The sequence below is a fragment of the bacterium genome (genome assembly GCA_004322275.1).
Lineage (GTDB): Bacteria > Desulfobacterota > Deferrisomatia > Deferrisomatales > BM512 > SCTA01.
Genome location: SCTA01000006.1, coordinates 1 through 57,671, shown reverse-complemented (window position 1 = coordinate 57,671; position 57,671 = coordinate 1). Strand labels below are relative to the sequence as shown.

General features: G+C 56.3%; 53 protein-coding genes and 1 pseudogene. 33 read left to right on the top strand and 21 right to left on the bottom strand.

Annotated elements, in window-relative coordinates; translation table 11 throughout:
- Positions 1-42: 42 nt before the first annotated feature.
- The 19 genes from EPN96_02180 to EPN96_02090 all read left to right on the top strand — a co-directional run bounded on the left by EPN96_02180 (position 43) and on the right by EPN96_02090 (position 22,842).
- The gene (locus EPN96_02180) at positions 43-1,455 is read left to right on the top strand and encodes a UTP--glucose-1-phosphate uridylyltransferase (protein ID TAL18333.1); all 1,413 of its coding nucleotides are present in this window, start codon (positions 43-45) and stop codon (positions 1,453-1,455) included.
- On the top strand, positions 1,440-2,744 hold the full coding sequence (locus EPN96_02175; protein TAL18332.1) for a hypothetical protein: 1,305 nt from the start codon (positions 1,440-1,442) through the stop codon (positions 2,742-2,744). The genes EPN96_02180 and EPN96_02175 overlap by 16 nt, the downstream gene beginning before the upstream one ends.
- A 61-nt stretch (positions 2,745-2,805) precedes the next feature.
- Entirely contained in the window at positions 2,806-3,324 is a 519-nt protein-coding gene (locus EPN96_02170; GenBank protein TAL18331.1) for a hypothetical protein, read from the top strand.
- Positions 3,309-5,138, top strand: coding sequence for a hypothetical protein (locus EPN96_02165; GenBank protein ID TAL18330.1), 1,830 nt, complete (start codon positions 3,309-3,311; stop codon positions 5,136-5,138). The genes EPN96_02170 and EPN96_02165 overlap by 16 nt, the downstream gene beginning before the upstream one ends.
- A complete protein-coding gene (locus tag EPN96_02160; protein TAL18329.1) occupies positions 5,135-8,020 on the top strand; it encodes a tetratricopeptide repeat protein in 2,886 nt (961 codons plus the stop codon). Before EPN96_02165 ends, EPN96_02160 begins: the two co-directional genes overlap by 4 nt.
- Complete coding sequence (locus EPN96_02155; protein TAL18328.1) at positions 8,017-9,315, top strand: tetratricopeptide repeat protein; 1,299 nt, start codon at positions 8,017-8,019, stop codon at positions 9,313-9,315. The genes EPN96_02160 and EPN96_02155 overlap by 4 nt, the downstream gene beginning before the upstream one ends.
- Positions 9,312-9,644 carry a hypothetical protein gene (locus tag EPN96_02150; protein ID TAL18327.1) on the top strand — a complete coding sequence of 111 codons (333 nt, stop codon included), beginning with the start codon at positions 9,312-9,314 and terminating at the stop codon, positions 9,642-9,644. The genes EPN96_02155 and EPN96_02150 overlap by 4 nt, the downstream gene beginning before the upstream one ends.
- 63 nt (positions 9,645-9,707) lie before the next feature.
- Positions 9,708-10,334, top strand: coding sequence for a MotA/TolQ/ExbB proton channel family protein (locus EPN96_02145; GenBank protein ID TAL18326.1), 627 nt, complete (start codon positions 9,708-9,710; stop codon positions 10,332-10,334).
- Between the two features lies 1 nt (position 10,335).
- Entirely contained in the window at positions 10,336-10,821 is a 486-nt protein-coding gene (locus EPN96_02140; GenBank protein ID TAL18325.1) for a hypothetical protein, read from the top strand.
- A 17-nt stretch (positions 10,822-10,838) separates the two neighbouring features.
- Complete coding sequence (locus tag EPN96_02135; protein ID TAL18324.1) at positions 10,839-11,339, top strand: hypothetical protein; 501 nt, start codon at positions 10,839-10,841, stop codon at positions 11,337-11,339.
- Positions 11,339-12,955 (top strand): AgmX/PglI C-terminal domain-containing protein, encoded by a 1,617-nt coding sequence (locus EPN96_02130; protein TAL18323.1) that lies wholly within the window; start codon positions 11,339-11,341, stop codon positions 12,953-12,955. The genes EPN96_02135 and EPN96_02130 overlap by 1 nt, the downstream gene beginning before the upstream one ends.
- Before the next feature lie 12 nt (positions 12,956-12,967).
- Positions 12,968-13,972, top strand: coding sequence for a hypothetical protein (locus tag EPN96_02125; GenBank protein ID TAL18322.1), 1,005 nt, complete (start codon positions 12,968-12,970; stop codon positions 13,970-13,972).
- Positions 13,951-15,642 carry a right-handed parallel beta-helix repeat-containing protein gene (locus EPN96_02120; GenBank protein TAL18321.1) on the top strand — a complete coding sequence of 564 codons (1,692 nt, stop codon included), beginning with the start codon at positions 13,951-13,953 and terminating at the stop codon, positions 15,640-15,642. The genes EPN96_02125 and EPN96_02120 overlap by 22 nt, the downstream gene beginning before the upstream one ends.
- A 97-nt stretch (positions 15,643-15,739) precedes the next feature.
- On the top strand, positions 15,740-16,987 hold the full coding sequence (locus EPN96_02115; protein TAL18320.1) for an N-acetylmuramoyl-L-alanine amidase: 1,248 nt from the start codon (positions 15,740-15,742) through the stop codon (positions 16,985-16,987).
- Between the two features lie 212 nt (positions 16,988-17,199).
- Positions 17,200-18,993: a tetratricopeptide repeat protein gene (locus EPN96_02110; GenBank protein ID TAL18319.1), complete on the top strand. Its 1,794-nt coding sequence runs from the start codon at positions 17,200-17,202 to the stop codon at positions 18,991-18,993.
- Positions 18,994-19,607: 614 nt separating this feature from the next.
- Positions 19,608-20,216, top strand: coding sequence for a DUF4398 domain-containing protein (locus EPN96_02105; GenBank protein TAL18318.1), 609 nt, complete (start codon positions 19,608-19,610; stop codon positions 20,214-20,216).
- A gap of 14 nt (positions 20,217-20,230) precedes the next feature.
- Positions 20,231-21,340 carry a hypothetical protein gene (locus EPN96_02100; protein ID TAL18317.1) on the top strand — a complete coding sequence of 370 codons (1,110 nt, stop codon included), beginning with the start codon at positions 20,231-20,233 and terminating at the stop codon, positions 21,338-21,340.
- A 3-nt stretch (positions 21,341-21,343) separates the two neighbouring features.
- The gene (locus tag EPN96_02095) at positions 21,344-22,171 is read left to right on the top strand and encodes a L,D-transpeptidase (protein ID TAL18316.1); all 828 of its coding nucleotides are present in this window, start codon (positions 21,344-21,346) and stop codon (positions 22,169-22,171) included.
- Entirely contained in the window at positions 22,171-22,842 is a 672-nt protein-coding gene (locus EPN96_02090) for a hypothetical protein (GenBank protein TAL18315.1), read from the top strand. Before EPN96_02095 ends, EPN96_02090 begins: the two co-directional genes overlap by 1 nt.
- A 46-nt stretch (positions 22,843-22,888) precedes the next feature.
- Here the strand turns inward: EPN96_02090 and EPN96_02085 are convergent, their stop codons facing one another.
- The 5 genes from EPN96_02085 to EPN96_02065 form a co-directional block, all read right to left on the bottom strand.
- Positions 22,889-23,338 (bottom strand): hypothetical protein, encoded by a 450-nt coding sequence (locus EPN96_02085; protein ID TAL18314.1) that lies wholly within the window; start codon positions 23,336-23,338, stop codon positions 22,889-22,891.
- Complete coding sequence (locus tag EPN96_02080) at positions 23,335-24,414, bottom strand: type IV pilus twitching motility protein PilT (GenBank protein TAL18313.1); 1,080 nt, start codon at positions 24,412-24,414, stop codon at positions 23,335-23,337. Before EPN96_02080 ends, EPN96_02085 begins: the two co-directional genes overlap by 4 nt.
- A gap of 277 nt (positions 24,415-24,691) precedes the next feature.
- Positions 24,692-25,357 (bottom strand): hypothetical protein, encoded by a 666-nt coding sequence (locus EPN96_02075; protein ID TAL18312.1) that lies wholly within the window; start codon positions 25,355-25,357, stop codon positions 24,692-24,694.
- Positions 25,357-25,968 (bottom strand): DNA-3-methyladenine glycosylase, encoded by a 612-nt coding sequence (locus EPN96_02070; GenBank protein TAL18311.1) that lies wholly within the window; start codon positions 25,966-25,968, stop codon positions 25,357-25,359. The genes EPN96_02075 and EPN96_02070 overlap by 1 nt, the downstream gene beginning before the upstream one ends.
- 10 nt (positions 25,969-25,978) lie before the next feature.
- Complete coding sequence (locus EPN96_02065) at positions 25,979-26,521, bottom strand: hypothetical protein (protein TAL18310.1); 543 nt, start codon at positions 26,519-26,521, stop codon at positions 25,979-25,981.
- Positions 26,522-26,905: 384 nt separating this feature from the next.
- Here EPN96_02065 and phoU point away from each other — a divergent pair, with 384 nt between their 5' ends.
- The 6 genes from phoU to EPN96_02035 are packed head-to-tail and all read left to right on the top strand — an operon-like array spanning position 26,906 to position 32,358.
- Positions 26,906-28,015: a phosphate signaling complex protein PhoU gene (phoU, locus tag EPN96_02060; GenBank protein ID TAL18309.1), complete on the top strand. Its 1,110-nt coding sequence runs from the start codon at positions 26,906-26,908 to the stop codon at positions 28,013-28,015.
- A complete protein-coding gene (locus EPN96_02055) occupies positions 28,012-28,932 on the top strand; it encodes a phosphate ABC transporter substrate-binding protein (GenBank protein TAL18308.1) in 921 nt (306 codons plus the stop codon). The genes phoU and EPN96_02055 overlap by 4 nt, the downstream gene beginning before the upstream one ends.
- The gene (gene pstC, locus EPN96_02050; GenBank protein TAL18307.1) at positions 28,929-29,897 is read left to right on the top strand and encodes a phosphate ABC transporter permease subunit PstC; all 969 of its coding nucleotides are present in this window, start codon (positions 28,929-28,931) and stop codon (positions 29,895-29,897) included. Before EPN96_02055 ends, pstC begins: the two co-directional genes overlap by 4 nt.
- Entirely contained in the window at positions 29,894-30,811 is a 918-nt protein-coding gene (gene pstA / locus EPN96_02045; protein TAL18306.1) for a phosphate ABC transporter permease PstA, read from the top strand. Before pstC ends, pstA begins: the two co-directional genes overlap by 4 nt.
- Positions 30,805-31,578 (top strand): ATP-binding cassette domain-containing protein, encoded by a 774-nt coding sequence (locus tag EPN96_02040; GenBank protein ID TAL18305.1) that lies wholly within the window; start codon positions 30,805-30,807, stop codon positions 31,576-31,578. Before pstA ends, EPN96_02040 begins: the two co-directional genes overlap by 7 nt.
- Positions 31,579-31,581: 3 nt before the next feature.
- Complete coding sequence (locus tag EPN96_02035; GenBank protein TAL18304.1) at positions 31,582-32,358, top strand: phosphate ABC transporter ATP-binding protein; 777 nt, start codon at positions 31,582-31,584, stop codon at positions 32,356-32,358.
- A 23-nt stretch (positions 32,359-32,381) separates the two neighbouring features.
- Here the strand turns inward: EPN96_02035 and EPN96_02030 are convergent, their stop codons facing one another.
- The 13 genes and pseudogenes from EPN96_02030 to EPN96_01970 form a co-directional block, all read right to left on the bottom strand.
- On the bottom strand, positions 32,382-32,801 hold the full coding sequence (locus EPN96_02030) for a YjbQ family protein (protein ID TAL18303.1): 420 nt from the start codon (positions 32,799-32,801) through the stop codon (positions 32,382-32,384).
- Positions 32,798-34,105, bottom strand: coding sequence for a hypothetical protein (locus tag EPN96_02025; protein ID TAL18302.1), 1,308 nt, complete (start codon positions 34,103-34,105; stop codon positions 32,798-32,800). Before EPN96_02025 ends, EPN96_02030 begins: the two co-directional genes overlap by 4 nt.
- Positions 34,106-34,206: 101 nt before the next feature.
- A pseudogene (locus EPN96_02020) lies at positions 34,207-34,329 on the bottom strand (YjbQ family protein).
- A 14-nt stretch (positions 34,330-34,343) separates the two neighbouring features.
- Positions 34,344-34,676, bottom strand: coding sequence for an endoribonuclease MazF (mazF, locus tag EPN96_02015; GenBank protein ID TAL18301.1), 333 nt, complete (start codon positions 34,674-34,676; stop codon positions 34,344-34,346).
- On the bottom strand, positions 34,676-34,921 hold the full coding sequence (locus EPN96_02010) for an AbrB/MazE/SpoVT family DNA-binding domain-containing protein (protein ID TAL18300.1): 246 nt from the start codon (positions 34,919-34,921) through the stop codon (positions 34,676-34,678). Before EPN96_02010 ends, mazF begins: the two co-directional genes overlap by 1 nt.
- Positions 34,922-35,055: 134 nt before the next feature.
- Positions 35,056-36,960, bottom strand: coding sequence for a hypothetical protein (locus EPN96_02005; protein TAL18299.1), 1,905 nt, complete (start codon positions 36,958-36,960; stop codon positions 35,056-35,058).
- Positions 36,961-37,190: 230 nt separating this feature from the next.
- Positions 37,191-39,182, bottom strand: a complete 1,992-nt coding sequence (gene tkt, locus EPN96_02000; GenBank protein ID TAL18298.1) for a transketolase — start codon at positions 39,180-39,182, stop codon at positions 37,191-37,193.
- 36 nt (positions 39,183-39,218) lie between these two features.
- Complete coding sequence (coaBC, locus tag EPN96_01995) at positions 39,219-40,436, bottom strand: bifunctional phosphopantothenoylcysteine decarboxylase/phosphopantothenate--cysteine ligase CoaBC (GenBank protein TAL18297.1); 1,218 nt, start codon at positions 40,434-40,436, stop codon at positions 39,219-39,221.
- A gap of 4 nt (positions 40,437-40,440) precedes the next feature.
- Positions 40,441-41,061: an MBL fold metallo-hydrolase gene (locus tag EPN96_01990; protein ID TAL18296.1), complete on the bottom strand. Its 621-nt coding sequence runs from the start codon at positions 41,059-41,061 to the stop codon at positions 40,441-40,443.
- A 9-nt stretch (positions 41,062-41,070) separates the two neighbouring features.
- Positions 41,071-41,589: a nitroreductase family protein gene (locus EPN96_01985; GenBank protein TAL18295.1), complete on the bottom strand. Its 519-nt coding sequence runs from the start codon at positions 41,587-41,589 to the stop codon at positions 41,071-41,073.
- Positions 41,589-42,023, bottom strand: a complete 435-nt coding sequence (locus EPN96_01980) for a 4Fe-4S dicluster domain-containing protein (GenBank protein ID TAL18294.1) — start codon at positions 42,021-42,023, stop codon at positions 41,589-41,591. Before EPN96_01980 ends, EPN96_01985 begins: the two co-directional genes overlap by 1 nt.
- A 14-nt stretch (positions 42,024-42,037) precedes the next feature.
- On the bottom strand, positions 42,038-42,766 hold the full coding sequence (locus EPN96_01975; protein TAL18293.1) for a UPF0280 family protein: 729 nt from the start codon (positions 42,764-42,766) through the stop codon (positions 42,038-42,040).
- Complete coding sequence (locus EPN96_01970) at positions 42,763-43,875, bottom strand: hypothetical protein (GenBank protein TAL18361.1); 1,113 nt, start codon at positions 43,873-43,875, stop codon at positions 42,763-42,765. Before EPN96_01970 ends, EPN96_01975 begins: the two co-directional genes overlap by 4 nt.
- Before the next feature lie 205 nt (positions 43,876-44,080).
- On the opposite strand from EPN96_01970, the gene EPN96_01965 reads away from it, so the two are divergent.
- The 4 genes from EPN96_01965 to rsgA are packed head-to-tail and all read left to right on the top strand — an operon-like array spanning position 44,081 to position 47,535.
- The gene (locus tag EPN96_01965) at positions 44,081-44,392 is read left to right on the top strand and encodes a hypothetical protein (protein ID TAL18292.1); all 312 of its coding nucleotides are present in this window, start codon (positions 44,081-44,083) and stop codon (positions 44,390-44,392) included.
- Between the two features lie 14 nt (positions 44,393-44,406).
- A complete protein-coding gene (mtaB, locus tag EPN96_01960) occupies positions 44,407-45,696 on the top strand; it encodes a tRNA (N(6)-L-threonylcarbamoyladenosine(37)-C(2))-methylthiotransferase MtaB (protein TAL18291.1) in 1,290 nt (429 codons plus the stop codon).
- Positions 45,693-46,397, top strand: coding sequence for a ribonuclease III (gene rnc, locus EPN96_01955; GenBank protein ID TAL18290.1), 705 nt, complete (start codon positions 45,693-45,695; stop codon positions 46,395-46,397). Before mtaB ends, rnc begins: the two co-directional genes overlap by 4 nt.
- 37 nt (positions 46,398-46,434) lie before the next feature.
- The gene (gene rsgA, locus EPN96_01950; GenBank protein TAL18289.1) at positions 46,435-47,535 is read left to right on the top strand and encodes a ribosome small subunit-dependent GTPase A; all 1,101 of its coding nucleotides are present in this window, start codon (positions 46,435-46,437) and stop codon (positions 47,533-47,535) included.
- A 280-nt stretch (positions 47,536-47,815) separates the two neighbouring features.
- Here the strand turns inward: rsgA and EPN96_01945 are convergent, their stop codons facing one another.
- From EPN96_01945 to EPN96_01935, 3 genes are all read right to left on the bottom strand, one after another.
- Entirely contained in the window at positions 47,816-48,832 is a 1,017-nt protein-coding gene (locus EPN96_01945; protein TAL18288.1) for a hypothetical protein, read from the bottom strand.
- The gene (gene dcm, locus EPN96_01940) at positions 48,822-49,994 is read right to left on the bottom strand and encodes a DNA (cytosine-5-)-methyltransferase (protein TAL18287.1); all 1,173 of its coding nucleotides are present in this window, start codon (positions 49,992-49,994) and stop codon (positions 48,822-48,824) included. The genes EPN96_01945 and dcm overlap by 11 nt, the downstream gene beginning before the upstream one ends.
- Positions 49,995-50,359: 365 nt before the next feature.
- On the bottom strand, positions 50,360-53,998 hold the full coding sequence (locus EPN96_01935) for an NACHT domain-containing protein (protein ID TAL18286.1): 3,639 nt from the start codon (positions 53,996-53,998) through the stop codon (positions 50,360-50,362).
- A 239-nt stretch (positions 53,999-54,237) separates the two neighbouring features.
- Here EPN96_01935 and EPN96_01930 point away from each other — a divergent pair, with 239 nt between their 5' ends.
- The 4 genes from EPN96_01930 to EPN96_01915 all read left to right on the top strand — a co-directional run bounded on the left by EPN96_01930 (position 54,238) and on the right by EPN96_01915 (position 57,629).
- Positions 54,238-54,561: a hypothetical protein gene (locus EPN96_01930; protein ID TAL18285.1), complete on the top strand. Its 324-nt coding sequence runs from the start codon at positions 54,238-54,240 to the stop codon at positions 54,559-54,561.
- Between the two features lie 11 nt (positions 54,562-54,572).
- Complete coding sequence (locus tag EPN96_01925) at positions 54,573-55,649, top strand: hypothetical protein (GenBank protein TAL18284.1); 1,077 nt, start codon at positions 54,573-54,575, stop codon at positions 55,647-55,649.
- Positions 55,643-55,909, top strand: coding sequence for a hypothetical protein (locus EPN96_01920; GenBank protein TAL18283.1), 267 nt, complete (start codon positions 55,643-55,645; stop codon positions 55,907-55,909). The genes EPN96_01925 and EPN96_01920 overlap by 7 nt, the downstream gene beginning before the upstream one ends.
- 124 nt (positions 55,910-56,033) lie before the next feature.
- Positions 56,034-57,629 carry a recombinase family protein gene (locus EPN96_01915; protein ID TAL18282.1) on the top strand — a complete coding sequence of 532 codons (1,596 nt, stop codon included), beginning with the start codon at positions 56,034-56,036 and terminating at the stop codon, positions 57,627-57,629.
- Positions 57,630-57,671 lie beyond the last annotated feature (42 nt).

Genomic DNA, 57,671 nt, shown 5'->3' with positions numbered 1-57,671 from the left:
TGTTCAAATACCCAATTGTTTTAACCCCGAAACAAACCGGAGTTGTCTGCCTTGGATGAACTTCTCGACCGCGTGCTGAGGCGCTATCTTTCGGCTGGTCTGACCCGCCGCGAAGCCGAGGTTTTTCTCGGAGCCTACGCGCGTTACCTCTCCGGCGAGAGCGCCGGGGTGGAGTGGGGGAAGATAGGCGTGCCCGAAGCCGGCGACCTTGCCTCTTTACACGAAATCGAGGAAGCTGGCTACGAAGAAAAAGGCAGGCGGCGGATGGAAGAAGTCGCCTGGGTGGTTCTGAACGGGGGGCTGGGGACCTCCATGCGCATGACCCGCGCCAAGAGCCTTCTCGAAGTGAAGGAGGGGCTTACTTTTCTCGACCTTATCGCCCTCCACGTTCTTTCCATCCGAAAGGAATACAAGGCGGACATTCCCCTCGTCTTCATGAATTCCTTCGCCACCCACGAAGACACCGTCAGGGCGCTTTCCAGGTACCCCCTTTCGGTAAAAACAAAAGGCGGGGAGGAACTCCCCCTCGATTTTCTCCAGAACCGCTACCCCCGCATACGCGAAGACAACAAGGACTTTTTCAAAGACCCCTGCGACCCCGCCGGGTGGGCCCCCCCCGGCCACGGCGACATCTACGAATCCCTGAATATCTCAGGAACCCTGAAAAAGTTGCTCGACGCCGGCAAGGAGTGGCTTTTCGTCTCGAACGCCGACAACCTCGGGGCCTCTCCCTCCCCCTCGATTCTCGGCTTTATCGCGGAACGTAAAATTCCCTTCGCCCTCGAAGTGACGCAGCGGACCTTTGTTGACGTAAAGGGGGGAACGGTGGTCAGGCATGGCGGCGTCCTTGAGCTTCTTGAGATAGCGCAGGTCGACTCGGCCCACGCCGAAGAATTTCAGGATATCGAAAGATTCCCGGTTTTCAATACGAACAACCTCTGGATAAACCTCAAATGCCTTAGCGCCCGGCTCGAAAACGGCGGGCTCACCCTTCCGCTCATCGTCAACCGCAAGGTTGTCGAAGGCGTCCCGGTCGTGCAGCTTGAGACGGCAATGGGGGCGGCGATAGGCAGCTTTCCCGGCGCGGCCGCGATAGTCGTGCCGCGGAAGCGCTTCGCTCCGGTCAAGACCACCAGCGATTTTCTGGCGCGCCGAAGCGATCTCTACCTGCCCGGCAAGCATTCCCCTCTTGAGATATCGAATCTCAAGAAAAACAAGACAGGCTTCATAACCGTGGACCTCGACCCGGAGTTCTTCGGCGGGGTGGACGACCTCGACCAGCGCATTCCGCATCCTGTCAGCCTGGTTGACGCGGATTGCTTCGTGGTGCGCGGAGATGTCCGCCTGGGCAGATCCGTGGTGGTGCGCGGCCCGGTGAAAATAGACAACGTCGGAAAACCTCCCCTCGTAATTCCTGACGGAACCGTTCTGGAGGGCAGATGCTGCGAAGGATAGTAACGGCCGCCCTGCTGCTTTTGCTCGCGGCTTCGGTCGCGGCGGCTTCCTTCCGCCACGGCCCCGTCCTCCTCGGAGGTGTGCCCGAAAACCTTGAAAAGCCCTTGGCTGTGGCCGACAAAAGCGCGTCTATGCAGGAGAAACTCCCCCCGCAGATCGTTTCAGCCGCGCAGTCCATACTCGCCTCGGGAAAATCCGTCCTCCTTGTAGGCCACACGGATTCAACCGGCCCGAAGCTCCTCAACCGCTCGCTCGGCCTCCAGTACGCGGTGAATATGTCCCACCGGCTGGCGAGCGCGCTGAAAGCGGACGCCTTCAGGTTCGTCTGCGCCTCGGCGGGCGAAAGCAGCGAGCGAAAAGACGGCTGGGTAGAGCTTTTCGGGATCGTTCCTCCACCCGAACCCGCGCCTCCGCCGAAAAGCGCCGTCGTCGTCCTCGAACCCCGGCCCGAGGAGGGCGCGGGCGGCACGGTGACGCTATTGAAAGACGGCAAGGTGAGCAGCCTCCTTTTCGCCAGCGAGGGCGCGGAGGGAATCACCATCTGGAGGGCGCTGACCGACGACGTTCTTCTTACCTACGATCTGCCCGCCAGGCAAGACCTCCTTGTATACGGCGGCAGGTACAGGGAGCAGGATTTCACAGGGAAGACCACCTTCGACAGGTTTCTTGAGAGCGAAGGGCTGGGTATAAAGATCGAGTCGGTGGAAAGCGGCTGGGCGCGGCTTTCGGGAAAGGTTCCGGCGGGACTTTCCAACGTGACGGTGTTGGCGGGGCCTGTGCCGTACCCCGCGGGAGTCGAAAACGGAAAATTCGAGGTTAACGTGGCGCTCCTGCCCTACGCGCTTCCCGTATACGTTCAGGGGGTGGACGCAAAGGGAAAAATCGTCGCTGGGCAGATTGTGGAATTGCCCGCCTCGGCCGAAGAACCTCCCGACCTTCTGGCCATACTGGTCTGGGACGGCGAGAAAGCGGATCTCGACCTCCACGGCTGGATCTCGGCCGGACACACCCAGCCGCAGGATTCCGATCCCGAGATTTCCTCGACCGCCGCCAGCGGAGTGAGTCTTCTTTTCGACGGCGACGGACTCGGCAGGGCCAGCGCGCTGTCGGCGAAAAACGCCGAGCGCCTGGAGATAGAGGTCACCTGCTTCAACGATTTCGGCGGGGGCGCGAGGGCATTACTGTACGTCTATGAAAAGCCCGGCGACAAGCTGAAGAGGGCGGGAATGATAATCGGTCCCAGAGAGATATCCGGCGAGGGGTCGCGTTGGCTCGCTCTTCGTCCCTGAGCCGTCTTCGGGCGGGAAGCAAGATGGCGGTCAAAATCCGCCGACTATTGAAGGAACGGACATGAAGCGAATAGCTCTATTCTTTTTTATCTTTTTAATGGCTCTGACGGCATTTGGCCCGTGCAAGAGTGTCTTCGCCGGTGAGGCGGAGGACGCCGCGAAGGCCGAGACCGCCGTCAAGAACTTCGAGGACAGGCTCGAAGGGCTTTCAAAAGAGCTCGCCTCCATACGTCTGGAGCTTGAGGGGCTTACAAAGGAGATGCTGGAGGGAGAGACCGGCGTCGCCCAGATTTTCCTGAAGGCGAAAGCGGGAGATTTGACGGACAAGAGCGTTTCCCTTTCCATAGACGACAAACTGCTTTTTTCGCGTCCCCTGACGCCAGCCGAATTGAACGTCCTCGGTTCCGAGCTGCCCCTCGAACTCGGAAAGATGCGCCTCGGCGCGGGCGACCACAAGGTGCTCTTGCAGGTGCTCGGCAGCCCGCCGGACGAGCCGTCGAAGATGCCCGTGACGAGGGGTAAACAAAACACCTGGATTGTAACGGTTGAAGACGGCAAGGCCGGATGGAACGCAGAGTAACCCTTTTAGTTATAGCGCTCGTCGTCCTCGCCGCCGCCCCGGCCCTGGCGATAGCCCCCCAGAAGGAGGGGCTGTCGGCCGCGGTGGGAGAGCGGTGGGAGGACGCACTGCGCCTTTTGCCCTCCGACGAAAAGGCCGGAAGGGCGGAGAAATATTTCAGGGCTCTGGCCCTCTACAACAGCGGCTTCGTGCCGGAGGCGGTCAAGCTCTTCGGAGCCCTCAGCTCCTCCAAGGGGGCTTTCAACGGCCCGGCCCTCGAAAAACTCGTTAAGTACGAATACGACCGCGGCAATTACGGCGAAGTAGTGAAGTATTTCAAGGCCAGCGAGGGCAGGAAGTTCATGGAGCCGGATTCGGTCTTCTATCGCGTCGGGCAGAGTCACTTCATGCTCGGACAGAACGCGGACGCCAAAGCCAGCCTCGAAAAGACCGCCGACGGGAATTTTCACCCCTACGCCCTCGTCACTCTGGCGCAGATAGCTTACGGCGAGGGAGACGTGTCGAAATCCATCGAGATCTTCGACAAGGCGATGGACAAGCTCAACTCGCTTCCGGACAGGGAGGTCCGCCGCGCTCTCGCCGACGATATCCGCCTCCGCAGGGGGAGGATAATCTATCAGGCCTCGATTACCTCCGAAAACGTCACCAAAGACCAGGCTGAAAAGCTGCTGAAGCTCGCCATAAGCCAGCTTTCGCTGATTAAGGAGGGCTCGCCCCACTACGCGGACGCCCTCAGGACGATCGGTTGGTGCAGCCTTGAAATGGGCGACAAGGTGAGGGCTCTGGCCTCTTTCGAGACCGCGATGGCGATAGACCCGCAGAACGCCCACGAGGACCAGTGGGCTATAGGAAGAACTCTGGAGAGAAACGAGTTTTACGAGGACGCGGCGGAGTATTACGCCAACGCCAGAGCTACCGCCGAAGAGTGGGCGGTGACCTGGGAGGGGGCGAGTTTCGGCGAGGTCGTTCCCACTCCCGCGCAGATTTCCCTGGGCTGGAAGTTTCTTCAGGAGGAAGAACTCGCCGCCGTAAGGCGCGCGGTGGAAACCCTCTCGAATGAGTTCGCTCTCTCCGAAGAGTCCGCAGTGCTGAAAGGCGCGCGGCTCGACAACGTGGAGAAGTCGCTTGACGAGCAAAAGAACCTGATGGACGCCATCGAGGCCGAACTTGTCAAGATGGACAAGGATCTTTACGAGTACCTCGACGTTATACAGGTCGGCTCCCTCTTCCCGAAGGAGGACCGCCCGAGAATCGAAGGGTTGATGTTGCGGCAGGACAGGCTCGTCGCGGCCCTTGAGTGGACCGAGAGGGCCATTTACGCGCTTTCCTCCACGCTTGGCTGGGACAACGCCCCCGCGGCGTTAAAGGCGAGGGTGGAGAAGATGTGGCAAAAGCTCGAAGAGGCCGGAGCGAGTCTGTCCGACGGTCAGCTTGAGTTTCTCGAAGGTCTGAAGGCCAGGGTCTCGGTGCGTGAAAAAGAACTGATGCGAATACTGGACTCAAGGAAGAACGAATCCGTCTCGCTCAGGGAGCCCCAGAAAAAAGCCAGGGAACTGCTGGCGTTAAAGAGGGAGGAACTGGGGAAAACCTCCCACAGGATAGCGGAAGTAAAGGTCCGTTACGAGGCGGCGAAAGCGAAGCTGGACGAACTCGTAAAAGAGATGGATTTGTCGATGTCCGCCGTCGCCAGGCAGGAGCTTGTCGAAAAAAAGCAAAAGGCCAAGACCCGCGCCGACCAGTACGCTCTCGACGAAGCGCAGTCTTTGCACCTCTACCAGAAAGAACTGGAAAAATCGGGGGATGGAAGTCAATGAAGAGGTTTTCCCTAATCCTTGTCTTCCTCGCCTTTCTGGCGGGCTGCGCGGCGGCCCCTCCGGCTGAGGAGCCCGCTGTGGCTGCGCCCGCTCCCGTCGCCGAAGCTCCCGCCGCCCCGGAGAAAAAGCCGACCGTCGAGGAGACTACCGAGAAGATACGTCAGGAGAGGCCCAAATCCCTGAAAGACGCGCGTGAAAAGGCGGCCGAGAAGATCGCCCTGCTGGAGGAGAAGCGCAAGACCGGCGGAAAGAAGAAAAAAGCCGTGAGTGAAAGCTCGGTGATGAAGAAGTATCAGGATCTCCTCGCCCTCCCCGGAACCCCGGAGGCCAGAAAGCCCGAGATTCTTCTTCGCCTTTCGGAGCTGGCCTACCGCGAGGAAGAATCGGCGCTAAAAAAATCCTTCGAGGACGGCTCCGAGGGAGAGATACTTCCGGGCGACCGCTACCCGCGCTCGATAGTTTTCTACCGCCAGCTCGCAGACAACTACCCTAAGACCGAGCAGGCGCTTACGGCCATGTACAACCTGGGCTATCTCTACGGCGAGGAGGGCGAGATTGTCCTCTCCGCGCGCTATTACGGCAAGGTTCTGGAGCTTTCGCCCGATACCCCCTACGCCACCGAGATTCACATGCGCATGGGGGAATCCGCCTTCAACCTCGGCCAGTACAAGGAGGCGGTGAAGCAGTACGGCCAGGTTCTGGCGAGCAAGCGCGAAGAGTACCTGCAAAAAGCCCTCTACAAGCTGGGGTGGGCGCACTACAAGCTGGACGAGTACGGGGCCGCCGTCGAGGTCTTCAGCAGGATACTGGACGACGAGAAGGAATCGCGCGAAAACCTCAAGACCGAGACGCTCGACATAACCGGGAGGAACTTCGTAGAGTGGGGCGGGGTTGAGGGGTTGAAGAAGTACCTCGCGGGAAGGGAGGCGGGCAAGAAGTACGGCGACCTTCTTTACCGGAAGGTCGGCGACCTCTATATGGAAGCCAGCCGCCACGCGGACGCAGTGGCCACTTACACCGCCGCCATAGAAGCCTACCCCCTGACCACGCTCGCCCTCCACATGGAGCAAAACGTCATCACCGCGTATCTTGCCCTCCAGAACGCCGAGGCCGCCAACGCAAGGCGGCAGAGCTGGTACGAGCGCTACCGGCCGGCGACTCCCTGGGACGAGGCCAACGGAGCCGCGCTGGGGCAGGAACGGGACAAGATGCTGGAAAAGGGGCTTCGCCTCGCGGCAATCTACCGCCATTCGAGGGCGCAGCGGGGAGAAGAGGCCATAAACGCCTCAATTCAACAGTACGAACGCTACCTCGAACTCTTCGGAATGAACACCGAGGACGGCTACGAGATGGCCAACTCCGGCGCGCAGGCTTACAAGGAGGCGGGGCAATTCAGAAAGTCCGCCGACCTCTACTCGAAGGTGGCGGAGGCGGGCGATTTCACCTCACACCGCGAAAACGCCTCTTACCGGCGCGTCGAGGTGCTTGGACTTCTGTTCAAGCAAGACCCGTCGTGTCTGGACGAATACCTTGCGGCGCACTGGCGCTACGTGGAACTGAACCCCGAGTCGGAACTCGTTCCCAAGCTGCTCTTCGCCGCCGGAGAGATAGCTTTCGAGGCGGAGAGGTTCCCCGCGGCGAGAGAGGCTTTCGTGAAGCTGGTGGAGGAACACGGCGGAAACGCGATGAACGCCGACGCCACCGAGAGGGTCGCGAGGTCATATTTTCGCGAGAACAATTTCCCCGAAGCCGAGGAATGGGCGAGGAAGGTAAAGAAGAAAAAGCCTTCCGGAGAGACTCTCGACCGGGCGCTGAAGCTGATCTCCTTTTCCGTCTTCAAGCAGGCGGAGGAAGCCGAGGCCGCCGGCGACCTGAACATGGCCTCCAAGCACTTTTTCCGCCTCGTCGATGAATTCCCCGAGGGGGAGGCCGCGCAGATAGCCCTCTACCGCGCCGCCGAAGCCCTTCGCAAGCTCGGCAAGGAGGAGAAGGCGGCGGCGGTCTACAAGCGGCTCGCCGACGAATACAAGACCTCCCGTTTCGCTCAGTCTGCGCTCACCCTCTCCTCGGAGATTCTTTCCTCCCTCGGAGACTGGAGCGGGGTCGCCGAGAACTACGAAAACCTCTACAGGCTGACTCCCGACGCCCCGGACGCTGCGGGATATCTCTTCAAGGCCGCGACGGCGCGGGAAAAGGGCTCCGAGGACGAAAAGGCCATAGCCCTTTTCGACGAGTTCATGGCCAAGTACCCGGCTGACGGGAGGAAGGCCGAGATTCTCTACCGTCAGGGGCTTATGCTCGACAAGGGCGGCAAGTCCGACAAGGCTTCGGAGAAATATCTGCTTGCCTGGAACACTCCCGCCGAGGGCGACGCGGCGCTATTCCGGGCCAAGGCCGCTCTGGTGCTGGCTGACAAGGAGCTTGTCTCCTTCCGGGCGGTAGAGCTAAAGGGAGACCTCGAAAAGGCCCTGGAGATGAAGGAGACGCACCTCGACGTTGCTTTGGAGCACCTTCTCAACGCCGCCACCCTGCCTTTTTCAGAGACCCTTTCGGAAGCGCTCTTCAGGGCGGGCGAGGGGTTCGAGCAGATGAAGGTCGCCCTGCTCGAATCCGAGCGCCCCGCCGGGATGACCCCGGAAGAGGAAGAGGAGTACAAGCTGCTTTTGGAAGACAAAGCCTTCCCGCTCGAAGAGCGAGCCATCGAATTCTATAAAAAGGGCGTGGACGCCGCCCGGCTGGCCGGAATATGGAACGGGTGGATAGAGAAAATCTACGCGAGGATGGAAAATCTCCTTCCCTGGGCGTTCTTGAGGGTTGAGGAAGCCTCTCTGGCCTCTCCGCCTCTTCCTTTTCCCGGCAGGGAATGGGAGGGGGGCAAATGAGAAAGCTTTTCCTTCCTCTGGCGCTTCTTTTGGCCGTCTCCCTCACCGCCTGCGTCTCCGCTCCGCCCGTGGTTCCCGAGGGCGCTCCCGGCGAACCCGGGGCGGAGGCCGCAAAGGAAGCCGTTGCCGGAGAGGTTGCGGCCGAGGGTAAGGCAAAAGCGGGGGAGAGCGTTGCAGGTCAAGCTCCGGCAGGAGGGGAAGCCACTCCTCCCGAAGCCGTGATCGAAGGCGTGGCTGCGCCCGTTCCCGAAGAGGGCGCCGTTCCCGCTCCCGCCGCCCCGGTTGTTCCCGCCGCTCCGCCTCCCCCCGACCTCGCGGCCCTCACTGCCGAGGCGAACAAAAACTTCGCCGAAGGATACCCGAACACCGCCCTTGAAAAGATTCTGGTAGTCGTGGCGAAAGACCCCGCGTATCCGGGCGCGAAGTTGCTGCAGGCGAAGATCTATTACGTCCTCGGGGACTCCGCCGACGGACTCCCGCTCCTTGCCGAGCTTATCCCGAAGGGCGAGGGGGGACCCGAGGCGCTCGACACTTACGTCAGGTGGAACGAAAGACTGGGAAAGACCGGCGAAGCCGTCGCCTTCCTCGAAAAGCTGGCCTCCGAGTTCCCCCAGCCGCCGGACGATCTTCTGGGGTCTCTCGGATGGTGCTACTACTCCCTCGGCGATTACCCGAAGGCTATTTCGACGTGGGAAAAGATAGGCGACCCGGCCCAGTCCCTGAAATACGCCCTCATCCTCTCCCGGCTTCATTATGTGAACGGCGACCTCACCGGCGCTGAACGCTGGGCCAAAGAGGCGCAGAACAATACGGATCCGCTTCTGGCGCGGCGCGGAAAACTCGCCCTCGCGGAGGTTTTTCTCGCGAGGGGAAGAGCCTCCTCTTCCCGTACGATTCTCGAAGAGATCGTCGCCGAAGCGCCCGAGGATTACGAGACTCTGAACGCCCTCGGTCTGCTGGATATCCGCCAGGAAAAGCAAAAAGAGGCGAAGGAGGCGTTTTTAAAGGCCAGCGAGGCAAACCCCGCGCGCCCGGAGGCCTTCAACAACCTCGGGCTGGTGCAGAGGGCGGGCGGCGAGCACAAAAGCGCCGAGGAAAACTACAGAAAGGCGCTCTTTGTCGATGGCAACTTCGCCCCTGCGTTAAAGAATCTGGCCGTGCTGTACGAAAAGTACATGGGACGTTTTCAGGACGCCATTCCCCTCTACGAGAAATACCTGACGCTTCGGCCCGCCGACGAGGAAGTCCAGAAATGGCTCAAGGCGGCCAACCGGCAGGCTGGAGGCGGACAATGAAAATCCGCCTGAACGCTCTCGGGGGGGTAGCCCTTTTCGCGCTTTTCCTGACGCTTCCGGCGTCCTTCGCGGCGGGCGCGGAAACAAAGGAAAAGCCCGCGACAGAACAGGTGAATATAGAAGAGGGGCAGAAGATTCAGGTCCAGATGCAGGACGTGGAGATACGAGGAGAGTTGGAGCGGCCGGAAGTATTCTATATCATTCCCCGCCGTAAAGCCCGCATGGACCTCGGCGCCCTGCGCAAGAGTTTTGAAGAAGAGATAATGAAGCCCCTCCTGCCTGAGCCTTTCGAGGCGACCTACGGCGGCAAAAAGGGCGAAACGGAATAGAGACGACTAACGCGAGCCACAAAAGGGGCGGACGTCTGACAAGACCCAGGGAGGATTGAACCGATGTTCTCATCAATAGCAAAGTTCCTTCATGACGGCGGAACCTACATGTACTGGATCACCGCGATCATGTTTTTCGGGATCGCGGTCTCGGCGGAGAGGCTTTTCTTTCTCCTGAAGCGTTTCGACGTCGACGGAAGAAAGTTCTACACCGAGCTTCGCAGGCTGGTCGAAAACGGCGACATGGCGGCCGCGAGGGCGCTTTGCACCGACGCTCCGCTTCCCCGTATACTCGGCGCGGGTCTCGAAGTCGCGGGCAAGAGCGAGACGGCGATACAGAACGCCGTCGACGAGGCGGCTCTCGCAGTTATCCCTTCAATCGAGAAGAGAACCCCCTACATCTCGATGGTGGCGAACGTCTCAACCCTCCTCGGCCTCATCGGCACGATTCAGGGCCTCATCTTCGCCTTCGACGCGCTGGCCAACGCCGATCCCTCCCAGAAGGGCGCGCTCCTCGCGCAGGGCATAGCGATGGCCATGTACACCACCTATTACGGCCTCATGGTCGCCATCCCGCACATGATCGTCTACGCCTACATACAGGCGAAGACGACCAAGATAATCACCGAGATCGACGAGTATTCCGTCAAGTTCATCAACTTCCTGATAGCCCGTCAAAAGGGAGAATGACATGGCGGGGGAAAGCCCTTCCAAAAGGCGAAGCAGAAAACACCAGGAGATTGATCTTCCCCTCATCCCCGCGATGAGCCTGATGGTCGTTCTGGTGCCCATGCTCATCCAGACCGCGGCGTTCGTGAAGCTCTCGTCGGTTCAGCTGAACCTCCCCAGCACCGACGTCGTCACCTACGTCGATCAGCCGGTCGCGGAGCAGATGGTGCAGGAATCCATATCGGTGGCCCTTACCAGGCAGGGATTCCAGATAATCTCCGAGGATTCGACCCTCCGCAAGATCCCTCTCAGCGGTAGCACCTTCGACTTTGAAACTCTAAAGGCAGCGCTGGGCGATCTCAAACGGGGCAGGTTCTCCGGGCAGACAGCCATAATCCTCCTTGTAGACGACGGGGTCATCTACGACGACATCATCCACACGATGGATGTCTGTCGTCCGTATTTCCCCGGCGTCTCGCTGGCCGACCGCGTTCAGACCGGCGGCTAGAGTTAAGAGAGACAAAGATGGCATTTTCACCGACGAAAAAGAAAAAATTCAGCCCTTCCTCTCCGGCGGAGGTTTCCATACAGATTACCTCTCTGATGGATATCTTCACGACTCTGCTAGTGTTTCTGATGCTGAACTACGCAGGCGAGGGGGCGATCGTATCCATTGCGGAATCGATCAAGCTCCCGGCTTCACAGTCGCAGGAACAGCTTCACCCGGCCGTGGCCGTCGCCTTCAACGGCAAGTCGCTTTACGTCGATGGCAACGTCCTCATCGAAGACGTCACCCCCTACATCAACAGCGACGAAATGATGATCGAGCCGCTTTACGCAGTGTTGAACACCCAGGCCGAGAATCTGAAGAAAATAGCCGAGGTGAACAAGAACATCGATTTTACCGGCGAGATACTCCTTCAGGGAGACAGGCAGGTGCCTTTCAGGCTCCTCAAAAAGATCATCTACACCGCGGGGCAGGCTGAGTACGTCAACCAGTCCCTCGTGGTCTTCAAGGAGGAGTGATGGGCGCGTTCGGCTTCACCGGAAAATCGCGCCCGGCTCACGGGGCGTCGCACCTCCACGTACAGGTGGAGAGGGGCGGGAGCGTAGCCGGAAGACACGTCTTCGACAAGGGTTCCTTCCGCTGGGGCCCTTCAACCTCCAACGAGATGGTCTATCCCATCGAAGGGGTAAAGGGTTCCGAGGTCGTCTTCCACGCCGCGAAAGAGGGGATGGAACTCTTCGTCAGGCCTGGGATGACGGGCGAGATAACCGCCGGAAGCTCGACCCTCAAGGTCGAGGACCTCGGGGATTTCGGCCTGCTTCGGGGCAGCGCGCCGGAGCAGACCCTCCTCGTCACCGAAAAGATGGGCGGCTGGGTGGATTATCGCGGCCTGAGGGTGTTCTTCACCTTCGGCCCTGCGCCCGCTCCCGCCGTCGAGGAAAAACCCGCCGAAGCAGCCGCTCCCGCGCGCGCGCCGGTTTCGGAACAGGGCGCTCCGCAACGTCCCGCCGCGCCGCCCGCGAAACCGGCCAGGCCCGCGAAACCCTCTCTCCCCAGGGGCGAAGCTCCCGGAAGAAGATTCAAGCCGATTCCTCCGACGCCGAAACACCTCAGGCGCGACTTCATGTCGAAGGAGGACCGGCATTTTACCTACGTGGTCACCGGTCTTTACGTTTTCATGGTCATCTGCAATATCTACCTTTCCTCTATTTACGTAAAAGAGCCCCCTAAGATTGAGAAGATACCCGAGCGTTTCGCGAAGCTGATTTACGAGGCCCCTCAGGCTCAGACCCGTGTGAAAAAAGAGCTCGAGGAAAAGAAGAAGAAAGAAGAGGCCAGTCAGAAACTCGTCGAGGCAAAATCATCTTCTGCTGTCGCCGAAAGAGTTGCCGAAGCGCCCCGCGAACAGCCCAGGGCGCAGGCCGCCGAGCCTTCGGGCGGCGGTGGCGGCGGCGGTATCGAACCAACTGCGGAGCAGATGGCGCAGCGCCGCGAGGCGATACGCAAAGAAGTCTCCAAGAAGGGTCTCCTGGGCGTCCTCGGAGGCAAGGGCGGCGCAGCCGTTTCAAGGGCGCGCGGCTCCATACTCCAGGGCGGGGGAAGGTCTTCGGTCGATCTCGACAAACTGCTCGGCAGCGTGGGCGGCCTCAAGGCGGGCGCGAACGGCGGAGCCGGAGGCAGCGGCGACGGCACCGGAGGCGAGTGGAAGGGCGCGAGGGTCGAGGGCGCAACGCTCGACTCCTCCAACGTCGGAGCCTCCTCGCAGCGCGTAGCGAATCTCGAACAGAGAAAAGACACGGCGGTAAAATCCGCCGAGACCGCCCAGGTCGAAGACATAAGCATGAAGGAGGCGGTGTCGATAATAAACCGCACCGTCGAAACTTACCTCGGCGGAATACGGTATCTTTACAACAGGGAACTGCGCAAAAACGCGGAACTGGAGGGCAAGGTCACCATCGCCATCTCCATCGACCCGGAAGGCGCGGTCACCAGTGTGGAACTGGTGGAGACGACGATGAACGCCCCCGAGCTGATCGACGGAATTATCGCCCGGATAAAGCGCTGGACCTTCCCCAAGGTCGCGCAAAAGACGATAACCGTAAAATATCCCTTCGTCTTCTTTCCGAGCATGTAGGAAGGAAATCCTTTGGCCAGGCCGGCGGGAAAGAATTCAATCGCGGTTTTTCTCGCCGCCGTGCTTCTCTTCGGCGGAGGGCTCTCCTTCGCCCTTGAAACCGGAACGCAGCAGCAGACGGAGAAGTCGATCTACGCCCGCCTCCGTCTCGATTCCATCCTGAAAACCAGAAGCGACTCGGGCCTCCTCGCCTACTACAACGACAAAAACGAGCCCGCCAACTTTCGCGCCCAGGCTCTGGAAACCATCCTGAAAGACAGGCCACCCCCCCTCTCCACCAGCGAGAGAATCCTCCTCCAGAACGGCCTTGCGGCCCCCGAGCCCGAGATTCGGACGATCTCCGCCAGGCTCATCGGCACCCTCAAGGAGACCGCCCTCATACGGCAGGTTCTCGAAATGGCCGATTCCGACCCGGACCCCGGCGTCAAGGCGGAAGCCCTCATCACGACGAGGCCGTGGACGAAGATCTCGCACCTTTATTTTCTCGAAAAAGCCGTCGAGAGCGAATCGTTGAAGGTTCGCGTGGAGGGAGTCAACTCTCTGGGAAACCTTTCCGCGGGCGAGCTCAACCCCGCCATAGTCGGCAGGGTGGAGACTTTCATGGGGCAGGGGAACCCGCCGGAACTGCGAAAGGCGGCGATGGGCGCTCTCTACGTGTGGAAAAGGCTGGAGTGGGAAGACCTCAGGGATACCATGCTCGACCCGGGCGCTCCCGAAGGGCTCCGGATTTACGCGATGGAGCTTTCCGACAAGCTGCCGCAGGCCCTCCGGGTAAGAATGGACCTTCTGCGCGACGTCGCCACCTCCGAAACCTCTCTTCGCTTCGTCTGGCAGGCGTTTCGCAGGATAAAGAACACCATAAAAAACGATCTGGACCTCAACCGGAGCCTCGCGAAACTGCTTTCCACCACCACCCAGTCAAATACGGCGGTGGACGAGATCGCGAACTACCTCAAGGCACAGGGTTACACCCTCCTGCGAAGGGACGACGGCGGATGGCTGGTGCGGGGAATCTGAGGTTTTTGCGGCTCGTCCCCGCCGCGCTCCTGTTTCTACTCATCCTGACTTCTCCGGCGGCAGCTAAAACTATAATCGCGGATACCGAGTGGTCCGGCAGCGTCCTCGTCGAGGAGGATCTGCGCGTCGCCCCCGGAGCGACCCTTACCATCGCCGCCGGAACGAAAGTCCTCTTCGCCGAAGCCGTCAGCACCAAGACCGACCCCTCCTTTTTCAGCCCCCAGACGGAGATAACCGTAGAAGGAAAGCTTGTGGCCGCCGGGACCCCGGACGCGCCGGTGACCTTCGAGCCCCAGACAGGCTATTGGGGCGGAATTATCGCCGCGCCAAAGGGCGAGGTCATTTTGCGTAACGCGGTCCTCGCCCGCGCCGAGGAGGCGCTGCTGGTAGACGGCGGGACTCTTCGGGCTCAAAAAACAGTGGTGAGAGGCTCGGACTTCGGTCTGGTTCTCGCGCCTGAGAGGATTTTCGAGGGTGACGGCCTTTCGCTGGAAAGCTGCAAGGTCGGCGTCGTCGATATGGCCGGGAAGGCGGATTCGATCGCCGGGGTGACGGTGAAAGACGCGGAGGACGCAGCCTTTCTCTCCTTTGCCTATACTCGGGAAACGCCCGAAACGCCCGTTTTGCCCGAGCCGAAGGGGCCTGAAAGGGAATTCGTCGGCGATTACACCGTCGAGGGGAAAGAGAGCTGGCGCGGCGTCGTGACCATTTCCGGCAGGGTTACCGTGCCCCCCGGCTCGGTGCTGAATATCGAGCCGGGCACGAGGGTGAGGTTCAGAAAGAAAGACACCGACGGAGACAACCTCGGCGAGGGCGAGCTTCTGGTCACCGGCTCGATACGCGCCGTGGGTCTGAAGGAAAACCCGATAGTCTTCGAGTCCGCCGAGCGTAGTCCCTCTCCCGGCGACTGGGACAAGGTGAGCGTCATCTCCTCCGAAGACCCCGAAAACGTCTTTGAAAACACCCTCTTTCGCTATGGCGTGCAGGGGCTTCACGGCCATTTTTCAAACCTCACCGTCAGGGATTCGACCTTCGTGTCGAATATCCGGGCCGTGCAGTTTCAGGAGAGCGAGCGCACCACAGTAACCGGCTCCACCTTCATCGGAAACAAGCAGGCCGTCCGCTTTCGGGATTCCGCCGTAACCATCGAGAACTGTTTCTTTTCCGGGAACGATTACTCCGTCCACGCCTTCCGGGGCTCGCTCGATTTTCGGGGAAACAGGGTAATCGGCTCGAAGCTCGGGGGAATGCTGGCGAAGGAGTGCTCCCTCAAGGTTGAAAACAACCTCTTCGACCTCGGCAGGAACTCTCTCAAGGTCAAGGGGGAGGGCGCCTTCCTGACCCTCAGGGCCAACAAACTTCTCAGAAACACCGAGAGCGCGCTTTCCCTCAGCTACGCCGAAGGCGAGATAACCGGCAACGAGTTCGACCTCGCCGGTCTCGACCTCGTCGGCGTCGAGGAAGGCAAGGTGGCCTTTCGGGACAACGTCTTCGGCCTGGCCAAACGCCATTCCATCCACCTCAGCGGCTCCAAAGGCATCGACGCCGCGCAAAACTGGTGGAACCCCGAAAATCCGCCCGAAAAATCCATTTACGACGGGAAAGACGATCCCTCCCTCGGCCTCGTAACCTTTGAACCCGCTAAAGAATGGGCTACCCGCCCCCATTAGACCCCACATCTTGTAGTTGTCGTAACTCCTTATCAATACTATACTTTCAGGTGTGAGTCCCGCAGGGCCGATTTTCGGTCTCCGGTTCCTGGCAAGGATGAGAATCATCAGAAAGCTCCCTTTTGTCCTCCTTGCGGTTTTGGCGCTCTTCCTTCCGGCCTTCGCCGGGGAGGAGGAGACGGCGAAACAGCTTGAGATTTTAAAAGAGCGCATCCGCTCCGAGGCCGGGATCGAGGTCGCTCCCGCCACCGGGGAGGCTGTCCCGCCGGAGGTGGAGATTACCGTCCTTCCGGGCGACACCCATCTTCGCCTCGCGCAGGATATGACCGGCTCTCCCAAGGCCGAGCGGCTGCTGAAATCCCTCGCTCCCTCTCTGGAGCCGGGCAAAAAGCTGAAGATTCCCCGAACCCTCCTTCTCTCCCCGCTGGCGGATCACAGGTCGGTCTCCTTCAGGCTTAACGAACCCCACGTCTCTCTCTGGTCGCTGGTGAACGAGGAACTCGACCCCGAAAACGGAGACGCGGCTTTCGTCGCCGTCCGCAACGTCCAGAGACTGAACCACATCACCGACCCCTCGAAGATGGTGGACGGGCAGAAGATACTCGTCCCCGAGGCGCTCCTCCCCGTCACCTTCAGGCCGCGCCCCTCCATCTTCGTCTTCCGGGACTACCGGTGCGAGGATTTAAAGAACCTTAAAAGACAGGCTCCTTCCGCTGAGATACCGGAAAAGTTCGTGCGAAAGCTCAAGAAAAACGGACTCTGGGAGCAGCAGACCGTAAGGCCTTCTGTGGACATGGTGGTCGTTCACACCACAGAGCATGAAGGCGCGCCCTTCGACAACGTGGCGAACTACATCCGCAAGAACCGGCTTGCAAACTACCTCATCGGCCCCGGAGGGGACATTTACGAGGTAATCCCCGAGCGCTTCCGCTCCTTCGGCTGCGGTCAGAGCCTCTGGAACGGCGTCTACAACGTCGATCACAGGGCGATAAACATCGAGTTGTACGCCGATACCGCCACCCCCGAAATCTTCTCTCCGATAACCACGGCGCAGTACGAGGCGCTAAAGAGCCTCCTCGAAGACATCTACGCCAGACGCCCCGAGATTCACCCCGGCCGCGTCCTCACCCACAAGATGGTCGCCCTGAACTACAAATACGAGATGCGCTCCCGCAAGGGCGACCCCTACGTCTTCGACTGGACACTGGCGGGCCTCCCGGACAACTCAGCGCTGGTGGATCAGGACCTCGCCCTCGGCAGAGCCGTAATCTGCGACAACAAGGTTGACGCCCCCAAAATTACCTGCGGCCAGACCGAGGCGATGCGAATCGTAAGAAGCCTCTAGAGACTGCCCAAAAACTGTTACGAGGCCCGTTTTCTGTGTCGCGTGCTCGCTCAAAGCTCGCCTAACACCCGGTTATGTCTCGCTTTTCGCTCCGCGTCTCCTTGAAACCGGGCCTCTCTCGACGTTTTTGGGCAGTCTCTTAAATATCCTAACCTCTCCAACCCCCCCGGTGCTAAAATCCCCCTCGGTTAAAAAAGAGTCGAGGGAGAGCCATGAAAGAGCAGCGGTCCGGCAGGCGAAGTTTCGCCCTTCTTGGCGCGGTGGTTTTCGCCGCCGCGCTGATAATCTATTTTCGGGCGCTTTCTCTCGGGCTGGTCTGGGACGACCCTTTTCTCATAGGCCAGACGAGAGAGATATTCTCCCAAAAGGGTATTTTCGGCTTTTTCACCACGCCCTTCCTCGCCCTGGAAGGCAAAATTTCCCCCAATTACTTCCGCCCCCTCGTCTTCATCTCGATCTGGCTCGACGGCCTTATCGGCTCAGGGTCCCCCCTTGTCTTTCACCTGACCAACGTCCTTTTGCACGGCGTCGCTAGCGTCCTTTGCTTCAACCTTTTTTCCTTATTCCTCGATAGGTCCATCGCCTTCTGGGCCGCGCTCCTCTTCGCGATACACCCCGTTCACACCGAATCGGTCTACTTCGTCTCCGGCCGCACCGACATACTCGCGGCGGTCTTCATCCTCGCCACGGCGGTAATGTGGGGCTCGGAACTTAAAGGCGAAGTCTCCAAAACCACGGCGAGGCTCTGGGGCGGCGTTTTCTTCCTTTGCGCCCTTCTCACGAAGGAGGCGGCTTTTTTCGTTCCCGTGGCCCTTTTGGGGTGGGATTTTCTGCAAACGGGAAGGGGAGAGGAACACGGCGAAAGGCGAAAAGCATGGTTCTCCATCCTCGGCGGGCTGTGTCTTGCCGTACTCCTTTACAGGTTCAGCTTCGACGGCGGAATACTCTCCCCCCTCAAGACGCTGCCTCCCGCAGTCCCTCCGATAACCCCCCCGGATCGTCTCTGGGGATTTCTGGAATACCTTCGCCTGATGACCCTTCCCTTTCCCCTGAAGGCCTACTACACCCCCTCCGTCGTGGGGCCGTCACCTTCGGTGCTGGTTGGGGCGCTGCTCACGCTCGGATTATTTCTGTCTTTCGGCGGGAGTTCCGATAAGAGAATCGGGCTTTCGGGGTTTTTGTGGTTTTTCGCCTTTTTGTTTCCCGTGCTGGGTATTATCCCCGCCAGGGTGCCGGTGGCGGGAGAGCGCTTTCTCTACATCCCCTCGGTCTCTTTTTGCCTCATGGCCGGTTACGCGCTGCAAGCGCTGGCGAAGAGGTTTGAAGACGGGGGAAGGGTGAGGTGGCTGCCCGCGATTTTACTTCTGCCCCTTTGCCTCGTCACCGTGCTTCGGGCCGACGTCTGGAAGGACGACAAAGCCCTTTTCGAGCATATCACCGCCGCCGCCCCCGATTATTTCGGCGGGCACTACAATCTGGCGATCATGTATTTCGGGGAGAAGCGCTATGAAGAGGCGTCGGAGGAGTATATTTTCGCCGCCACCCTGAAGCCGGAGGACTCCAGACCCTGGGCAGGGGCGGGAAGAAGCTTTCTCTATCAAGGGAAACCGGGGCTGGCCGCCGGATACTTTGAAAAGGCCCTTGAGCTTTCACCCGAGAGCGCCTCCCTGCGCTTCGAGTACGCCGGGGCGTTCAACGCGATGGGAGACAGCGCCGGGGAGAGAGAGCAGCTGGAGCTGGTCGTGAGGGGCGACCCCTCGAATTTCAGCGCCTGGAACAATCTCGGGATACTGAGCAGGCGGGCCGGTGAAGTTGCGAAGGCCGAGGAATACTTCCGGAAAGCCCTGGAGCTTCGGTCCGGAGCCCCCGCCGCCCTCGGCAACCTGATAGACCTTCTCACGGAAACCGGCAGGCAGGGAGAGATTCCCGGCCTGCTTTCCCTTCTTGAAAAGAGCGACCCGTCCGGCGCGGCTCTTTTGAGGAAAAAATTCGAGACCAAAAGGTAAAACGGGGGGGGTGAACCGCCCTTTTGCACTCACAGGGGGTGGGAGGGGGGTGGGGGCCCGGGCGACGGCCCCGCCGCCCCGCAGCCGGTGCAAGGCGGCAGCGGGACTAAACGGTGAAACAGGGGCTAAGGGGGGCACGACGGAAAAAGTATATATTTTTCCCGAACAAAACCTTCCTACTCTTGATTTTATGCAATTTTATTGGCATTTTCGGCAACCTATGGTACTTACTACGTAGTTTCCGCGTTTTGAGGATGGTTCTTTCCGTTACTTGCAAAAGAACCCTCTTTTTTTTGATTTCGGTTTGTGCTATACACGCGCTCAACTCTTATGAAAGGGTTGAATGGAAACTTCTAAAACAGAAGTTGGAGACATCTTCCCGGCGCCGACGTTGAGCTTCACTCGCTCCGAAGGAGGCTTCATCCTCGGAGGCGAGTTTAAGGTCATGGTTCACGTACCACCGGTTTTGAGGGCGGGTCTCGACAGTTGCCCGCCGCCTTGATGCTACCGTTTCATTACGTTTAACTCTCTCTTTAACAGGACGGGAGCGGGGCGCAGGGAAGCGGCCCACCCGCCAACACACAAGAACAGAATCCAGAAAGGAAAAACAAGAGATGAAAATCGCCCTTAAGTCCCTCGTTATTGCCGTTGCAGCAGTTGCACTTCTTGCCGGTTGCGCCAAGCCCCCGACCCAGGAGCTCGCCGCCGCGAAGGCCGCCATCGATGCCGGCGTCGCCATGCAGGCCCCCGTCTACGCCCCCGAGGAACTCGCCAAGGTGAAGAAGGATCTTGCCGGCGCCGAAGCGGAGATCAAGGTTCAGGAAGAGAAGTTCTGGAAGAATTTCGACAACGCGAAGGCCATGATCGTGAAGGTCACCGCTGACGCCGAGGCCATCAAGGCCGCCATCCCCGCCCGCAAGGAAGCCGCCAAGAAGGCCGCCATCGAAGCCGAAGCCGCCGCCAAGGTCGCTCTCGAAGAAGCCAAGGCTCTTCTCGCCAAGGCCCCCAAGGGCAAGGGCACCCGCGCCGACATCGAAGCTTTCGCCGCCGACCTCAAGGGCGTAGAAGACGCGATGCCCCAGGTTGCCGCCAAGATCGCCGGTGAAGATTTCTTCGGCGCCTCCGACAGCGCCAACAGCCTGAAGGCCAAGGCCATGAGCGTCTCCGAGCAGATCAACGCCGCCATCGAGAAGGCCAAGCCCGCTGGCAAGAAAAAGAAGTAAGAAGTAAAACTTAAATGAGGAAAACCATGAGGAAATGCCGGTTTCTGATTGCCGGTCTCCTCTTGGCCCTCTCGTGTAATGCCTGCCAGATGGCGTCGGTCCCCCCGGAGGTTGGTCGAGCGGAAGCACTGTTCGAAGACCTCCAGGGGGCCGGCGCCCCGATTTTCGCCCCTGATGACTACCAGAAACACATATCGACACTAACCATTGCCAGGTACATGCTCGGCAAGGAGCAGGAACGGTATAGCCTTTTTAGAGACTACGAGCCGGTGGCGAAGCAGTATCGCGAGGTTATCGCCGAGCAGGAGTCGATTTTAAAAAAGGTTTCTGACGTCAAGGCAGCTCTTACCGCCGATATAATCGGCAAGATGGAGGCCGCCTCGAACAGGATGAGCGTTCTTCGCGAGCTCACCACCCTCATGAATGAGGGACGGCTCGCCAGAAGAAGTCTGATGAGGGCCGAACTGGTCCTCGACGACGCGAAAAAGGCCCTCTATGCGGGGGATTTATACCAGGCACAGCGAAAGGTCGAAGAGGCTGTCGCAGAAAACAAGATAGCTGAAAGAACGCTGTCGCCCATAGTGTGCCGCTACCTGGATTCGGGGCAGCTGTCACGCTGGAAGAGCCAGGTAGACAAGGCAGTGAGAGAGTCCGCCCGCACCGGTGGATTACTGTACGTTGTGGTCAAACTTGACAAGCTTCTGTATGTTTATCGTGATGGAAAGGTAATCAATACCTATCCGGTCGGACTTGGACGAAACGGCCTTTCCGACAAGGTCGGTTCAGGCGACAGGGCCACCCCGGAGGGGTGCTATAAAGTTTCAGGCAAACTTGCCCGAAGCAGATACTATAAGGCGCTTTTGATAGATTATCCCAACGAAGAAGACAAAAGGCAGTTCGCTCAATTGAAAAAGAGGGGTGCTATACCCAGAAACCGCGCTATCGGCGGCAACGTCGAGTTGCACGGCGGCGGGCAGGATTCGGTCACTTACGGCTGCGTTTCCATGGACGACCCCGTCATGGACAGGGTTTACAATCTGGCCAGCGTCGGCACTCCGGTGGTCATAGTCGGAGCGCTGGATAAAAACGATCTTCTTTCTGCCGCTTGCGGCGGGAGCAAGTAATCCTTGTCTCTTACCCCGGAAACCCCGGATATCCCGGAAAAAAAAGACCCCCTGAGAAGAGTCGCCCCCAGAGAGGGGAGTGACGGCGGCGGTGTCCTTCGGAAGATATTTTCCCCCGTTCTTTTTCTTCTGAAGCTGCCCCTGAAGGCTCTCTATTGCCTTTACTACCCCTTTCGCAAGGGGTCGATTATCCGGCCAATCATACTGGCGATAGTCCTTCTCGTTGGCGTTCCCCTGACAATCCTTGAGGTGATGGGTTCGCGCAAGGTTTACACGGACGCAGGCGATCTGCTCGCCCCGCCCCCGCTGCCGGAAAAACGGCCTTCTCTTTCCACGGTCGAGGAGAGCAGCAAAACCCTCGAAAAGAAGCTAGCCGCGCTTGCCCCGAAGGGTCTTTACATCGTGGTCGATACGGCGGCAAACCGGCTTTACCTCCATGACAGCGACAAACTCGTGAGGGAGGCCATCGTCTCCTGCGGCAGCGGCAACGTGCTTTCGGATCCCAGGGGCGACAAAACCTGGCTTTTCGACACGCCGCGCGGCGAGTACAGCATTCAGACCAAGATAACAAACCCCGTCTGGAACAAGCCCGACTGGGCTTTCGTCGAGGAGGGCAAGGTGCCTCCCCCCAAAAACTCCCCCGACAGGGCGGAGAGCGGCGTCATGGGGGATTTCGCCATGGGTATCGGCAAGGGGTACTTTCTCCACGGAACCATGTATACGAGGATGCTCGGAAGAAACGTGACCCACGGCTGCGTACGCATAGGCGACGAAGATCTGAAAGTTCTCTACGACACGGTCCCCAAGGGAACGAAGGTTTATATCTACTGATGTTGACCCGCTGGCTGTCGTCGCTTTTTCTGCTGGTTTTCTTCGCCGCAACCGGATTTTGCGACGGAGACGCCGAAACGGCATTCGAGCGCCAGAATCTGCTCAAGGCGGAGCTGGCTGCGGCGCAGACGGGCAAGTTTTACGTCGTTTTCGACCTGAAAAGCGCCTCCTTCCTGCTTAAAAACAGGGGCGTTGTCTTCAAGGAGTGGAAGGCCCTTTCCGCGGAGTACTGGGGAACCGCCATACCCGCCGTTCCCACGACCCTCACGAAGAGAGAGGCCCCCGACAGCCCCGAGAGGACGGAGATTACGCCTGTAGACGAGAACGGCCTCACCCCCGACGGAAAGGTCGCTCCTCTGCCCGATCCCTTTGAAGTGGTCGATATGCCGGTAAAGTACTCTCTCCTCTTTCCGCAGAACGTGACGGTACACGTATCGACGCCGGTTGACGAAAGCAAAGAAAAGTTTGAAAAGTTCAAAGAAAAATTCTCAAATTACAAAGAAAAGTTCGTAAGAAACCTCAAGCTCCCCTTCATTCTTAAAGAGAAGAAGGAGAAGAAAGAGGATTTCGCGAACATTGAGCTTGTAATGACCCCCGCCGACGCGCAGGCCCTCTACTGGGCCTTCCCGGAGGGGACAACTACGATATTTACCGATAAGGCCCTAAGATAATAAAAGGCCGGGTTTCTCCGGCTTTATAATTTCTGGGGTATTCTTTTTACTTCTGGAATTTCAGGGTGGAAAGATGCTTTTTGGAGACCAGATAGATGGTGTCTCCCGATCTCAGCAAAAACCGCGGCTCGTCCGAGTTTATCGCGTCGGAAGGGCGAAAGCCGAGCCCCTTCTCAACCAGAAAGTCTCCCGCCAGACCGAAGCCCCCCACAAGGTGAACAGCCACGCCGGTGGCGTTGAAGAACTCCATCTCGCAGGACGACGACTCGATACCGACGCCGATGGCCGAGATTCCCGCCTTGCCTATCAGCATGAACCCCTCTTCCGAATCCTCGAAGGGCAGGACCTTTTCGCGCTCCGAAATCAGCTCTTCCACCGTTTGCGGCCTCGACCCCACCGCGCCGAAGGGCGAAAGGAAGATGAATCCCTTTTTCTTGACCCCCTCCGAGAGGCAGAGGGTGGCGGCGACTTTGATCTTCTCGACTTTAAGGCTCATCGGAGCGCCTCCGGAGGCGGCGTCTTAAGGTATTTCAGAACGACCTCCTTGTTCACCGCCTTGTCGTAAGCCTCTTCGGGGTCGATAATCTTCTTGTCCAGAAGCTCGCACAGCGCCCCCTCCAGAGTCTGCATCCCCTGCCTCTTCCCGGTCTGAATGGCCGAGGGTATCTGGTAGGTTTTGCCCTCGCGTATCAGGTTTGAGATGGCGGCGGTGACTATCATAACCTCCAGCGCGGCGATGCGGCCCGGCTTGTCCACTCTTTTCAGCAGGTTTTGCGCCACGACCGCCTTTAGCGAGTCCGAGAGGGTGGAGCGAACCTGCGGCTGCTCCTCGGCCTTAAAGACCTCTATAACCCGGTCGACGGTCTTGGCGGCGTTTTGCGTGTGGAGCGTGCCGAAGACCAGGTGCCCCGTTGCGGCCGCCTCGATGGCGAGAGCTATGGTTTCCTTGTCGCGCATCTCGCCGACGAGGATTATGTCCGGGTCTTCCCGGAGCGCCGCCCTAAGGGCCGTCGCGAAACTCTTGGTGTGCTGGCCCACCTCGCGGTGGCTGATGAGGCAGTTGTTGCTCGGATGGACAAACTCTATGGGGTCTTCGATGGTTATGATGTTGTCTTTTCGTATCTCGTTGGCGTACTCGACGATGGCGGCGAGGGTGGTGGATTTGCCGGAGCCGGTCGGACCCGTGACGAGAACCAGCCCCTTCCTGAGTCTGGCGAGGTTCTTTACAGCCTCGGGTATGCCGAGGTCTTCGCAGCTCGCGATTTTAGAGGGAATGAGGCGAAAAACCGCCCCCGCGCCGTTTTTCTGCTTGAAGAAATTGACGCGGAAGCGCGCAATTTCCGGTAGTTCGTAAGCGAAGTCGAGGTCGCCGGTCTCCATGAAGACCGCCCACTTCTCTTCGGAGGTAATCTCACGCAGGAGCCCCGAGAGTCCTTCGTTCGTAAGGATATCGGCCTTGAGCTTTTTCATCTCGCCGTGGACGCGCATTATCGGAAGATTTCCCGACACCAGATGAAGATCGGAGGCGCTCTGCGCCAGCATCGCCTTGAGGTAGGCGTCGATTCTTGCCATTGGAAGCTCCCCGTCAAACGGTTTTAGTGCCCGCTTTTAAAAGTATCACTCACCGGGCGGAAGGGATAGCGGGAAAGAGAAGAGGCCACTAGCAGGAGACGTGATGGTTTTGATGCGCAATTTCGGCGATCTATTTCGGCGAAGGGCAAGGAGTCCGCAGGGCGCGAGGTCGCAGGCAGTAGCGTGACTACGACGGGAGCGCCCGAGAAACGACGCTGACCTTCGCCGAAAGAGGAAGCCGGGCCGGTAGCCGGAAACTATCTCTGCAGACATCCCGTCATTCTCCCGAAGGTTCTCTTTGCGCCATTGAAGTAGCTCCCGCGGGGCACGCGGGTACGCAAAGGCCGCAGCCGTAACAGGCGCTTGCATTGTAAACGAGCCTGCCCTCCGCCATCTTTCGCGCCCCGAAATGGCATAATGGGACACATCCGCCGCAATCCGTGCAAAGGGTTTCGCCGGTCACGGCGATGTACTCCGAATGGGCGACGAGATCGGCCCTTCCTTTGTTTTTCAGGAGGTGAAAGTCGTGGCAGCAGCACTCGCAGCAGCTGCACAGGGCGAAAACCTTCCGCTCCGGGTCGAAGAGGGTGAGGTGGACGAGACCGCTTTTCTCCGCCAGTTTCAGCACCTCTTCGGCCTCTTCGATTGTGACGGATCTTCCTTCGCCTCTCTCGACGGCTTTTTTTGCGAAAGCGCCGAGGTAAAAGCAGACCTCCCTCGGCGCGTCGCAGCGGCCCGCAAGCTCCCTGCAAAGGCAATTGGCCAGGGCGACGGCGTCGCTTGCCTTGAGTATTTCCAGAGCCTGAAGGGAGGGGAGAATCCACTGTTTGGGCTTTAAGGAGACGTTTATGGGAACTACCCTGGAGGAGCGGGTCATCTTCCCTTCGGAGATGAGCTTTTCGTACCGCGCCTCGATCTTGTCCATGTATTCTTCCCAGCGCATCAGCTTTCCTCGTCTTTAAGCGCGTCCGCAAGCGCCCGGCTGTTCACCCTGAAGTTCCACGGTATGGACTTCCAGGGCTCGGGTACCGAATTCAGCCCCACCCTCGGGTGCGCGGTGATGACGTTATCCGGGATTTCAACCCCTTCCTCGACGAAAAGAGTCGAACCGGCGGAGCAGAGGTCCGCCCCGTCGAAACTCCTGTCGATTCCGAAACTTTCGCACAGCTTCGCCGGACCGTCGGCAAGCTCCCTGTCCGGCCTGTTTTTCCGGCGCTGTCTTATTATATCAAGACCTTCCACGGGGTGAAGGGCGCGAATCAACACTGCGGCGGGGAAACCCTCAGCTTCCGTGACGAGATTCAGCATCCAGTGCATCCCGTAAGTGAAATAGACGTAGGCGTGGCCGGGAGGTCCCCACATCGAGGCATTACGCAAAGTGCAGCCAACTCTCGCGTGGCAGCCCAGATCCCCGGTCCCGACGTAACCCTCGGTCTCGACGATATACCCCGAAAGCCTTCCTCGGTCCGGTTCCAGCTTCACCAGGCGCGTTCCGAGAAGTCCTTTCGCCACCTCAAGGGTAGGGCGGGAAAAAAACGAGCGATCGAGCCTCATTCGATCATCGCTACTCTTTAAATAGCTGATTTATTAAATCGGCACAAATTCTGAGAGACATTACTGGAAATGGCCATAGGGAATTGCTTCCATGAGCATTGCAATTCCTAAGTTTTGGCAAACTAACAACAAGTTGTTTGCAGTATTCTGTATTGTCTGCACTGTTAAGCATGTCTTCATTGATGTGTCTGAAACCAGAGTCATTTATCCACTCATTTTCTATAGCGCTACTAATTAATTTTTTTAGCCCGGGAGATTTATCTTTAGCACAGGCTTTTATTCTTAAAGCATGTTCAATAATGATATATGACTGGTGGTGAGCAATTTGCTGAAAACTATAGCAAAACCAGCTATAAACCACGAGATTTTTTAAAATATTAAAATTGCTAATAATTTCTTCTGGAGCATTGGAGGTAATACTTTCTGCGGAGACATCAGCATACAAAGATTCCAGTGTGACTTTGTAAGCAAATACCTGATTGCAAAGAAGATGACGAATATCAGGCTTATTCAATTCTTCAAATTTTTTAAATTTTTCAATATTTTCACTCATAGTATCTTTCTCCGGTATCTAATTTCCTCAAGCTCACGTTTTACAGCTATTGTTTTTTGCCTTGCGAGCCTCTGCGGCTTGCTTCGGGGTATCGTCTTTCCTTGATTGGTTTGAGGTCAAATCAATCTCCATCTGTTATACTGAAAGCCGGTTCCGCTCATCCCGTAAGGACAGGGCGGATATTGATAAACGCTTTTAAATCAACCGGTTAGCCGAAGCAGGCCCGCAGGGGGCTCCGGAGCCTTTGCCGGTGCGCCGCAAGTTGGGGGTTGCCCGCCCCGTGTGGCTCATGGTAGAAGGCAACAGGAAAAATACAAGAAAATTCTTGCCGCAGTTCCTGCTTCCCGGTTTCGTAAAAAGCGTCTTCCTTAAAGGAGATAGAGAATGCCTACGCCACACCTTGAGCAGTCCCTCCAGAGGGATGTCGACCGCCTTCGCGGCAAAGTCGTCGAGATGTGCGACATGGTCGAAAAGGCGCTTAGGGATTGCGTAAAGGCCCTGGTGGACAATAACCGCCAGCTTACCTACGCCGTCATCCTTCGCGACGACCTTATCGACGAAAAGGAAAAAGAACTCGACCGCCTTTGCCTCGAATTCATCATACGCCACCAGCCGGTCGCGGGGCATTTGCGCCTCGCCTACAGCACGATAAAGATAAATCAGGAGCTTGAGCAGATAGGCGACTACGCGGAGAATATCTCGCGTCAGGCCATCAAGCTCGGCGACCTTCCCCCCGAGGTTTCAAGGGAGCGTTTCGTCGAAATAGCCGATCTCTCGATAAAGATGCTTCACGACGCGATAGTTGCCTACTCCCGGGAGGACGCCGAGCTTGCAAAGAGGACAATGGCCGTAGAGAAGACCGTTGACGCCCTCAAAAGCAGCCTGAATACCGATCTGGTCGAGTTCTTCAAAGAAAACAAGATTCCCTTCGACGCCCTCCGTCCGCTTACCACGATCGCGCGCCGCCTTGAGCGCGTAACCGACAGGGCGAGGAACATCTGCCTCGAAGTCATGTATATGATTACCGGCGAGTACGCAAAACACGAGGGCAGCGAGGTCTTCCGGGTGCTCTTCGTGGACAGGCACAACGCCGTTAGAAGCCAGATGGCCGAGGCGATAGCCAACTCCCTCAACCTGCCGCTCTTCATCTTCGCGAGCGCCGGGCTGGAGCCGACCTGCCTCGATCCGCAGACGGTGAGCTTCATGAAGGAAAAGGGCCACGACATCACCAGAATGTCTCCGAAGGGGATTTTTCAGGTGCCCTACCTCGACCACTACCAGGTAATCATCGGCCTCGACCCGGAGGTCCAGCGCGCCTTTCCCCGCCTCCCGCGCAAGGTCGTCTTTCTCGACTGGAGCGGAAAGGATCTCTCCAACATCAAGGGCGGACCCGAAAAGATTCACGCCGCCTACGAGGAAGCCTACAATTTTTTTGAAACTCATATAAGAGATCTGGTCGAAGCGATTCTCGGAACACAGGTGAATTCAAAATGAATAGAGAGACGAAGTTTTTCCTGGCCTCGGCAGCCGCCTGTCTTCTCCTCGCAACCGCCGCGGGCTGCGGCGGCAACAAAAGCGGCGACGCAGCAGGCAAAGCCGCGGGAGCCAGGACCGTCATCCAGAACAAGGGCTCCGACACGATGGTAAATATCGCCCAGGCGTGGGCGGAGGCCTACAAGAAGGCCGAGCCGGCGGTGGAGATCGAAGTCTCCGGCGGCGGCTCGGGCGTCGGCATCGCGGCCCTTTCAAAGGGAGCGGTGGATATCGCCAATTCCTCCCGCAACATGAAGGCGAAGGAAGTCGAAGACGCGAAGAAAAACACCGGCAAGGAGCCCAGGGAGTTCATCGTCGGCTACGACGCCCTCGCAATCTTCGTCCACAAGGACAACCCCCTGAACGAAATCTCGATGGAGCAGATAGCCCGGATCTACGAGGAGGGCGGAGATATAACCAAATGGTCGGATCTCGGCGTCAAGCTGCCCGGCGGCCAGGACGAAATAGTCCGGGTCAGCCGCCAGTCCAGCTCGGGAACCTACGAGTTTTTGCGCGAGCACGTCCTCAAGAACAAGGATTTCAGGCTCGGTTCCCGCGACCTGAACGGCTCGAAGGAAGTTGTCGAGCTGGTTGCCAACACCGCCGGAGCTATAGGTTACAGCGGTATGGGCTACGCCACCCCCGGCGTAAAGATGCTCAGGGTATCCGAAAAAGCGGGAGCGCCCGGAGTCGCCCCCACCCTTGAGAGCGCGAAGAACAAGACCTATCCCATCTCGCGCTCTCTCCAGATGTACACCCTCGGAGAGCCGCAGGGGGCGGTAAAGAAGTACATAGACTGGATTCTGAGCGACGCCGGGCAGGCCATAGTGGAGCAGAGCGGCTACGTTTCCATACCGGCGAACATGCGGACTAAATGATCAAAGACGAACCCGGTTTAAGAAGCTGCGAAGAAAAGCCCGGCATAAATCCCTGCCCGGTAAGGCGCAACAGGAGTGCGTGGGCTACGTCGGGCGAGAAAGTCATCGAGCTTATAATCCGCACAAGCGGGGTAAGCGCGATTTTCTTCGTTCTCGCTATCTTTTTCTTCGTCTTCCGAGAAGCCGCGCCGGTACTCTTCAGCGGATCCTTCAAGCTCGGTCAGTTTCTGACGAGCGTCGAGTGGTACCCCACCTCCGCGGTAAACGTCCGTTACGGCACCCTTGCGCTCATCGTCGGGACCTTCAGCGTGACGATCCTAGCGATGCTCATCGCGGTGCCCTTCGGCCTAGGCGTCGCGGTTTTCATCTCGGAATTCTGCAAGCCGAAGACGAGGGAATCCCTCAAGATTATAATCGAGCTTCTGGCGGCGATACCAAGCGTCGTCTGGGGGTTTATCGGCCTCACCGTAATGAGCAGGCTTCTCGTTAAGTATGCGGGAGCCGAGGTCGGGGTCAACGTCCTCAACGGGGCGATAATTCTGGCGCTCATGAGCATACCGATAATCGTCTCCATCGGCGAGGACGCGCTCAAGGCGGTGCCCGACTCCTACAGGGAGGCGGGGCTGGCGATGGGCGCCACCAGGTGGCAGCTCCTCTATCGGGTGCTCATTCCCGCGGCGAAGAACGGCCTTCTGGCGGCGGTGCTGCTGGGCATAGGCCGCGCAGTAGGCGAGACGATGGCGGTGCTGATGGCCACGGGCCACGCGGTCCATATTCCCACCGGCGTTCTGGATTCCGTGCGTACCCTTACGGCCAATATCGCCGCCGAGCTGGGCGAAGCCCCCGTGGGGTCGGACCATTACCGGGTTCTCTTTCTCACGGGCGTCCTTCTCTTCGTTATTACCTTCGTGGTCAACCTCACCGCGGACCTCGTTATCCGCGGGATAAAGAAAAGCAACAGATGACGACGCAGCCGGATTTGCCGGACAACAAGAGATTCACCAGAACCCCTCTGGTCCGCAGAAAAGAGAAGGCGCAGAAAGTCGCGCAGGGTGTTCTTTTCTGCATGGCGGCGCTTGTTATAATCCCTCTCGTGGCGATAATCGGCTACCTGATTATCGAAGCGGCTCCCGCCCTGAGCCTCGACTTCATCCTCGACATCCCGCAAAAGGGAATGACCGAAGGCGGCATCTGGCCCGCTTTCATAGGCACCATCTACCTTGTCGGCGTTTCCCTGGCGGTCTCGGCCCCGATCGGTGTCATGGCCGCCATCTACCTGAACGAATACGCCCAGGACAACTGGTTCAACCGCCTCATAAACCTGGCGGTCATAAACCTGGCCGGTGTTCCGAGCATTGTTCACGCCCTCTTTGGCCTCGGCGCTTTCGTCTACGCCGCGAGGATGGGCTACTCGATTCTCTCGGCCTCCTTCACCCTGGCGATAATGACCCTTCCGGTAATCATAGCCAGCACCCGCGAGGCGCTGGCCTCGGTGCCCAAGTCCTTCCGGGAAGCCTGCTGGAACGTAGGGGCCACCCGCTGGCAGACGATACGCTCCATAGTTCTTCCCAACTCCGTCAGCGGCATCCTCACCGGCGTCATCCTGCAGGTGAGCCGCGCCGCGGGCGAAACCGCCCCGGTAATGTTCACCGGCGCGGTCTTCTACAAGGCCGTGGAGCGCGGCGATATCTTCGCCTACAGCCTGAACGAGCAGTGCATGGCGCTTTCCATGCACCTCTACACGGTTTCGACGCAGGTGCCCGGCGTGAAGGATTCCATCCCCGCCGCTACCGCCGTGGTGCTTCTGGGGTCGGTGCTTCTGGTGAACGCCACGGCGATAGGGCTCCGCGTCTGGCTGCGCAACAGGAAGAAGTGGTAAGTGGGATGGAGCAGCAAAAAAAGATAGAAGTCAGGGACCTTCGCCTCTCCTACGGGAACACCGAGGTGATACACGGAATCTCCTTCGAGGTTCACCAAAAGGAGATTCTGGGCGTCATCGGCCCCGCGCAATCGGGCAAGACCTCTCTTCTCAAATGCATAAACCGCACGACCGAGTTCACCCCCGGAGCGCGCGTCTCCGGCACGATAAAGGTGGACGGCGAAGACCTCCGCCACGTAAAGGATATTTACGGGCTGCGCCGAAAGGTCGGCATGGTCGCTCCGCTTCCCGTCGGGCTTCCTCTCACCATCTACGACAACGTGGCCTTCGCGCCGCGCTGTTCGGGGGTAACCCACAAAGACGAGCTGGACCAAATAGTGGAGAGGTGCCTTAAATCCGCCGCCCTCTGGGACGAGGTGAAAGACCGGCTCGGCGTCCTCGGCACCAAGCTCTCCGGCGGCCAGCAGCAGCGCCTTACGATTGCCCGCGCCCTCTCGCACGACCCGGAGATACTCTGCCTCGACGAATTTTCGATAGCCATTGACCCGGTCACGACGATGAGAATCGAAGACGTGCTAAAAGAGCTTTGCAGCGAGATAACCATCATCCTCGTTACTAATCTGACCCAGCAGGCGAGGCGTCTCGCCGACCGGACGATGTTCCTCTGGAACGGCGAGATAATCGAGATCGACACCACCGAAAAACTCTTCTCGGAAACTCCCGGAAATCCCAGGACCTGGGATTACGTCAACGGGATAATCGGATAAATGATGAGCGACACCGGCGAAACCGCGATAACGACCAGGGACCTGAACCTCTGGTACGGAAACTTTCAGGCCCTGAAAAGCGTCACGGTCAATTTTCGCCGGGGGATAATCACCTCGCTCATCGGGCCCAGCGGCTGCGGCAAGACTACGCTTCTTCGCTGCTTCAACCGCATCAACGAGCGCTTCGACAACGTAAAGACGCGCGGCGAGATATCGATTCTGGGCAAGAACATCTACGACGAGGACATCTCCCTCATCGAGCTGCGCAAATCCGTGGGAATGGTCTTCCAGCGCCCCAATCCGCTCCCCATCTCCATCTACGAGAACCTGACCTTCGGCCTTCGCATACACACCGAAAGGTCTCAGCAGAAAAAATCCTTTCTGAACGAACAGGTGGAGCTGGCCCTGACCGAAGTGGGGCTCTGGGACGACCTCAAGGACAGGCTGGGGGAGAAGGCCACTTCGCTGCAGCTCGACCAGCAGCAGAAACTCTGCATAGCGAGGCTCCTGCCGCTGAAGCCCGAGGTCATCCTGATGGACGAACCCTGCTCGGCGCTGGACGTTGAGGGTACGAGGGCTATAGAGGAACTGATGTTCGGGTTGAAGGAGCACTACACCATCATCATCGTGACGCACAACATGGCGCAGGCGCGGCGCGCCAGCGACGAGTGCGTCTTCATGCTGCTGGGTGAGCTTGTCGAGCACAGCCGGACGGGCGACCTCTTCCTGACTCCGCAGAACCCGAAGACCGCCGAATACATTGAAGGAAGGTACGGCTGATACCATGGGAGCGGCGAAAACCGCTACTCCCCGATTATTTTGACCAAAACCCGCTTCTTCCTGCCCCCGTCGAACTCCCCGTAGAAAATCGCCTCCCAGGGGCCGAAATCCAGCCTTCCGTTGGTCACGGCCACCACCACCTCGCGGCCCATTAGCTGGCGCTTAAGGTGGGCGTCGCCGTTGTCCTCGCCGGTCCTGTTGTGGCTGTACCTGCTCACCGGCGCGTGCGGCGCCAGTTCCTCAAGCCACTTTTCATAGTCCTGATGGAGCCCGGCTTCGTTGTCGTTGATGAAGACAGAAGCCGTGATGTGCATCGCGTTGACGAGGCAAAGCCCCTCTTTTATCCCGCTTTCGCGCAGGCACTCGTTGACCTGCGGCGTGATGTACACGAACGAGCGCCTCCCCGGCACGTCGAACCATAACTCCTTGCGGTAAGATTTCAATGAATGTTCTCGTCTTGTTGGTCATTGAGAGGTAGGTATTGTTCTCCCATCAATCCTCTTATCTTTAAGCAATCGTCACAAAGTCGGAGTGTGCCAGGTCCCCCAGGTGGTCGCTGACTTTTTATAAGAACATGATCATTTGCCGTGTCATCGCCACAAATTGAACACACATCAGAACTACCAGCCAGATTTATTATCTCGCGAGTCTGCTTTGCCTGATGAAGATCCCATTGCTCTAGGGCCGCAAACCATTCAGGTGTATGTGGTTCGAGAATACTTGCCTTCGATTCTGTAAGGTGCCCATTAATCTCAAGCCAACTAGTGGCTACTCTTATGCGCTGTTGATGTAACGAGGCCAGGTGTTCAAATAGTTCCATCATAATTCTGAAAAATTTAAGATTGTGTTGCCGAAAGAGAAAGTTGTAACCCATCCTATTTGAGATGTAGCGGTGTGGTCCGGATTTTTCGCTTTTCAAAACACTCCAACAGTATTCTTCAATTACATCTGGAGGCATTTCATTCATGAAATAAATATTATACTGCCAAGGGTTCTTATCTAATTCGGTCTTCCAGATTGTAAGATATCCAGATGTATTCAGAAGTTGGCAAAATTCATCATCACATTCGGGATTAGCAACAAGATAGTTGTCCATATCGTCGAATGTTTGGATTGTTGGGTCTTTATCGCGAGCACCGGTGAGGATTGTATTGGTGGATTCCCTCATTAGTTTCGTTATGTCCACACTTTCCTGATTCCATAGCAATTCTTCATGAGTTGCTGGTACTGTAGAATCTGATACTTCAATTAGCAGAGGGCTTGATTTGATATCTTCCGGGGAACAGTAATTCGAGTCCCCTACAAGTAGTATTCCTGCTGATTCAAAGGCCTGTGCAACAAGTCTTGAACAAAACTGTTTCTTGCTAAAACTGTGCGCTCCACCTAAAGCCGTCAGGGCAGCTTCCTTATAAGAATACTGTGCGCCGATATGGCCTCGCATATAGGTCAAAATTTTTTGTAGACTGGTAGCATTCAAGTTATCTCTTAAGCGGAGGGCATAAACTGGGCAGTCTTCTTCATAAAACAATCTTTGCGTATTTCTAGCATGTACACCTTCTCCGGTTGCATCAATAATAGATCTGTCATCTACATAAATCATGGCGTGTGAGATATCGCTCTTTGTAACGCGGCGAATTCCTTTACTAAACTTTTCTGTAGACGTTGTTAGTAAAATATCTCCTGGCAAGAGTACCGCATCATTTAAACGTTTCAAATTGCTTGTCTCAGTTATTGTAGTCGAAGACATTAATCCCTCCTTGGTCGTGGCGAACTTGGGGTCTGCGTAGTCCCTGTACAACAATCCCTTTAACCACAAAAGGAAGTGAAGTAGTAGATCTGCTTTGTCTTGACGAGGCAAAGCCCCTCTTTTATTCCGCTTTCGCGCAGGCACTCGTTGACCTGCGGCGTGATGTACACGAACGAGCGCCTCCCCGGCACGTCGAACCATAACTCCTTGCGGTAGGATTTCATTGCTTTGCTCCATCTCAGAAAAGCAGGGCTTCCAGCAGGTGTTGAACTTCCTGCAGGACTTCGCCTCCGACGACCCCTTTCTTTTTCGCCACCCTTGCCCGCCAGTCGATGCACGTCAACTGATCGGTCATGATCATTCCGGAAACGTCCGGGTTTCCCTCCAGTTCTATCTGAAAGGGATAACCTTTTTTTCTGGAGGTAATAGGGCAGCAAAGCATCGTGCCGGCTTTCTCGTTGTAAATCGAGGGAGTGAGGACCAGCGCGGGACGGTAGCCGGCCTGCTCGTGGCCGAGGCGAGGGTCGAAACTCAGCCAGACAACGTCACCCTTTTCGGGAACGTATTCCATTACAAAAGCTCTTTTCCGGCAGGCGGCCCCATGTCGGTCTTGCCGGGGACGTTTTCGGGCGTTATCCTCGCGACTAGCTCAGCGAGGGAATATTTTTTCGCCTTCTCGACCGGCTTTAAGACGATCTCGTCGCCCTGAAGTGAAATCTCGACCCTTGAGTTCTGCCCGAGGTGGGCGTCTTTGGCGATCTGCACAGGGATTCTCACAGCGAGGCTGTTCCCCCATTTCTGAATCGTGGCAAACATGACTTTACCTCCTTTTCGGAAAGTATAGCCATTGTAGATACAAAGCGCAAGGGTATCGTTACGGCGGCGCGCAAACAGGCGGGCATTTTCTTACGAGCCGCGGGGGGCTCGGCCCACAAGTCTCCGGTAACTTTTCAACTCCTCCTCTCCCCATGCTCCGCCGGTTCGACCCGTACGCGGGTGTCGTAGAAGGCCGCGCAGCCCCCCTTGTCGGTGGAGATTACCTCGGTGACCTCGTTGGCGCAGCGCCCGAGGCTCATCCAGCCTCCGCGCGGCACGGCGACGCATTCCGGGTGAAGAGCGGCGTCGAGGTGAACCTCGCATTCAATCTCCCCGACCGGACTGACAATCCTCGCCATGCTCCCCATGGTTAAGCCGGACTTTTTTGCGGTATCGGGGTGAATCCGTACCGGCAGGGGGTCTTTTTGCTCCTCCGGCAAGAGCTGCGAGTGGACGGCGTCCGGGCGTACGTGGCTGAGGAGCGAAAGAGGATGCACCGGGTCTACGGCGGGCTCCGAGGTCAGCGAGGTGAGGAGGCGGAACTTCCCGTCCGGGTGTGCGAAGCCATCGCAGAAGACCACCGGGGGCTCGCTGAACTCGTGAAATACCGTCCGGCGAAGCTCGGAGAGGGTCGGGCCGTTTTGAGGGAGGCAGGAGGAGAGCCAGCGGTCGAGGCTGTCGAAGATTGTAGCCACTCCGATTCTCTTTGCCAACTCCTGCATAATATCAAAATCCGTTTTGCACCCGGCGGGAGGTTCCGCCACTTTTGACACGGCGGCTATCTCGCTCAGAGAGGAGGAGCCCGCGAGGTCGTTTTCTTCGGGCCAGAGGGCGACCGGGAGCACGATGTCCGCCACGCGGGCGGTCTCCGTCCAGAAGGCGTCGGCTACGATTACCGTTCCGGAAGCCTCGAAGGCCGCGTGGACTCCCTTCGAGTCGGGGCACTGGTTTACCGGGTTCATCGAACAGACGTAGATTACCTCCGGCTTTACCCTGCGCAGCTCGTCGGCCAGGTAGGGGAGAAAAACCGGCTCCGGCTCGGGCACGGAGCGCCCCGAGGGACGCCGCAGATAGCGCGAAGAGGAGACGTTGTAGTAGAACCCTCCGCCGCTCTTCCCGAGGGTGTCGGCGAGGAAGGCGAGGCCGTGGACGGCGCGCACGCTCTCGTAGCCGCTGCGGTGGCGCTGGAGGCCCCAGGCGCATATTGTCGCGGTCTTTCTCTCGGCCCCGTAGAAATCCGCCAGCTTTTCCGCGTTCGCGGGCGAAACGCCGCAGGCTTTAAGGAGCCTGTCCGTATCGAGGGAGCGGATGAAATTCAGAAATTCTCCGCCGTTTGAAGTTTTTCTCCACGGGGTGAGGGAAGGGCAGTTCTCCAGCATGATCTTCGCCACCGCGAAGGCCAGGAACCTGTCGGAGCCGGGCCGCAGAAGTATCGTCTCGTGCGCCAGCCCTGCGACGGATTTGCCGTCCACGGTCACGGCGATTACCCGCGCACCCTTCTTCGCCGCCCGCTCTACCCTTGCGGCGGTGTGGTTGGAGGAGGCCGGGTTTTTACCCCAGAGGACGATGTGGCGGGCGTTTTCGATCTCCGAGGGGTGGTTCATGAGCAGCTCGCCCGCTCCGTCGATTACTGCCTTTATTCCGGCTGAATCGCACAGCGAGCCGGAGGTGGTGCGCGCGCCTATCTTCTCGAAGAGGTAGCTGGCGAACCCTTTGCTCGCCCCCATCGAGGCGAAGCCCTTGATTAGGAGGATCGAGGCGGGGTCTTTCTGGGCGGCGATGGCGATTTTCCGCGCGGCCTCGTCCAGCGCCTCCTCCCAGGAGACGGGATGAAAATGGCCGCTTTTTTTAATCCAGGGTTCGCGGATGCGGTGGGGGGAGGAGAGGTGCGAGGGGAATTTCCGGGTTTTCCCGCAGATAAAGCCCATGGTGGGCTCGTGGCCGGAATACGCTCCGAACACGAGCCCGCCGGGGGTGTCTTCAGCTTCGATCAGGCAGCTGTCGGGGCAGTCTCTGGCACAGCGGGTTATGCGGCCCATGTGATACCTCCGTGTGAAACCGCCGGAAACCGGCGCATCCTTTCCGCCCCCGGCTTCGTCATGTCCTCGCTCAAGGACTCGCCGTAGCGCTGCTACTGCCTCGCCCTTTCGCTGCGGGATTCCTCGTCGGGAGCGGAAAACCGCGCCGGTAAAATCCTTAGCCGGAATGGCCGAAATAGATTGCCATCCGGATGCCCCTGCCCGCCGGAGCCTTAGCAAAGGCAGACCGTCTAGACCAGCTTTTTCACAGCCGAAATCACGTTTTCGACGGTCATGCCATATTTCTCCGCGAGCACCTCGGCGGGCGCGCTCGCGCCGAACCTGTCGATGCCTATAACTTTACCGCGAAATCCGGTGTAGCGCTCCCAGCCGAAGGTGGAGGCCGATTCGATGGCGACTCTCGCCTTGATCGCGGGGGGGAGGACTTCGCTCCGGTATTTTTTGGTCTGCGCCTCGAAGAGGTCCCAGGAGGCCATGTTGACGACGCGGACGGGGATGTTTTCGGTTTCAAGCTTTTCCGCCGCCGAAAGGGCGAGGTGCACGTCCGACCCCGAAGCGATGATTATCGCCTTCGGAACGCCGCCCTTCGCCTCCTTAAGTATATACCCTCCCTTGAGGACGCCTTCGGCCTTGCCGTACTTTTCGCGGTCGAGGGTGGGGAGGTTCTGCCTGCTGAGAACAAGCACAGTCGGGCGGTTTTTCTGGGTGAGCGCAGCCTTCCACCCCATCGCGGTTTCGTTGGCGTCGGCGGGGCGTATGACGGAGAGGTTCGGCATGGCGCGAAGGCTCGCCAGATGCTCCACCGGCTGGTGGGTCGGGCCGTCCTCGCCGAGGAAGATCGAATCGTGGGTCATTACGTGGACGACGTTAAGGCCCATCAGGGCGCTGAGGCGTATCGAGGGCCTCATGTAGTCGGTGAAGACGAAGAAAGTGGCGGTGTAGGGGATGAACATCCCGTAGTTGGCCATGCCGTTGGCTACCGCACCCATCGCGTGCTCGCGGACGCCGAAGCGGATGTTTCTGCCGGTGTGGTCCTGACGGGTGAAATCCCCGTCGTTTTCGATGTAGGTGTTGTTCGAGGGGGTGAGGTCGGCGGAGCCGCCCATAATCTCGGGAAGAGCTCTCGCCAGCGCGTTGAGAACCTTTCCGCTGGCGACGCGGCTGGCGATACCCTTGGCGTCCGCCGGGAAGACGGGGAGTGCCTTTTCCCAGTTTCCGGGAAGCTCGCCCTTATCTCTGCGCTTGAACTCTTCGGCGAGGGCGGGGAAGGCGCTCTCGTACTCCGCGAACAGCGCTTTCCACTTCCTGCGGGCGCTCTTTCCCTTCCCGGCCATCTTCCTGAAGGGCGCGTAAGCGTCTTCGGGGATGGTGAAGGGCTCGTGGGGCTCCCAGCAGAGGAATTCCTTCGCCGCCTTGGTCTCTTCCGCTCCGAGGGGGGAGCCGTGAACGCCGGAGGTGCCCTGCTTTTTCGGGCAGCCGAAGCCAATGATGGTGTTCACGCGGATGAGGGAGGGCCGGGAAAGGTCTGCCCTCGCGTCGGCGATGGCCTTTTCGATCTCGTCGACGTCGTTGCCGTCGTTCACGAAGAGGACCTGCCAGCCGTAGGCGGTGAAGCGGCCCGTGACATCCTCGGTGAAGGTCAGCGAGGTGGGGCCGTCGATGGTTATCTTGTTGTCGTCGTAGAGCAGTATCAGCTTTCCGAGGCCGAGGTGACCGGCGAGGGAAGCTGCTTCGGAGGAGATGCCCTCCATCAGGCACCCGTCACCGGCGATAGCGTAGGTGTAGTGGTTGACTATCTCGAAGCCGGGGCGGTTAAAGCGGGCGGCGAGGTGGCGCTCCGCTATGGCCATTCCCACCGCCGCGCCGATGCCTTGACCGAGAGGACCGGTGGTGGTCTCGACGCCGGGGGTGTGGCCGTATTCCGGGTGGCCGGGGGTCTTGGAGCCCCACTGGCGGAAATTCTTTATGTCTTCGAGCGAAACGTCTATGCCCGCGAGGTGGAGAAGGCCGTAGAGGAGCATCGAGCCGTGGCCCGCCGAAAGGACGAATCTGTCCCTGTCGGCCCAGTCCGTCGCCTTCGGGTCGAATTTAAGGAACTTCGTCCAGAGGGTGAAGGCCATCGGGGCCGCGCCCATGGGCATGCCGGGGTGGCCGCTCTTCGCCTTTTCAACCGCGTCCACAGCAAGGAAGCGAAGGGTGTTTACGGGAATCTTTGCGGGCATTGGACTCTCTCTCTTTAGTAAATTATTTAAAGTAGATTATTGGTTTTTCGCCGAAACACGGCGACGGTATTTGACGATCGCGTCCATCATCCTGTCGGCGACGCGGTCTTTCTCCATGAGGGGAACGCTTATGGCGTGGTTGTCGGAGGTGAGTATCTTCACGGCGTTGACGTCTACATGAAACCCCGACTCGGGGCTGGAAACGTCGTTGGCGACGATAAGGTCGAGCCCCTTGGAGTTCATCTTCGCGAGGGCGTTTTCCTCGATTTTCTCGGTCTCGGCGGCGAAGCCGACCAGAATCTGCTCTTTTGTCTTTCGCTCGCCGAGCGCCTTTAAAATGTCGGGCGTGGGCTCAAGTTCGAGGGGAGGGACGCCGGTTTCCATCTTCTTTATCTTCTCGGCGGCCATCGAGGTCGGACGCCAGTCGCAGACCGCCGCCGCCTTTATGATTATCGAGGCTGAGGGACTCTCACGGAGGACCGCCTCGTACATCTCTTCGGCGGATTTGATCTGCACCGTCCTGGCTCCTACCGGGGGCTGGAGGAGGGTCGGACCGCTTATGAGGGTGACTTTCGCCCCGCGCCTTATGGCGGAGCGCGCCAGCGCGTAGCCCATCTTGCCGGAGGAGTGGTTGGAGACGAAGCGGACCGGGTCTATCTGCTCCACCGTCGGCCCCGCCGTGACGAGGATATGCTCCCCGGTGAGGTCCTTGGGGGAGAGGACGCCCTTTATCCGCTCGATAATCCTCTGGGGATCGGCCATCTTGCCCTGACCGGTGACTCCGCAGGCCAGCTCGCCGGTCTCCGGGTCCATGAAATGGTATCCCGACTCCACCAGAAGCTGAACGTTGTGGCGGACGGCCTTGGATTCCCACATGACGGAGTTCATCGCGGGGGCGAAGAGCACCGGAACCTTGGTGGCCATTATCATCGTCGAGAGGAAGTCGTCGGCGAGGCCGTTGGCCACCTTTCCGAGGATGTTGGCGGTGGCGGGGGCGACGACGGTTATGTGGGCGCGGTCGGCGAGCGAGACGTGGCCTATCTCGGAGCCCGCCAGCAGCTCGAACATGTCCATCGTGACCGGGTTTCCCGTCACGGTCTGGAAGGTGAGGGGGGTCACGAACTCGGTCGCGTGTTTCGTCATGACAACGTGGACGTTCGCCCCGCACTGATTAAGCTCGCGGGCGAGGATGACGGCCTTGTAGGCCGCTATCGAACCCGTCACGCCGAGGATTATTTCCAGGTCGTTAAGCATCTTTTCACCTGAAGAAGGGGTTTGTCCGCTTTTCCCTGCCGACCGAGGTGTCGGGGCCGTGGCCGGGATGAACCACGGTGTCCTCGGGAAGGGTGAATACCTTCTTTTCGACCGAGTTTATCAGGGTTTCGTAGTTGCCGCCCATCAAATCCGTTCTTCCGATAGAGCCCGCGAAGAGCAGGTCTCCGACGAAAATGTCTTTTCCCACCACAACCGATATCGAGCCCGGCGAGTGGCCGGGGGTGTGCAGGACTTTCAGGGAGAGCGCGCCGAAGGGGATCTCGTCGCCGTCCTTCACCGTCTTGTCCGGAACCTGGGCCGGGGTGACGGTAAGCCCGAAGAGCTGACCCTGGGCGGGAAGAGCCTTGATCAGCGGCACGTCTTCAATGTGGGCGATTATGGGGACGTTCGTCAGCTTTTTCAGGTCTCCGGCGCCTTCGACGTGATCGAAGTGTCCGTGGGTGAGGACTATCGCCTCGGCCGTGAGGTCGAGAGTTTTCAGCCTCTTCGCTATCACCGGCGCGTCGCCGCCCGGATCTATCACTACCGCCTTTCTGGTGGCGGGGTCGCCGACAATGAAGCAATTGGCCTGAATCATGCCGACAACTAGAGTTTCGATAATCACGTAATCCTCCTAAAAGCGCCCGGCGATGAGCTTTTCGAGGGGAAGGCGCTGCCTTTTCGCTCGCAGTTCGCTCTCCTCGGGAAAGCCCACGGCGACGACCGCCATGAGTTCAAGGTTTTCGTCAACCTTCAAGGTTTTTTCGACTTCTTTCCTGCGGTTAAGTATCTCGCCCAGCCAGCAAGCGCCGACCCCGAGGCCGTGGGCGGCGAGGAGCATGTTCTGCACCGCCGCGCCTATCGACTGGAGATCTTTTTCCCGGTGGTAGATGCTCTTTGTGTCGATGAAAACCGCTATCGCGCCGGTACAGTTATTTAAAATCTTCGAGTATTTTGTAAAGGACGCGAGAAGATCCAGAACCTCTCTTTTTTCGATTGTCACGAACCGCCAGGGCTGGTTGTTCATTCCCGACGGAGCCCAGTGCGCGGCGGAAACGAGAGCGTCCAGTATCTCCGGGCCGACCGGCTCGGGGGAAAACCGCCTTACCGAGCGGCGCTCCTCTATCGCGTGAAGGATTCCGTCCCGGCACATTAAAGAATGCTTCCGAGGCGCTCTATGGTCAAACCTTTGATCGCCTTCATCGGGCATGCGCCCTCGCAGAGGCCGCAGGCGACGCACTTCGTCGGGTCGAAGACCACCTCCATCGTTTCGGTGTTTACCAGTAGAGCTCCCACCCTGCAGACCGCCGTGCAGGCGCCGCAGTGGACGCAAAGCTCCTCGTCGCGGCGGGTCTGGTCGGCGATGGGGGAGACGATGACGCCTTCCTGCGTCAGAAAGTCTATACCCTTCTGCACGGCCTTTTCTTCGCCGATTATTTCAAGGATGATCCTGCCCTCCCTGCGGGGGAGTATCTTTGCTTCGAGGATGTTGAAGACGAGGTCAAAGTTGCGAACCAGCCGGAAGATTATCGGCTTGTACATGACCTCGGGGGGGAATATCAAAAGGACGTTTCTGGAAATTTCCATTTATTTCGCTCGCTTCAGGCTATTTTCTCAAGTGAAAGCTCACCTCTGGCGGCGAGCTTGTCTCCAATTATTCCAAGGGCTCCGATTACTCCGCGTATCGAAGCCGCCCACTCGACGGCCCCTTCGAGGTCCGCCGGGCGCTTTATCTTGTTCCCGAGCGCCGAGGCCATCGCGTCGGCGAAGGCGGCGTCGGAGGAGATTATCGTCGCGGCGTCGGCCACTCCGAAGCTGAGACTCGGCCCCACCGTTCCCGAGGAGGTGCAGACGCCTAGCGGCCCCGGTTTGCAGTCGACCCTTATCGCCACCCTTCCGCTGAAGGGGGAGGTCCCGGCCCAGAGGCCGACGAGGGTTTCGCGCCCGGTGTCGAGGTAGATGTCTCCGCCGTTCTCGACGATGACGAAAGAGGAGCGCCTTCTTAGCTCCATCCCGACCCTCTGCGCCATCGCCCCGGCTACCGCCGCCATCGGCCCTACTCCGGCAGCTTTCGCCGCCCGGTACATCATGGCCGCTATGGGAGGCGCGTCAGCCGGCTCTTCGAGGGGCACGAGGGAGGAGGCGAACCGGGGATGGAGTTTTATATACTCCACCAGCTTTTCCCGCTCGCTCCGTATCGCCTCCAGAGCCTCTTTCGTCAGGTCTTTGTCGGCCCTTACGTAAAGGTCCGTAGTCTCCAGCGCGACGCGGAAGGCCGCGCCCTTCTTCGCCGAATAATCCCTGTAGAAACGGTTTTCCCGTTCCTTCAATCGGCCTCCGGGAATTTTATCTCCACCGGAGCGCTCGGGAGCATTATCTGGGGAGCGCCGAGAGTGAAGGCACCGGCGGTTATCCACTCCTTGAGGATGTCCGCGATCTCCCGCGCCCGGCTGAGGCTGGCAAGCGGCGTGGCGGGCACCTCCTTGCCGTTTATCGAGACGGTTCCCGAGAAGAGGTCGTGGTAATTCACGTAGCCCAGCGGTCCGCCGGTGCCCTGCGGGTAATCGATGCCGTAGTCGACCACCGGGCAGACGATGTCGCGGTTCGTGACCGAGGTGAACCAGGCCATCTCCTCGTCAAGCACCGGAATCGGGACGCCGATACCGAGCATCAGGCTGGTTCCGTAGCCAAGCAGGGAAGCGCCGCGCAGATACCTCTGCGACATCTTCCTGAGGTCGCCGGTGACCATGAGCGTGCCCGCGCCGCCGGTGGGAACCCCGCGCTCGTTGCGCTTCGTTCCCGGCGCGTGCTGAGTTCCCGCCCAGGTGACCGCCCCGACGCCTCCGCCCAGGAATATCTTCGTCCCGACCCCTATCGTCTTGTAGTAGGGGTCGTTCTGGAGGGGGCTAAGCTGCCCGGAGGTGGAGAAGGTGGCGCTTTGCATGTTGGGGCGAAGGACGCCCATGTAGGTGTAGATCGTCCTGTCGCTCAGGTTCACCGCGCAGTTGTAGTTCTGGTAGGCGTTACGCGGGTTGTTCAGAATCGCGTCGCGAAAGTCCGCGAGGCGCATCTTCTTTTCGGCGGCCTTCGAGGGGTAGCAGTCGGTGCCGTAGGAGAGAGCCCGCAGGGTGACCTCCCTGCCCGCGACCAGGTCTTCTATCACGTGACCGCCGCCGTACTCGAACCTGCCGGGGTGGGCGGCGTTCAGGGGGTCGCCCTCGCGCACCTGCGTGGCCCCGATGTAGCAGTCCACGGCGGCCACTCCGGCGTAGGCTTCGACGTCGTTAAGAAATACCTTGGAAGCCTTCATCTTGGGCTTTAGGTGGCCGAAGTTAAGAAAAGCGCCGGAAGAGCACATGGTCCCGAAGGTTCCCGTGGTGACCACGTCTACCTTCTTCGCCGCGCCCCGAAGGCCGAGCGTTGCGACCACGTCGATCATCTCCTCGGCGGTGACGACGACGCATTTGCCCTCGCGTATTTTTTTGTTTATCTCGTCTATGGTTTTTGCCACCGGCGGTTACTCCTTCAAGGTACGGATACATTAAAACAAGAAAGTGTAATCCTTTATAAATACGGTACTCAAGTCAAGCATTTTCGGGCGATGGGGCTTGTCCTTACGCCCTCCTGTAGGGTAGATTTCACAAATGGACAACAGCCGCGAAAAACTTCTTCTTCTGGGTAAAATCCACGAGGGAAAACTCTCCCGCAACAGGGATTTTCAGCTCTTCAAGGGGTCTTCGGCGAGGCGCGCCCACGTCGCGCACAACAGGCTTTGCGCGCTGATGCGGGAGCTGAAAGAGCCGGGCGCGAGAGTATCCCTAGGCAGAACCCCGGAGTCCGCGAGCCTGACGATAAGAGTCGAGCGGCTGGGGTTTTCCCACACGGCGAGGCTGACCCGGTGGGAGAGCGAATTCTTTCTCGAAAACATGGGGGCGAAAGCCCTCCTTCCGCTTTGAAAACAGACTTTCCGATGGCAGAGAAGACCCTTCTGGTTCACACGATGGGGTGCAAGGTCAACCAGTACGAATCCATGCACCTCAAAGAAGCCCTCGATCTCAGGGGCTTTTCACCGGCTTCGGAGGACTCGAATCCCGAAGTCATAATCGTAAACACCTGCACCGTCACCCAGCGCTCCGACAGGAACGCCCGCATACTCATCCGAAGGGCGAGGCGGAGCAACCCCGAAGCGTTTCTCGTCGTCACCGGCTGTCTCGCGCAGACTTCCGGCGAGGAGATGCTCTCGCTGGGAGCCGATCTCGTCGCCGGTTCGGCGTGGAAGCAAAAGCTCCCCGAGCTTATCGAGAAAAGGCAGAGAGGGGTGCTGGCCGGGACTTCCTACCCGCTCGGCCTCGGGCCGGAGCCGGTGAAGCGGTTCGACGCTCACACGCGGGCGTTTTTCAAGGTGCAGGACGGGTGCGAAACCTTCTGCGCTTACTGCATCGTCCCCCACGCCCGGGGACCCTCGCGCTCCCTCCCGCCCGAAGAGGTCAAAAACGGCCTGATAACATTGAAAGAAGGAGGCCACCGCGAGGTGGTTCTTACGGGAATCCACATCGGCAACTGGGGGAAGGATTTAAATCCGCCGAAGAATTTTATGGATCTTCTCGACCTGGCGGAAGCCCACGGGCCGGAGCGGATACGCATATCGAGCCTCGAACCCCTCGAACTTACCGGAGAGGTGACGGAAAGAATCGCAACCTCCAGGGTTCTCTGCCCGCACCTTCACATCCCCCTTCAGTCCGGCAGCGACGGGGTATTGAAGCGCATGGGCAGGCCCTACGACGCAGGGCTCTTTTTAGATCGGGTGATGAACGCGGCCCGGAGGATTGACGACCTCTGCCTCGGCTTTGACGTAATCGCCGGCTTCCCCGGCGAGAGCGAAGAGGATTTTTGCGCCACCAAGGCACTTCTGCAAAAGATTCCTTTCTGCTATCTTCATATTTTCCCCTACAGCCCCCGCAAGTCCACGCCAGCGTACGGCATGGCGGGGCAGGTAGAGGAGGGGGAAAAGCGCAGGCGGGCGGCGGCATTGAAAGAACTTTCGGCGCAAAAGAGGGGCGAGTTCGAGAGAAGCCAGCTTGGGAAGGTGCATCCCGCGCTTGGCGAAGGGAAGGTGGAGGAGGGGTTTTTGACCTTCCGCACGCGCAACTACCTCGAAGTAAGGGTAAAGTGGGAGGGCGAAAAGCCCCCGGGGGAACTCGGAGTGAAGATCACGGGGCGAAGCGGTAAAAATCTTATGGGAGAAATCTCTTGTCGATGAAGGTGGACATTCACCGCCGCGAGCTTTTAAGGTCTCTGGAAGAAGACCTCGGCTACATATTTGAAAAGCCCCAGCTTCTTGAACAGGCTCTCATGCACAAGTCTTTCGCCAACGAGACGGGGGAGAAGATAATCCACAACGAGCGGATGGAGTTTCTGGGCGATTCCGTGCTCGGAATCAGCGTCACCCGGCTCCTTTACGACATCGACCCGCCGCTGAGCGAAGGGGACATGTCGCGCATCCGCGCCTACCTCGTCAAGGAAGAGACCCTCGCGCAGATAGCCAGAACCCTCAACCTCGGCGAACACCTCCGCCTCGGCAGGGGAGAGGCGCAAAGCGGCGGCGCGGACAAACCCTCGATACTCTCCAACGCCTTCGAGGCGCTCGTCGGGGCGATCTACCTCGACGGCGGCTTCGAGCTCGCCTTCAGCTTCATAGAATCCATTTACGGCCCCGTCATCGAGGACGAAGGGCCCGACGCCATCCGTTGCGACTACAAGACCCGCCTTCAGGAATACTGTCAGGCGCGGTACAAGAAAACCCCCGTCTACAAGTCCCTGGGCTCCTCCGGCCCCGATCACGACAAGGTCTTCACCGTCGAAATCCTCCTCGGCACCCGCTCCCTCGCCAAAGGCACCGGCCACTCCAAGAAAGAGGCCGAACAGATGGCGGCGAGGCATGCTCTGGCTATTTTGGAGTAGTTCAAGCCACTCAGGTCTTTTACGATAAGATTAGCCAATGAGAGACATTCTTTTGAGTAATGAAACGATGACGCTGGAAGAACTGGGCTGGTCTGCGGCCTGTGAGGAATTTTTTGCCGGTGAAACGCGCAATGACGTTTTCCCCGCAAGGGTTTCCTTCGCCTCGCGAGGTCATTGGCGTTTGCTCTGCAAAGGCGGCGAAATCGCGGCGACCCTTTCCGGCAAGGCGCGGAACGACCCCGGTACCCCTACGCCCGTGGTGGGCGATTGGGTAACCGCACGTCGCGCCGATTTGGAAAACGCCGTGATTCTTGCGGTCATCCCCAGGCAAAGCGCTCTGGTGCGCGGCCAGGCGGGAGGGCGAAAAAATGAGGATGGCGTGGCGGGAGGCGAGCAGGTACTGGCCGCCAACGTCAACACAAGCCTCATAGTCTGCGGCCTTGACCGGGACTACAATCCCCGGCGCATAGAACGCTACATCGCGCTTTCTTACGGCGGCGGAGTCCAGCCGGTTGTTCTCCTCAACAAGGCCGATCTCTGCCAGGACGCGCAGGAGAAGGCCGACGAGGTCGCCTCTCTGGCGCCCGGCGTCGAGGTGATCGCCCTGTCGGCACTGGACGGCGAGGGGGTGGAGCGTGTCCGAAACCTTTTGCGCAGCGGCGAAACGGTCTGTCTGCTCGGCTCGTCTGGCGCGGGGAAATCAACCCTGCTCAACGGACTCGCGGCGGCGAGCTGCCAGGCCACAAAAGCGACAAGCGAAGTATCGGGCAAGGGGCGGCACACGACAACCCACCGCGAATTGTTCGTCCTTCCCGGCGGCGTCATCGTCATCGATACGCCGGGCCTTCGCGAAGTGGCGCTCTCCAGCCCGGACGGCCTGGAACAGACCTTTCCCGAAGTGGAGGCTTTTGCGAAGGATTGCCGCTTCCGCGACTGCACCCACGGCGGCGAACCCGATTGCGCCGTACTGGCGGCTGTAGAGAGCGGAGAGCTGGCGGGCGAACGCTGGGAGAGTTTCCTGAGGCTGCAAAGAGAGGTGCGCTACCGGGAGCGCGTCGCCAATCTTGGACAAGCTTCCGAAGAAAAAGACCGATGGAAGTCGATCAGCAAGGCAATCAAGCAGCTTTATAAAGGATAGACCGGCTTCTCAAAAGCAGAAAGCGAAGGTATTGAACGCGAAAAACAGCGATCAGGGAATTTTGCATCCATTGCATTCAATCGGTTCACGAAGTCGCCAAATGCACCTCAAAAGACTGCGTTTTGTGGGTTTTTCGGATGAGCGGAAAGCAGGATGATGAACAAGGGATGTTTCTTTAAGGGGCTTAACAATTTAGACAGATTTTCTCGCTATCTGAGACTGGAAACTAACAGGTTCAGCCATAACATTGTGGCGTTGTTGAGATAAAATGAAACCATGATTAGTCCTCGCAGGCTGTATCTTCGTCTTCCAGTTCAGCGCTGGTAAATAGTCTGCCAAAGTTATATCGCCATTGAAGGGCAAAGCTCATGCCTATCGCGCCATTAAGAGGACCGTTTAGAATCTGTTCCCATTCATTGTCATTGGGCAATCTTGCAAGATCTTTTTGAGTTTCTACAACCCAATTGTCTATCGCATCGATTACACCCAAGTGTATAGGAGAAATAGATTTAATTTTTATTATAGAAAGCAAATCGGATTCCGGTATAATTTCTTGTTCTCTTTTCTCTCTGGCTTTATTCTTCTTTTCATAGTCTATTGTTGAAAACTCAATTATTTTGTTTACTTCATCATCGTTTTGAATGTTTGAGACTATTTCTAGAAGTATTTTTGCCCTCCAATCGCTTTGATTTATGTATGCCAAAAACCTGAAAACTCTTTTTGCCCAAGCTTCTTCTCTTTCTAGAAGCCACGCGCGATTATTTAATGCAATTTTGCACAAATTCTCATCTGCTATTTGAGTTTTAAATAAATATTTATATTTAATTATCTGCAATTTGAAAGGTGTGATTTTCTTTGCAGTTTGGTAGTCAGTTAGCAATATTAGCGCATCATGGCTAGCTCCTAGTAGTCTCTCATATGCTGAAAAAAATGGTTCGCTAGTGCAATAGTTTTCCGATGGCGACTTTATGCCGATATCTAAATCCGGTAAATCAACACCTCTTGCTGGATTAATTCGTAAATTTTCAACCCCTAAATCATTTAGTATGTGCTTTTCTAAAACAGCAACCAATAACATTTCAATCACACTTCCTACGGTTTTGCCATCCAAATTAGGAAGTGATTTATTGTTCTTTAAGTCTTCATACCAATGAGGTAATTTTTTGTCGCGTCCGAGCCGAGCCAAAACTGGCCCTATTGCGTCAAGACCTGATGCATTTAAAGCCTCATTTATTAGCGTAACAGTTGCGTCCAGTCGCTCTGCAAGGGCTTTTCTTAATGCTTCTTTACGTTCCATAATGCAAAAGCACTCCTTGTCTTTTTGCTCTTGGTATCGATTTTCGTAAAACCTTAAAATTTAATCTGCTCATAACCCATTTAACTATAGGCGCAGGGACTGCATTGCCGATTAGCGAATATTGATCATATACTGAAACTGCTTCACAGTGATTATCTGGAAACCCTTGAATTCTCGCATATTCAATATTTGTGAGTCTTCTATATTTGTTCCCAACCAGATATCTTTCATAATGCCTACTGGCTGTGGAGGTGAGGGTCGGGGCAACTCCATTGACGCCAAAAATGGTGTACCCCATCCTTGCCCCGCCACCTTGATTGCTAATAATTTCTACACCCTGTACCATCTTATTGACTGGAGTATTTTTATGAAGCCGACTTAGTGTAGATTCTGTAAAGTCAAATTCACTTGAAACATTATCTTGAAGTATAGAATTTAGGAAAACTGGTTTAGATTTGCTATCAAACCCATTAAGGTCTTTGCCCCAAAATCTGTGATTTGATGCAATGCCCCAGTTTGGAAACTTTTTTCCATGTTTTTCGATAAATTTCCAACTTTTACTATCAGACAAATCTTCAAGGTCAATAGGCTTTAATGAATTTAATTCACTTTCTATTGCTAGTTTTGTTGAAACTATTGATAATGATGAATTGCCGTTAATATTATAGTCATCTGCTTTTGTGCCAACTATAAATACTCTCTGTCTATTCTGAGGTAATCCAAAGTCCATAGCATTAAATAATCTCCATTCAATCGTATAATTTAAGTCTGTTAATGAAGAAAGTATTGTAGCGAAATGAAGTCCATCCTCCATTGTGAGAAGGCGTTTAACATTCTCTAAAATAAAGAAATCGGGAGTATTTAATTTTAAAACATCTACTATTTCTTGAAAAAGAGTGCCTCGAGGGTCTCTGATACCTTTTTTCATTCCTGCACTACTGAATGGTTGGCAGGGGAAACCTGCGGTCAATAGGTCGTGAGAAGGTATTTGTGTCTTTAAATTTCTAATATCGCCTTCTACTAACTCTCTATTTCCAAAACAAGATTTATAAACTTTGCAAGCCTTGGGCTCAATGTCGTTGGCCCAAATGGTTTTAAATCCCATAGAGTCTGCGGCTAAGCGGAAACCGCCAATACCTGCAAAGAGTTCTACTGTCTTCATGCTCTATTTCTCCGGTGGCGTTAGATGTCTGTCACTCTACTAAATTCAGAAAAAAATGTCTAATTGACAAAATTAAAATGACTCAATGGCGGCAGATTGGTAGGGAGTTGGTAGGGAGAATTGATCTCGGGTAAGGAAAAGGGGTTAAGCTGTTTGCGTAACCCCGTGATATTGATGAAGAGGCATAATTAGAAGGACGATTTTTAAAAATTGTTAGACAGTTGTTAGACGGAAACAGGTTTAGAAAAGAAAAAGGGGTTACGCCTATCGCGTAACCCCTTGATTTTGTTGGTGAGCCGTCGGAGCCGGATGTGGGAACGTGGGAGTTTTCGCTGAAAATTCAATCAAAGTCAGGGTGAAATGTTTTACTGGTCCACGGACGCCATTGATTCTTGAAATGCTTTTAATTTTTCCCTATGAGGTTCAAGCATCGCTTCAGGCAGTCTCACAAGAGCATGGTATAGCGGCACAGATTCAGGCGTAATTTCCGAAATCAAGCGTTCGACCACGATTGCATCGGTTTTTGCCAATTCTAACAACTGATTTTGAGCCCGATTAGAAACACGCCTGTCGTGGCGCAACTCGAATAGTTCCTTTGTCTGAAAGGCGTTTTTGGCAGTAATAGCCTTAAACAGGTCATCCCGAGGACTGGGGGGGACAATCCCTCCTTCCATAGGATAGGGTTTTTCGTGGGTTTTCCAATAATCGAAGGCGCGCCGCAATACTTCGGTGAAATTATCGGGAAGATTCATTTTTAGACAAATTTCCGCTGTTCCTGTCGCTAATGAGACATACGGTGAGAACAGACAGTTTTCGATGACGCAAAGCACACGTTCCGGCACTTCAACGGGGTACCATTCGGGGAGTTTCTTCAAAAGCGGCTCGCACATTCCAGTGGGTTTGGTTTCCAACCGGTTCAAAATTAAGTTCGGAGCTTCTTCGCCCCAGAGATTGTCCGCCAGCTGAGCTAAGTAATAAAGCGCGTTGTATCCTCCGGTCGCCAACACATCTTTGAGGATTTGGCACATACCATTCCCACCTGCGCCTGCTTCGATCATCTCCGCGGAAATATAGGAACAAGTGGACAAGGGATGGTTCAATGCCTCTACCAAAACTGAAGGATCATTACACTTATTCGCGGCTTTGCCCCAGTCGGGTTTGAAAGGAAAGCGCGGTCCTGAGAGGATAGAAAATAAATTTTCTGTTTCCAAACCTTTCTGCATTTGTTGTGCATCCACGATTACTCGTGCATTGTCAACCCCGCAAGCCAAGAGGGTCCACAGAAAGCAATACTGCATTGAATCATCCCATTCTCGTTCTATAACCTCATCGAACTCACCGGCTACTAGTTGCCCAATTTGGAGCGTTGAGATTACCTTAGCTAGACTAACTAGAGGTGCTTGTGTCAGTCGTGCTGTGACATTCTCGTAAGTTTTGCACGCTACGATAATCCTATCTAAAAACAGAATTTCATTTGCGGTCGATTTTTTGCGTTCTTCTGGGGAAGGGAATATGAACGAAAATCTAGTTGCCCAATCGTCAACCTCTAGTAATATGGCTCTAATATCAGGATCGGAACTTTTACGAAGAACCTCTCGCAATCGATCCCTCATAGAAATAGATATACTGTTGTTGTTAAAATGATGGACAATTTCGTTCTTTAATTCTTTAATAGAAGTTTTGGAGATAAGATACTCTGTGCCCTTGATTAGCATTATCTCGCGTAAATAGTGATAATCAAGTCTGTAAAGAGGTCTATTCCCCAACCAGAATGCAGAGCGATAATCCTTGAATGGCCGAAGAATATTACAATAATTTTCCCTCAGTTTCTGAAGATCAACATAAGTTTCCCCGGCGGAAAGTGCCAGTGCTAAACCTGCAAAACGCCGATATTCGTTTTCATCACGCTGCAAAGCTTGGGTAAGTGCCTTCACTGTGACGGGAAATCTACCTGCGACTGGAATCAAAGCCTCGGCGGCACTGAAAATATGCTCTCTAAGTTCGTCAGAAATACGCGGAGCGAGGTGCGCGATTATCCGGCACGCTGATTCTTCACCGGCGTCCTCTGCGACGGAAAATATTTGGGCGGCTAAAAGCGGGAAGATAGACTTTTTGTCCTCCGGGTTGTGAGCGTCCAACAAGATACGAATAAGTTTTGTCCCTAAACCCAACTGCGCGGCATTTAAGTAAACCTCTTTCCATGCCGGGTCTTCTTTTGTTTCCATAATCCATTTACGAAGACCTTGTTCGTTTAATTCGAGCAGGTACCTAGCCGCCAAGTATTCCCCAAAACCTAGATGAACAAATGTAGCCATCGTCCTGTCGGCCACATGGAGACGCTCGAAGAGGCGTCGCTCCTCCCACCAAGCAAAGGCCTTGGCTGCCTGAGATGCCGCATTAAGCGGCTTAATTTCCAGTTCATCAGCCATCGCAAGGCCCACTTTTTTTAGCAAGTCCGGATAGCTAATTGTCGGTTCATGGAGAAGAATCCAAGCAAAGCTTTCCGAAAATTTGTTTAACACTGCGAGATCCCGGCCATTTTCTGCTACAACCCTGTTGGCGACCTCGTGTTCTGCGATCATTGCGATTACGGATTGGTACAACAGTGCCTTACTATTCGGTATCGCCTTTCCCCCTGCTGCAAGGGCAACAACAAAAGTGAAAAGAAGAGGATTATTCCGAACGAAATCGAAGGTTTTGTCGCTGCTAAACACCTTGTCCATTCGGTTATAAACGTCTTTAGAAAAGACATGAAGCGATACGCCTTCGACAACGAAACGGGATAGAGGTCCGAGATAGGTTTGTTGTAGCTGAAAATGTCTCCATCCCGGAAGGGTTCCGGGGTTATGCCCCACAGGGCGGGTGGTGACAATAATTTTAGCTTTAGGATGTCCCTCCGCCCATGAACAGATCAATTGCGCGATTTGTTCTCTGCGTCCGGCGCACTCATCGAGCCCATCCAGCAGCAACAAGTCTAAATGTTCGCTAAGGAAGCCGATCTCAGTGGGCGTAAGTCCCGCGCTATCTGTTGCTTGGCGCGAAAGAGCCTCTTCAAAGTTTTCCCCCTGTTCTTCCATTCGCGCGAGCACTAGTGGAAGCTTGGCGAGCAAAACCTTGCTACCAAGCTTTGACTCACGGTGGGCGATTCGCCTCATCAATAGCGACTTCCCAGCCCCAGGACCTCCCACTGCAACCAGTTTTTGAAGCTGCACGCCAAGCCATTCTGCGTCGTATTCTGCTCTTCGCCCATTATCCGGGGAAGGTGACTTATGGTATCGCTGAATGATCTCTAGATTGTCACCAAAGGGCATTGACAAGTCCTCGGATTCCGAGGCCTCTAATTCAAGCCATAATTCCGAAACCGGCAGTGGTTTGTTGAAACCGGCAATGGTGTAGTTAGCTGTTGTGTCGGCTCTCCATTTACAATAGCGGGAATAAAGTTCTGAGGTCTTTTCTGGAGGTATGTCTTTTGCTGCGTCAATCGCAGCAAGGATGTTTGCAGACAACTCGCTAAAGGCAATTTCAATCCATTCTTTGGTGGGTAGTTTCAGTAGTTCTTGGTAAGTTTTATCATGTTTGTACAACTGTACCCAACCAAGCAAGAGGGGCTCGGCGGACATAGCCTTTATGATTAACTGGACCAGATCGTTGATGGCATCGACTATTTTTAGTTTAGGGATTCCTATGAGATGAAATTGCTTTTCGTAGGAGGAAGCAATGGCTTCCACATCAGGAAGCTCGCCATAGAGCAATTTTGAGAACTGCTCACCGGCGTGATTTTTGAGGAAATGTTCATCGAAAAGAGATTTGTATAGCTCTGAATGTTGCTCCTCGAATTTCAAAATGGCGCGATCAAAAGCGTTGGTGAATGCCACTTGTACTGGTTTGTTTTTTAAGCGTTTGGAAATTTGTCGTTTTGTCTCATCAACGGCGATGTTCAACAAAAACGTCAATAATGCTTTGCCGCCTTTTAGCAAAACCGTTTGTGTTGCCGGGTCAACCATAAATCTCTCAATCTTGTGGAGTTGATGGTCTGCCCCCCGATACGGTAACACGGGGGGCTCAAAATACATCCTCCTGAAAATCTGAGGCGAGGAGGCGAAATTCCTCCTCCCCCCTTTAGCACTCCGAGAATACTCTTCCTCATAAAATCCCGGCAAATATTTTCTGTTGACTCCTCGCTTGCGTGTGGCGTATGTATTACATGCGTACCACAAGTGGATCGAATTTTAGGAGGTTTGGCATGGGATGGATTTTAAAGCAGCACAAATTGCTCAAGGAACTGAGCGAGCAGTCAAGCGCTTCCGCGAAGCACATCAGCTTGCGACTTCCGGTTATAACTGCTGCGAAAATAAGCGCCCTCTGCGAGCTTTACCCAACAAGAACCAGAACGGAGGTTGTCTTAACCCTTCTGGAAAACTCACTCGATGAATACGGAAAGCTGCTGACGGAAAACGAGGAGAATGCAGAGTTGAGAAAAGCCTTTGAAAAGCTGGTGGACAAATACATTGCTCAGTACGAAAAGGAAGTTTCACCCCGCAAAGCATTTGTACCCGAAGACGAATGATCTGGTGACAAATGCTTTCGCCCACTCTACTTATTCACGGCCTTGATACCGTCCAGTGCGCTTATTGCATGGCGAAGACTGGCGAAAACCTGATCGACTTTCAGGCCCTTGCGGTTTTAAGGGAGGAAGCAAGGCAGTCCAAGAAGCGCGAGTCGGCGGCGATCCAGCTAGGAAGAGGCGAGTTTTTTTTAGCACCTCATGGCACCAAATCCGGTTATCCCTTCCTGATAACCAACGGCGATCTTAAAATCGAGTTCGGAGAGTTCAACAAGCCTAATTTTTTCGTCACCTTCTCAAGCCAAGCCCTCTGGCGTGAATCCGCGCCTTTCCTTCATCAAAAGTTTCTTTCATGGGCCGAGAGCGTTGGATACACGCAAGCCAAGCCCGAAAGCCTTTCCCGAATAGATTACTGTTTTGACTACTTCCTGCCTGTCATGGACTTTGACGAGGATTGCTTTAAAAGCAGATCGACGAAGGACGCTCAGTACAGGGAAAACGGAAAGGCCCAGACGTTCTCTTTTGGCCGTGGCGACATCGTGTTGCGCGTCTACGACAAAGTAGCCGAGATTGAGCAGCAAAGCGAAAAATCGTGGTTTTACGTCCTCTGGGAGAGAGATTCAGAGGTGTGGCGCATCGAGTGGCAGGTAAGAAGGCCGGTTCTTGAAAGATTCGAGATAAAGACCTTCAAGGACTTTGCCGAAAACTGCGGCGATCTACTCCGCTACCTCGCGGAAGATCACGACACCCTGAGAAAGCCCAATGACGATAAAAATACATCCCGCTGGCCGCTTCACCCTCTATGGGTAGACTTGCAGGAGAGAATCCGCGAATTGCCTCACATGGGCATTTTGAAAGTGTACGGCGAACAGGCGGCGCTAAAGGATAGGGAAAACCGGATTGCGCAGAGCGTTTACGGCTACCTAAAGAGGCTTGCCGCAATCAAGTGCGTCCAGCGAGGCAAAGAGCACATGAGCGCCGAGGACGCATTAAGAGAACTATTTAACGGCGTCAAAAGACACCACGATCCGCTTACATGGAAATTCGACGTTGAAAAGCGGATAACGGAAATAAGGCTAGGACAATGGTAAGGCGGGAAGAGATCGACAAAGCGGTAAAAACCGCGCTGTCAAAGGTTCTCGCCTACGGGGAAATGTGTCTGCGTCCTGCGCAATTTCATGCGTACCGCAAACAAGTCCTCGATGCCTTCGGTCGCAAGGGTTTAGCAAATGAACTCGATATGATTTTCAAAAGCGGCTGTAACAAGGCACTGGAAAGGATCGGGCCGGAATATTCAGAGCAAGGGAAGGGGGCTGGCATGAGTGAGTCATGTCAAAAACGAAAAAAGTGATAGCCTGACCGTATCAGTCCAATTCAGGGAAATAAATTCGGCTGAGGAGATGCAAATCCTTGACGCTCATTGGCCGGAAATACTGGCGGCTATGTACCAGATCATGAACGAAGAAGGGTAAAAAATGATCGTCGCAATTTACGCTCGCGTCTCGACAACAAAACAGGCGGATATGAATCTTTCTATCCCCGATCAGTTAAAGCAGATGCGGAAATGGTGTGAAGAAAACGGTCATTTTATCGCAAAGGAATACATAGAACCGGGCGCTTCGGCAACTGACGACAAGCGCCCGGTTTTCACGGAAATGATTGATGAAGCGTGTCAAAAACCACCTCCTTTTGAAGCGATTTTAGTCCACAGTTTTTCCCGCTTTTTCCGAAACTCCCTTGAATCGAGTTTTTATGAATTAAAGCTGAAAAAAGCAGGTGTTTCGGTAGTCTCCACCACGCAGCCATCCGGCGACGACGACAGCGGTTTTTTATCCAGAGGTTTTTATAAAATCCTCGATGAATTTTTTAGCCGGGAAAACTCGAAACACACTTCCAGAGGCATGAGAGAAAATGCAAGGCAGGGTTTTTTTAACGGCAATAAGCCTCTTTTCGGATACCGAAAAAAGCCCGTGGATGGAGGTGCTAAAAACCGTCAAAAATACGTGCTAGAACCCGATCCTATTGAAGCGCAAATAATCAAAAAAATATTCGAGTGCTACACTTCCGGGAAATTCAGCGGAATCAAGGAAATTGCGACCTTTTTAAACTCAAAAAACATGACGCGAAGATGCGAGAAATGGTCTGGACAGACAGTTTTACAGGTGCTTTCAAATAAAGCATATTTAGGCGAATACTTTTTCAATAAAAGGCATGGAAAAACCGGCAAATTACGGCCTGAAAACGAGTGGATAAAAGTCGCTTTGGAGCCGATTATCGACGCTGAATTATTTCAAAAAGCGGAGAAAATGCGCAAAAAACGCGCTCCAAAAACCATCAATCCGAGTATCGTAAGTTCTCCAATACTTTTAACAGGGCTTTTGAAGTGCGGTACTTGCGGTTCTTCCATGACCACAAGCACCGGAAGAAGCGGGAAATATAAATATTACAAATGCAGCCGAAAGACTCGTATAAACGCAAAAGCCTGTGATTCTTCCGCCGTACCGATGGAAAAACTTGACGCGCTTATTTTGGATGCGCTTTCGGAGCGTGTTTTTACCCCTGAAAAAGTCAAAAATATTCTTACGGCGCAAAAGAAAAACGGCGAAAAAGCCAGCGGAAAATTAAGCGGCGCAATCCAGCAATTAAAAAACGAATTAAAGAAGCTGGAAGAGGCGAAAAATCGGCTTTACGAGGCGGTTGAATCTGGTTTTATGCCTCTCGATAATTCGCTCCGTGAACGCTTGCGCTTTCACGACAATAAGAAGCAAGAGCTTCTTTCGGAAATGGCGTCTTTAAGACAAAAATCGGAAATGCCCCTGAGCAAGCTAACCACTTCCGAAATCACGGCTTTTTGCGCCGCAATCCGGAGGTGTTTGCACGACATTAGGAGTCTTGCAAAAAGCTACCTGCAACTACTCGTGGATGAAATCAGAATCGAGGGAAACACGGCTGTCATGTGCGGGAGCAATGCGGCGCTTGGTGAGCTTGTGGCAAAAAAGAAACTGGGTACCTCGCTTGATATGTGCGAAGTACCCAGTTTTAAACGTCGTGGTGAGCCGTGTTGGGATTGAACCAACGACCACCTAATTAAAAGTCAGGTGCTCTACCATCTG

Coding starts and splice junctions, on each gene's coding strand:
- EPN96_01920 (TAL18283.1), top strand. CDS start 55,643: ATGGTAAGGCGGGAAGAGATCGACAAAGCGGTAAAAACCGCGCTGTCA.
- mazF (TAL18301.1), bottom strand. CDS start 34,676: ATGGAATACGTTCCCGAAAAGGGTGACGTTGTCTGGCTGAGTTTCGAC.
- EPN96_01985 (TAL18295.1), bottom strand. CDS start 41,589: ATGTGCCGGGACGGAATCCTTCACGCGATAGAGGAGCGCCGCTCGGTA.
- EPN96_02120 (TAL18321.1), top strand. CDS start 13,951: ATGGCTGGTGCGGGGAATCTGAGGTTTTTGCGGCTCGTCCCCGCCGCG.
- EPN96_02105 (TAL18318.1), top strand. CDS start 19,608: ATGAAAATCGCCCTTAAGTCCCTCGTTATTGCCGTTGCAGCAGTTGCA.
- EPN96_02010 (TAL18300.1), bottom strand. CDS start 34,921: ATGTTTGCCACGATTCAGAAATGGGGGAACAGCCTCGCTGTGAGAATC.
- EPN96_02145 (TAL18326.1), top strand. CDS start 9,708: ATGTTCTCATCAATAGCAAAGTTCCTTCATGACGGCGGAACCTACATG.
- EPN96_02085 (TAL18314.1), bottom strand. CDS start 23,338: ATGAGCCTTAAAGTCGAGAAGATCAAAGTCGCCGCCACCCTCTGCCTC.
- EPN96_02110 (TAL18319.1), top strand. CDS start 17,200: ATGAAAGAGCAGCGGTCCGGCAGGCGAAGTTTCGCCCTTCTTGGCGCG.
- EPN96_02115 (TAL18320.1), top strand. CDS start 15,740: ATGAGAATCATCAGAAAGCTCCCTTTTGTCCTCCTTGCGGTTTTGGCG.
- EPN96_02070 (TAL18311.1), bottom strand. CDS start 25,968: ATGAGGCTCGATCGCTCGTTTTTTTCCCGCCCTACCCTTGAGGTGGCG.
- EPN96_02035 (TAL18304.1), top strand. CDS start 31,582: ATGAGCGACACCGGCGAAACCGCGATAACGACCAGGGACCTGAACCTC.
- coaBC (TAL18297.1), bottom strand. CDS start 40,436: ATGCTTAACGACCTGGAAATAATCCTCGGCGTGACGGGTTCGATAGCG.
- EPN96_02005 (TAL18299.1), bottom strand. CDS start 36,960: ATGGGCCGCATAACCCGCTGTGCCAGAGACTGCCCCGACAGCTGCCTG.
- EPN96_02170 (TAL18331.1), top strand. CDS start 2,806: ATGAAGCGAATAGCTCTATTCTTTTTTATCTTTTTAATGGCTCTGACG.
- mtaB (TAL18291.1), top strand. CDS start 44,407: ATGGCAGAGAAGACCCTTCTGGTTCACACGATGGGGTGCAAGGTCAAC.
- dcm (TAL18287.1), bottom strand. CDS start 49,994: ATGAAGACAGTAGAACTCTTTGCAGGTATTGGCGGTTTCCGCTTAGCC.
- EPN96_02080 (TAL18313.1), bottom strand. CDS start 24,414: ATGGCAAGAATCGACGCCTACCTCAAGGCGATGCTGGCGCAGAGCGCC.
- EPN96_01915 (TAL18282.1), top strand. CDS start 56,034: ATGATCGTCGCAATTTACGCTCGCGTCTCGACAACAAAACAGGCGGAT.
- EPN96_02130 (TAL18323.1), top strand. CDS start 11,339: ATGGGCGCGTTCGGCTTCACCGGAAAATCGCGCCCGGCTCACGGGGCG.
- EPN96_01945 (TAL18288.1), bottom strand. CDS start 48,832: ATGGAACGTAAAGAAGCATTAAGAAAAGCCCTTGCAGAGCGACTGGAC.
- EPN96_01930 (TAL18285.1), top strand. CDS start 54,238: ATGGGATGGATTTTAAAGCAGCACAAATTGCTCAAGGAACTGAGCGAG.
- tkt (TAL18298.1), bottom strand. CDS start 39,182: ATGCCCGCAAAGATTCCCGTAAACACCCTTCGCTTCCTTGCTGTGGAC.
- EPN96_01970 (TAL18361.1), bottom strand. CDS start 43,875: ATGATCGACGTGGTCGCAACGCTCGGCCTTCGGGGCGCGGCGAAGAAG.
- EPN96_01965 (TAL18292.1), top strand. CDS start 44,081: ATGGACAACAGCCGCGAAAAACTTCTTCTTCTGGGTAAAATCCACGAG.
- EPN96_01925 (TAL18284.1), top strand. CDS start 54,573: ATGCTTTCGCCCACTCTACTTATTCACGGCCTTGATACCGTCCAGTGC.
- EPN96_02075 (TAL18312.1), bottom strand. CDS start 25,357: ATGCGCTGGGAAGAATACATGGACAAGATCGAGGCGCGGTACGAAAAG.
- EPN96_02065 (TAL18310.1), bottom strand. CDS start 26,521: ATGAGTGAAAATATTGAAAAATTTAAAAAATTTGAAGAATTGAATAAG.
- EPN96_02160 (TAL18329.1), top strand. CDS start 5,135: ATGAAGAGGTTTTCCCTAATCCTTGTCTTCCTCGCCTTTCTGGCGGGC.
- EPN96_02090 (TAL18315.1), top strand. CDS start 22,171: ATGTTGACCCGCTGGCTGTCGTCGCTTTTTCTGCTGGTTTTCTTCGCC.
- pstA (TAL18306.1), top strand. CDS start 29,894: ATGACGACGCAGCCGGATTTGCCGGACAACAAGAGATTCACCAGAACC.
- rsgA (TAL18289.1), top strand. CDS start 46,435: ATGAGAGACATTCTTTTGAGTAATGAAACGATGACGCTGGAAGAACTG.
- pstC (TAL18307.1), top strand. CDS start 28,929: ATGATCAAAGACGAACCCGGTTTAAGAAGCTGCGAAGAAAAGCCCGGC.
- EPN96_02155 (TAL18328.1), top strand. CDS start 8,017: ATGAGAAAGCTTTTCCTTCCTCTGGCGCTTCTTTTGGCCGTCTCCCTC.
- EPN96_02135 (TAL18324.1), top strand. CDS start 10,839: ATGGCATTTTCACCGACGAAAAAGAAAAAATTCAGCCCTTCCTCTCCG.
- EPN96_02140 (TAL18325.1), top strand. CDS start 10,336: ATGGCGGGGGAAAGCCCTTCCAAAAGGCGAAGCAGAAAACACCAGGAG.
- EPN96_02100 (TAL18317.1), top strand. CDS start 20,231: ATGAGGAAAACCATGAGGAAATGCCGGTTTCTGATTGCCGGTCTCCTC.
- EPN96_01935 (TAL18286.1), bottom strand. CDS start 53,998: ATGGTTGACCCGGCAACACAAACGGTTTTGCTAAAAGGCGGCAAAGCA.
- EPN96_02165 (TAL18330.1), top strand. CDS start 3,309: ATGGAACGCAGAGTAACCCTTTTAGTTATAGCGCTCGTCGTCCTCGCC.
- EPN96_01980 (TAL18294.1), bottom strand. CDS start 42,023: ATGGAAATTTCCAGAAACGTCCTTTTGATATTCCCCCCCGAGGTCATG.
- phoU (TAL18309.1), top strand. CDS start 26,906: ATGCCTACGCCACACCTTGAGCAGTCCCTCCAGAGGGATGTCGACCGC.
- rnc (TAL18290.1), top strand. CDS start 45,693: ATGAAGGTGGACATTCACCGCCGCGAGCTTTTAAGGTCTCTGGAAGAA.
- EPN96_02055 (TAL18308.1), top strand. CDS start 28,012: ATGAATAGAGAGACGAAGTTTTTCCTGGCCTCGGCAGCCGCCTGTCTT.
- EPN96_02025 (TAL18302.1), bottom strand. CDS start 34,105: ATGTCTTCGACTACAATAACTGAGACAAGCAATTTGAAACGTTTAAAT.
- EPN96_02175 (TAL18332.1), top strand. CDS start 1,440: ATGCTGCGAAGGATAGTAACGGCCGCCCTGCTGCTTTTGCTCGCGGCT.
- EPN96_02150 (TAL18327.1), top strand. CDS start 9,312: ATGAAAATCCGCCTGAACGCTCTCGGGGGGGTAGCCCTTTTCGCGCTT.